This is a genomic window from Sciscionella sediminilitoris (assembly GCF_000737195.2).
In the GTDB taxonomy this organism is placed as follows: Bacteria; Actinomycetota; Actinomycetes; order Mycobacteriales; family Pseudonocardiaceae; genus Sciscionella; species Sciscionella sediminilitoris.
Map to the genome: position 1 here is coordinate 1 of NZ_JALM01000102.1, position 49,893 is coordinate 49,893.

General features: G+C 66.6%; 48 protein-coding genes. 31 read left to right on the plus strand and 17 right to left on the minus strand.

Annotated features, from left to right (window positions below):
- Positions 1 to 236: 236 nt before the first annotated feature.
- Together AD72_RS30480 and AD72_RS30485 are read right to left on the minus strand one after the other, a co-directional pair.
- Complete coding sequence (locus AD72_RS30480; RefSeq protein WP_051899177.1) at positions 237 to 1,775, minus strand: hypothetical protein; 1,539 nt, start codon at positions 1,773 to 1,775, stop codon at positions 237 to 239.
- Between the two features lie 232 nt (positions 1,776 to 2,007).
- Positions 2,008 to 2,709, minus strand: a complete 702-nt coding sequence (locus AD72_RS30485) for a GntR family transcriptional regulator (RefSeq protein WP_031470091.1) — start codon at positions 2,707 to 2,709, stop codon at positions 2,008 to 2,010.
- A 251-nt stretch (positions 2,710 to 2,960) separates the two neighbouring features.
- On the opposite strand from AD72_RS30485, the gene AD72_RS30490 reads away from it, so the two are divergent.
- From AD72_RS30490 to AD72_RS30510, 5 genes are read left to right on the plus strand one after another with little or no spacing between them, the layout of a single operon-like run.
- Positions 2,961 to 3,758 carry a putative hydro-lyase gene (locus tag AD72_RS30490; RefSeq protein WP_031470092.1) on the plus strand — a complete coding sequence of 266 codons (798 nt, stop codon included), beginning with the start codon at positions 2,961 to 2,963 and terminating at the stop codon, positions 3,756 to 3,758.
- A 27-nt stretch (positions 3,759 to 3,785) separates the two neighbouring features.
- A complete protein-coding gene (locus AD72_RS30495; protein ID WP_031470093.1) occupies positions 3,786 to 5,027 on the plus strand; it encodes an NRAMP family divalent metal transporter in 1,242 nt (413 codons plus the stop codon).
- A gap of 29 nt (positions 5,028 to 5,056) precedes the next feature.
- The gene (locus tag AD72_RS30500; RefSeq protein ID WP_231645060.1) at positions 5,057 to 5,809 is read left to right on the plus strand and encodes a LamB/YcsF family protein; all 753 of its coding nucleotides are present in this window, start codon (positions 5,057 to 5,059) and stop codon (positions 5,807 to 5,809) included.
- Positions 5,809 to 6,417, plus strand: a complete 609-nt coding sequence (locus tag AD72_RS30505; protein ID WP_031470095.1) for a 5-oxoprolinase subunit B family protein — start codon at positions 5,809 to 5,811, stop codon at positions 6,415 to 6,417. The genes AD72_RS30500 and AD72_RS30505 overlap by 1 nt, the downstream gene beginning before the upstream one ends.
- Positions 6,414 to 7,307: a 5-oxoprolinase subunit C family protein gene (locus AD72_RS30510; protein ID WP_051899178.1), complete on the plus strand. Its 894-nt coding sequence runs from the start codon at positions 6,414 to 6,416 to the stop codon at positions 7,305 to 7,307. The genes AD72_RS30505 and AD72_RS30510 overlap by 4 nt, the downstream gene beginning before the upstream one ends.
- 278 nt (positions 7,308 to 7,585) lie before the next feature.
- Here the strand turns inward: AD72_RS30510 and AD72_RS30515 are convergent, their stop codons facing one another.
- Positions 7,586 to 8,821 (minus strand): ROK family transcriptional regulator, encoded by a 1,236-nt coding sequence (locus AD72_RS30515; protein WP_051899179.1) that lies wholly within the window; start codon positions 8,819 to 8,821, stop codon positions 7,586 to 7,588.
- An 84-nt stretch (positions 8,822 to 8,905) separates the two neighbouring features.
- Between AD72_RS30515 and AD72_RS30520 the strand changes: the two genes are divergently transcribed.
- From AD72_RS30520 to AD72_RS30585, 15 genes are all read left to right on the plus strand, one after another.
- Complete coding sequence (locus tag AD72_RS30520; protein WP_082469243.1) at positions 8,906 to 10,432, plus strand: sugar ABC transporter ATP-binding protein; 1,527 nt, start codon at positions 8,906 to 8,908, stop codon at positions 10,430 to 10,432.
- Positions 10,433 to 10,524: 92 nt separating this feature from the next.
- Positions 10,525 to 11,415: an ABC transporter permease gene (locus AD72_RS30525; protein ID WP_156365433.1), complete on the plus strand. Its 891-nt coding sequence runs from the start codon at positions 10,525 to 10,527 to the stop codon at positions 11,413 to 11,415.
- An 11-nt stretch (positions 11,416 to 11,426) separates the two neighbouring features.
- Complete coding sequence (locus tag AD72_RS30530; protein ID WP_197285123.1) at positions 11,427 to 12,440, plus strand: substrate-binding domain-containing protein; 1,014 nt, start codon at positions 11,427 to 11,429, stop codon at positions 12,438 to 12,440.
- A gap of 21 nt (positions 12,441 to 12,461) precedes the next feature.
- Entirely contained in the window at positions 12,462 to 13,316 is an 855-nt protein-coding gene (locus AD72_RS30535; protein WP_031470101.1) for a sugar phosphate isomerase/epimerase family protein, read from the plus strand.
- Between the two features lie 20 nt (positions 13,317 to 13,336).
- Complete coding sequence (locus tag AD72_RS30540; RefSeq protein ID WP_031470102.1) at positions 13,337 to 13,840, plus strand: gluconate 2-dehydrogenase subunit 3 family protein; 504 nt, start codon at positions 13,337 to 13,339, stop codon at positions 13,838 to 13,840.
- Entirely contained in the window at positions 13,837 to 15,504 is a 1,668-nt protein-coding gene (locus tag AD72_RS30545; RefSeq protein WP_031470103.1) for a GMC family oxidoreductase, read from the plus strand. Before AD72_RS30540 ends, AD72_RS30545 begins: the two co-directional genes overlap by 4 nt.
- Entirely contained in the window at positions 15,501 to 16,319 is an 819-nt protein-coding gene (locus tag AD72_RS30550; RefSeq protein ID WP_031470104.1) for an SDR family oxidoreductase, read from the plus strand. The genes AD72_RS30545 and AD72_RS30550 overlap by 4 nt, the downstream gene beginning before the upstream one ends.
- A 16-nt stretch (positions 16,320 to 16,335) precedes the next feature.
- Entirely contained in the window at positions 16,336 to 17,514 is a 1,179-nt protein-coding gene (locus AD72_RS30555) for a Gfo/Idh/MocA family protein (protein ID WP_051899182.1), read from the plus strand.
- A 649-nt stretch (positions 17,515 to 18,163) separates the two neighbouring features.
- Entirely contained in the window at positions 18,164 to 18,403 is a 240-nt protein-coding gene (locus AD72_RS30560) for a fumarylacetoacetate hydrolase family protein (protein ID WP_031470106.1), read from the plus strand.
- Between the two features lie 289 nt (positions 18,404 to 18,692).
- A complete protein-coding gene (locus AD72_RS38255) occupies positions 18,693 to 19,085 on the plus strand; it encodes a 2-oxo acid dehydrogenase subunit E2 (RefSeq protein WP_156365435.1) in 393 nt (130 codons plus the stop codon).
- Between the two features lie 410 nt (positions 19,086 to 19,495).
- Entirely contained in the window at positions 19,496 to 20,575 is a 1,080-nt protein-coding gene (locus AD72_RS30565) for an S-methyl thiohydantoin desulfurase family protein (RefSeq protein WP_031470107.1), read from the plus strand.
- Complete coding sequence (locus AD72_RS30570) at positions 20,572 to 22,158, plus strand: hydantoinase/oxoprolinase N-terminal domain-containing protein (RefSeq protein ID WP_051899183.1); 1,587 nt, start codon at positions 20,572 to 20,574, stop codon at positions 22,156 to 22,158. The genes AD72_RS30565 and AD72_RS30570 overlap by 4 nt, the downstream gene beginning before the upstream one ends.
- Before the next feature lie 26 nt (positions 22,159 to 22,184).
- A complete protein-coding gene (locus tag AD72_RS36035; protein ID WP_082469246.1) occupies positions 22,185 to 22,913 on the plus strand; it encodes a RidA family protein in 729 nt (242 codons plus the stop codon).
- A 119-nt stretch (positions 22,914 to 23,032) separates the two neighbouring features.
- Entirely contained in the window at positions 23,033 to 24,649 is a 1,617-nt protein-coding gene (locus tag AD72_RS30580; RefSeq protein WP_031470109.1) for a PucR family transcriptional regulator, read from the plus strand.
- A gap of 104 nt (positions 24,650 to 24,753) precedes the next feature.
- Positions 24,754 to 25,050 carry a hypothetical protein gene (locus AD72_RS30585; protein ID WP_031470110.1) on the plus strand — a complete coding sequence of 99 codons (297 nt, stop codon included), beginning with the start codon at positions 24,754 to 24,756 and terminating at the stop codon, positions 25,048 to 25,050.
- Between the two features lie 294 nt (positions 25,051 to 25,344).
- Here AD72_RS30585 and AD72_RS30590 read toward each other — a convergent pair whose 3' ends face one another.
- From AD72_RS30590 to AD72_RS30625, 8 genes are all read right to left on the minus strand, one after another.
- Entirely contained in the window at positions 25,345 to 27,039 is a 1,695-nt protein-coding gene (locus AD72_RS30590) for an amidase (protein WP_031470111.1), read from the minus strand.
- 2 nt (positions 27,040 to 27,041) lie between these two features.
- Positions 27,042 to 28,067 carry an agmatine deiminase family protein gene (locus AD72_RS30595; protein ID WP_197285125.1) on the minus strand — a complete coding sequence of 342 codons (1,026 nt, stop codon included), beginning with the start codon at positions 28,065 to 28,067 and terminating at the stop codon, positions 27,042 to 27,044.
- Positions 28,068 to 28,171: 104 nt separating this feature from the next.
- Positions 28,172 to 28,762 (minus strand): TetR/AcrR family transcriptional regulator, encoded by a 591-nt coding sequence (locus AD72_RS30600; protein WP_031470113.1) that lies wholly within the window; start codon positions 28,760 to 28,762, stop codon positions 28,172 to 28,174.
- A 19-nt stretch (positions 28,763 to 28,781) separates the two neighbouring features.
- Positions 28,782 to 29,741 carry an ABC transporter ATP-binding protein gene (locus tag AD72_RS30605; RefSeq protein WP_031470114.1) on the minus strand — a complete coding sequence of 320 codons (960 nt, stop codon included), beginning with the start codon at positions 29,739 to 29,741 and terminating at the stop codon, positions 28,782 to 28,784.
- A gap of 79 nt (positions 29,742 to 29,820) precedes the next feature.
- The gene (locus tag AD72_RS30610; RefSeq protein WP_037347888.1) at positions 29,821 to 30,762 is read right to left on the minus strand and encodes an ABC transporter ATP-binding protein; all 942 of its coding nucleotides are present in this window, start codon (positions 30,760 to 30,762) and stop codon (positions 29,821 to 29,823) included.
- Positions 30,759 to 31,592 (minus strand): ABC transporter permease, encoded by an 834-nt coding sequence (locus AD72_RS30615; protein WP_051899184.1) that lies wholly within the window; start codon positions 31,590 to 31,592, stop codon positions 30,759 to 30,761. Before AD72_RS30615 ends, AD72_RS30610 begins: the two co-directional genes overlap by 4 nt.
- A complete protein-coding gene (locus tag AD72_RS30620; RefSeq protein WP_031470117.1) occupies positions 31,589 to 32,533 on the minus strand; it encodes an ABC transporter permease in 945 nt (314 codons plus the stop codon). Before AD72_RS30620 ends, AD72_RS30615 begins: the two co-directional genes overlap by 4 nt.
- The gene (locus tag AD72_RS30625; RefSeq protein WP_156365437.1) at positions 32,530 to 34,029 is read right to left on the minus strand and encodes an ABC transporter substrate-binding protein; all 1,500 of its coding nucleotides are present in this window, start codon (positions 34,027 to 34,029) and stop codon (positions 32,530 to 32,532) included. Before AD72_RS30625 ends, AD72_RS30620 begins: the two co-directional genes overlap by 4 nt.
- Positions 34,030 to 34,746: 717 nt before the next feature.
- Here AD72_RS30625 and AD72_RS30630 point away from each other — a divergent pair.
- From AD72_RS30630 to AD72_RS30655, 6 genes are all read left to right on the plus strand, one after another.
- Entirely contained in the window at positions 34,747 to 36,105 is a 1,359-nt protein-coding gene (locus AD72_RS30630; RefSeq protein ID WP_031470119.1) for an MFS transporter, read from the plus strand.
- A 205-nt stretch (positions 36,106 to 36,310) separates the two neighbouring features.
- On the plus strand, positions 36,311 to 37,753 hold the full coding sequence (locus tag AD72_RS30635; RefSeq protein ID WP_051899185.1) for an MFS transporter: 1,443 nt from the start codon (positions 36,311 to 36,313) through the stop codon (positions 37,751 to 37,753).
- A gap of 142 nt (positions 37,754 to 37,895) precedes the next feature.
- Positions 37,896 to 38,867, plus strand: coding sequence for a thiamine pyrophosphate-dependent dehydrogenase E1 component subunit alpha (locus tag AD72_RS30640; protein ID WP_051899186.1), 972 nt, complete (start codon positions 37,896 to 37,898; stop codon positions 38,865 to 38,867).
- On the plus strand, positions 38,860 to 39,849 hold the full coding sequence (locus tag AD72_RS30645) for an alpha-ketoacid dehydrogenase subunit beta (protein ID WP_031470122.1): 990 nt from the start codon (positions 38,860 to 38,862) through the stop codon (positions 39,847 to 39,849). The genes AD72_RS30640 and AD72_RS30645 overlap by 8 nt, the downstream gene beginning before the upstream one ends.
- A complete protein-coding gene (locus tag AD72_RS30650) occupies positions 39,842 to 40,165 on the plus strand; it encodes a biotin/lipoyl-containing protein (protein ID WP_031470123.1) in 324 nt (107 codons plus the stop codon). Before AD72_RS30645 ends, AD72_RS30650 begins: the two co-directional genes overlap by 8 nt.
- A gap of 2 nt (positions 40,166 to 40,167) precedes the next feature.
- A complete protein-coding gene (locus AD72_RS30655) occupies positions 40,168 to 40,812 on the plus strand; it encodes an alpha/beta fold hydrolase (RefSeq protein WP_031470124.1) in 645 nt (214 codons plus the stop codon).
- 26 nt (positions 40,813 to 40,838) lie between these two features.
- On the opposite strand, the gene AD72_RS30660 is transcribed toward AD72_RS30655, so the two are convergent.
- The 6 genes from AD72_RS30660 to AD72_RS30685 form a co-directional block, all read right to left on the minus strand.
- The gene (locus AD72_RS30660; RefSeq protein ID WP_031470125.1) at positions 40,839 to 41,501 is read right to left on the minus strand and encodes an NAD(P)H-dependent oxidoreductase; all 663 of its coding nucleotides are present in this window, start codon (positions 41,499 to 41,501) and stop codon (positions 40,839 to 40,841) included.
- Between the two features lie 77 nt (positions 41,502 to 41,578).
- A complete protein-coding gene (locus AD72_RS30665; RefSeq protein ID WP_031470126.1) occupies positions 41,579 to 42,103 on the minus strand; it encodes a TetR/AcrR family transcriptional regulator in 525 nt (174 codons plus the stop codon).
- A gap of 48 nt (positions 42,104 to 42,151) precedes the next feature.
- On the minus strand, positions 42,152 to 43,111 hold the full coding sequence (locus tag AD72_RS30670; protein ID WP_031470127.1) for an aldo/keto reductase: 960 nt from the start codon (positions 43,109 to 43,111) through the stop codon (positions 42,152 to 42,154).
- A 74-nt stretch (positions 43,112 to 43,185) separates the two neighbouring features.
- Positions 43,186 to 43,611, minus strand: coding sequence for a VOC family protein (locus AD72_RS30675; RefSeq protein WP_231645058.1), 426 nt, complete (start codon positions 43,609 to 43,611; stop codon positions 43,186 to 43,188).
- Between the two features lie 37 nt (positions 43,612 to 43,648).
- The gene (locus tag AD72_RS30680; protein WP_031470129.1) at positions 43,649 to 44,254 is read right to left on the minus strand and encodes a response regulator transcription factor; all 606 of its coding nucleotides are present in this window, start codon (positions 44,252 to 44,254) and stop codon (positions 43,649 to 43,651) included.
- Positions 44,251 to 45,432, minus strand: coding sequence for a sensor histidine kinase (locus tag AD72_RS30685; RefSeq protein WP_051899187.1), 1,182 nt, complete (start codon positions 45,430 to 45,432; stop codon positions 44,251 to 44,253). Before AD72_RS30685 ends, AD72_RS30680 begins: the two co-directional genes overlap by 4 nt.
- A gap of 114 nt (positions 45,433 to 45,546) precedes the next feature.
- Between AD72_RS30685 and AD72_RS30690 the strand changes: the two genes are divergently transcribed.
- The 5 genes from AD72_RS30690 to AD72_RS30710 all read left to right on the plus strand — a co-directional run bounded on the left by AD72_RS30690 (position 45,547) and on the right by AD72_RS30710 (position 49,725).
- Complete coding sequence (locus tag AD72_RS30690) at positions 45,547 to 46,482, plus strand: ABC transporter ATP-binding protein (RefSeq protein WP_031470131.1); 936 nt, start codon at positions 45,547 to 45,549, stop codon at positions 46,480 to 46,482.
- A gap of 3 nt (positions 46,483 to 46,485) precedes the next feature.
- Positions 46,486 to 47,226 carry an ABC transporter permease gene (locus AD72_RS30695; protein WP_031470132.1) on the plus strand — a complete coding sequence of 247 codons (741 nt, stop codon included), beginning with the start codon at positions 46,486 to 46,488 and terminating at the stop codon, positions 47,224 to 47,226.
- Positions 47,227 to 47,376: 150 nt separating this feature from the next.
- Positions 47,377 to 47,760, plus strand: a complete 384-nt coding sequence (locus AD72_RS30700; RefSeq protein ID WP_031470133.1) for an SgcJ/EcaC family oxidoreductase — start codon at positions 47,377 to 47,379, stop codon at positions 47,758 to 47,760.
- Positions 47,757 to 48,212, plus strand: coding sequence for a hypothetical protein (locus tag AD72_RS30705; RefSeq protein ID WP_031470134.1), 456 nt, complete (start codon positions 47,757 to 47,759; stop codon positions 48,210 to 48,212). Before AD72_RS30700 ends, AD72_RS30705 begins: the two co-directional genes overlap by 4 nt.
- Positions 48,213 to 48,273: 61 nt before the next feature.
- Entirely contained in the window at positions 48,274 to 49,725 is a 1,452-nt protein-coding gene (locus AD72_RS30710) for an alpha/beta hydrolase (RefSeq protein ID WP_031470135.1), read from the plus strand.
- Positions 49,726 to 49,893 lie beyond the last annotated feature (168 nt).

Consider the following 49,893-nt stretch of genomic DNA (forward strand, 5'->3'; position numbering starts at 1 on the left):
GAAGAAGCTCTCCATAGCGGAACCGGTCACCGCGGCGAAGCCGCGCGGGATCCGGCTTCCGACCGGTGGTGTCTGACGAGCGCTGCGCACTGGGCCCTGGGTGTGCTGGTTCCGTGCTCGCCGCAAGTATCCCTGGTGTGGAGAGCGGGACGCTGTCCGGTGCGGCGCACGATTTTTCGTTGCGCCGCACCGGATCTCGTCACCGATCGGATTCAGGCCAGGTACCGGTGAACGGTTCAGGAAACGGTTTTCGCGACCACGTCGACCAGATTCCTGGTCTGTGCGACGATGGCCTTTCGCCACGCGTCGAAGGTGTCATCTGATGGCTGGTAACGGTTCCCTTCGGCGAAATGCTGCATGTCCGGCGTGTGGATGTGCCCTGCCGGGATTCGCAGCCCGAACCGGTCGCGCAACAAGGTGTTCCGGTAGCCGCTCTCGTTGGAGAGGTAGTCACCGCCGCCGCCGCTTCGCGCGCAGGCACCGGGATCCGGCGGGACGGGCGGGTTCGGCGGTGGGAACTCCACCGGAACCGGTTCGTTCCTGGTGATTGTCTTCGGTGTGTGACAGTCCGGGAATTCCTCATAATTGGTGTGCCACACGACACCGAAAGCCTCGGACTTGTCTTCCCAGCCATCGCCGGGAGGGCGCGGCACGTTCCTTCCGGTTCCTGCCTCGATCATCGATTTGACCGGCAGGGTCGTTTCGGTGAACTGCTTCGGATTTCGCAGCTGGAATCCGCTCGGTCCGCCCCATTTCGGGACCACCTGGGTATTGCATTCCGGATTGTCGACGGCGAGTTGGGCGGCGTCACCGATTTCCGGGCATGGCGCGTAATCGTCGTTGCCGAGCGAAGTTCCGTGATAGCGGCCGTTCCACTGCTCGAGGTCGAACTGATTCGGTCCGGCCTGGCTGACCGTGATCGAAGCGTCCACCCTCCGCGGGCCCGGCCGCATGAACGGGCCGACCGTGTCCTCCAGGTAGCCCGCTTTGAACTGTGGGAAGTCTACCGGTAGCAGATACGATTCGATCCGTACCGGCTTGCCGTCCTTTCCGCGGTAGGTCGTGCCGTCGATGGCCAGTGCCGAAGCTCCTGAGGGGTTGCCGTGCCGGATGTTGTTCCCGACGGCGCCCTGCGCGCTGCCGCGTTCGCCGCCGATCAGCGTGTAGGGATCGAAACCGCTCACGATCATCCGCCGCACACCGGGACCGGCAGGGAAATCGATATCACGCATTCCCCGTGCCGCCTTGTCGAACTCGGTCACCAGTGCCGTCCGCTGCTGCGCGGAAAGCTGGAATCGCGGCATCCACTGCTGGATGGCCGCCTGCGCCTGCTGGCTGGTCCAGTACAGCGGACGGTCGTCGCTGTAGGGCAGGGTGCCGCGTACCTTTCCTTTCCGCTGCGCGCGGTCCGTCGCCGCCTTCCACAGCTCCTTGCCGCTCCGCTCGACGATCCGTTTCGCCTGCCCGAAATCGGTGGTGGAGCACAACCCGTGCACGAAGGACGGGCCGAATCGGTCGAAACCACCGCCGGAGATCAGCTGCGTGGCGAAGGACTCCGGCTGAAGCTCGTCCGGATTGCCGTTCTGCGCCAGATGCCAGGAAAGGCGCTGCTGCTCAACGGAAAGCGGGGCGGTCGGATTCAGGCACGGATCAGCCAGGATCGCTGAACCCGTTGTTCGCTCTGCGGTTCCGGTCGCCGCGGCCGCCGGGAGAGCGCCGAGCGCCATGGCCAGCGCGCCGCCGAGCGCGCCCAGTCTGCGGATGCGGTCGTTCACTGCGCATGCTCCAATCGACCGGATATCCCGGCGGGAAACGCGGGAACCCGGTGTCAGTGTTCGATACGCCGACGGTGATGCGTATCCGCCCAACCTCGATTCCACCGGTGCGATACGCGATCCAACTGAGTGTCCACTGTGAACGCCAGTTTCCCGGCCGTCGGCGGACAGCTTGTATAGGTACCAGTCGTTCAACGATCCGTCAATCAACCGATATGTCGTTGGCTGGGAGCTATGCCAGCTTCGCGTAGGCGTTCACCAGCTGCCGCTCCGCGTCGTCCAGATACTCGGCGAGCAGGCGCTCGGCGCCCACCCCATCGCCGTCCTCGAGGCGTTCGAGAATCTCGTGGTTCCTCGGCAAATAGCGTTCGTGGAAGCGGCGGGGATCGTCCATCGCATGGAAGACGAGCCGCAGTTCGGCGAGAATCCCGCGCATGAACTCGTCCACCCGCTGACTACCCGCGAGAGCGGCGATGGCCTGGTGGAAGTGCAGGTCGGCGGTGCCGAGCGCCTGCCAGTCGTGCCTGCTCGCGGCCTGGTCACCCTCCTGGACCGCCGAGGCGATCGACTCGATGTCCTCGTTCGGGCCATCGACCTCGCGCACTGCGGCGCATTCCAGCATCTTGCGCACCCGGTAGAGGTCGATGACATCGGCGACGGTCAGGCGACGGACGAACACCCCTCGGTTGAGCTCGTGCACCAGCAGCCGGTCCCTGCTGAGCAGGCGAAACGACTCGCGCAGCGTGTTGCGCGAGATGCTCAGCCCCGCGCAGATGGCGTCCTCGGAAAGTCGCTCCCCAGGCGCGAAGTACCCCTCGGCGATGCGTTCGCGCAGGATATCGCTGACCCGCTGAGCGGTGCCGGTGCGCCCGAGCAACGCCCTGTCGGCCGCCAGATCGCTGCGGACCGCTGCCGATGTCGCGTTCCTGACCATCACCGACCGGCTCCCTCGTACTCGGACCATCCGGCACCGGTTACAGCCGGCGCACGCGCTATCGCACACCAACATACCTCCACCCCCTTGCAAAATCGTTGAACGATTGCTTATGGTTTGTTGCACAATGGACTCCGCCGTGCTGCGGTGGCGTCATTGCGTCAGGAGTTCCTGGTGTGCGCACACCGTCGAGCGCGCCAACCGTGAGTTCGACGTGCGGCCACATGTCCTTGCGGTCTGGAGGTTTCGGCATGGTCGACGCTGTAGCCGGGCAGGCGGATTACCTGCCTGCCGAGGCACGAGCCAGGTTCCGCGCTGGGCTCGCCGTACCGACAAGCGGGTGGTGCACCGGTTCCGCCCAGGCGAATCTGATCGCGGTTCCCGCAGATTGGGCCTATGACGTACTGCTGTTCTGCCAGCGGAATCCGGTGCCGTGCCCGGTACTCGACGTCACCGATCCCGGTGTGCCGCACACGATCCTCGCTGACGGCGCTGATCTGCGCACCGATCTGCCGAGCTATCGGATCTGGCGAGACGGGCAGCTGGTCGAAGAACCATCCAGCGCCGCCGAATGGTGGACCGACGATCTCGTGGCCTTCCTGATCGGCTGCAGCTTCACCTTCGAGACCGCACTGCTCGATGCCGGGATTCCGGTGCGGCACCTGCGGGAAGGCCGGAACGTGGCGATGTTCCGCACCGAGCGCAGCTGCCGTCCGGCCGCGCGTATGCACGGCCCGATGGTCGTCTCGATGCGCCCGATCCCCGACGAACTCGTGGAAACCGCGGTCTCGGTCACCGCACGGATGCCCGCGGTGCACGGCGCTCCGGTGCACATCGGCGATCCAGCCGCACTCGGCATCACCGAGCTCGCGCGGCCCGACTTCGGCGATCCGACGCTGCCCGGCCACGGTGAGACCCCGGTGTTCTGGGCTTGCGGAGTCACCCCGCAAGCAGCGCTCATGGCCTCCCGCCCGCCGTTCGCGATCACGCATGCACCTGGCTGCATGTTCATCACCGACGCCGCCGACAGCGACTACCGCATCTGCTGACCGGCCGAGCTCCCGAATCGAGGACTGATGACCGAACCACCGCTGAGCGAAGTCGAACCGGATCGGCAGGCGAGCACGGAAAAACCGGCTGTGCGGCGACGCAAGCTGCTCGGTGCCATGTTCCTGATGGCCACGTCGGCGATCGGGCCGGGATTCATCACCCAGACCACCGAATTCACCGTGCAGCTCGGCGCCGCGTTCGCGTTCGCCATCGTGATCTCGGTGATCATGGACATCCTGCTGCAGGTGAACGTCTGGCGGGTGATCGGCATTTCCGGGCAGCGGGCCCAGGATCTGGGCAACCAGGTGTTGCCGGGCCTCGGCTGGGTGCTCTCGGTACTGCTCGTCGTCGGCGGGCTGGTGTTCAACATCGGCAACGTCAGCGGTACCGGGCTCGGCACGGTCTCCATGTTCGGGCTCGATCCGCGGATCGGTGGCGTGCTCTCCGCGCTCATCGCGATCGCGATCTTCCTCTCCCGCAAGGCGGGTGTGGCGATGGACCGCATCGTGATCGTGCTCGGTGCGGTGATGATCGGGCTGACCATCTACGTCGCGGCGACGTCGAACCCGCCGATCGGCACGGCCGCGCGCAATATCGTCTTGCCGGACAATGTGGATTTCCTCGCCATCACGACGGTTCTCGGCGGCACCATCGGCGGCTACATCGTCTACGCCGGAGCGCACCGGCTGCTCGACTCGGGGATTTCCGGTCCGGAACAGATCGGCACGATCACCCGCGGATCGATCATCGGCGTACTGATCACCGGCGTGATGCGGATCGTGTTCTTCCTCGCCGTACTCGGTGTGGTGGCAGGCGGAGCCGAACTGGGCGGCCCGAACCAGGCGGCGTCGGCGTTCGAGGCCGCGGCAGGCCAGGTCGGGCTGCGCATGTTCGGGGTGGTGTATTGGGCGGCATCGATCAGCAGCGTCATCGGCGCCTCCTACACCAGCGTTTCGTTTCTGACCTCGCGCACCCGGACCAGCGAGCGCACCAGGACGTGGCTGGTCGTCGGTTTCATCGCGATCAGCACCGTGCTCTACGTCTCGATCGGCGCCGCACCGACCACGCTGCTGGTGTTCGCAGGCGCGTTCAATGGTCTGCTGCTGCCCATCGGTATCGGCGTGCTGCTCTGGATCGCTTGGCGGCGCAGGGATCTTCTGCACGGCTACCGGTATCCCCGTTGGCTCGCCGCGGTCGGCACCATCGCATGGCTGGTGACCATCTACCTCGCCGTGCAGTCCATCGTGCCCGTCATCGAACTGTTCTGAATCCACACAACGGAAGGACTCGCATCGTGATCGATCTCAACGCCGACCTCGGCGAGGGCTTCGGTCGCTGGGATCTCGGCGACGACGAGGCCCTGCTCGGCATCGTCACCAGCGCCAACGTGGCCTGCGGTTACCACGCCGGCGATCCGTCGATCATGCGCAAGATCTGCGATCGCGCCGCTGTGGCCGGGGTGCGGATCGGAGCCCAAGTCGGCTACCGGGATCTCGCCGGTTTCGGTCGCAGATTCATCGACGTCGAACCGGAGCGGCTCACCGACGAGGTGCTCTACCAGATCGCGGCGCTCGACGGGTTCGCGCGGATCGCCGGGACACGTGTCAGCTACGTGAAACCGCACGGCGCGCTGTACAACGCGATCGTGACGCATGAGCAGCAGGCTGCCGCCGTCGTCGACGCGGTTTCCCGCTACGACAAGAACCTTCCGGTGCTCGGGCTGCCTGGCTCCGCATGGTTGCGGCTGGCAGGGGAAGCCGGGCTGCGCGGTGTGCCTGAGGCGTTCGCCGACCGCGCCTACACCCCGGAGGGAACCCTGGTTTCCCGGCGGCAGCCCGGATCCGTGCTGCACGATGCCGATGCCATCGCCGAACGGGTCGTCGCGCTCGCCACCGGAGCCCCGATCGCCGATGTGGACGGCAATCCGTTGACTTTGCATCCGGAATCGGTCTGCCTGCACGGTGACACCGAGGACGCGGTCACGATCGCGCACCGGATCCGTGCCGGGCTGGAGGCCGCCGGTGTCCGGGTGCGGGCGTTCACGAGCTGATGCGCATCCTGCCAAGCGGGGCGACAGCGCTGCTCGCCGAACTCGACGACATCGAGCAAGCCCTTGCCCTGTACCGGAAATGGCATGAGGATCCGCCGTGCGATGTTGTGGATATCGTACCGGGCGCGCGGACCGTGCTGTTCAAGATCGACCCGTCCCGAACCAGGCTCGACGAACTGGAACGCGCCATTCGGACGCCTTTTGCCCCGTGCGGCAACGAAAGCAGCGAAACGCTGGTCGAGCTGCCGGTCAGCTACGAAGGGGACGATCTGGCGGAAGTCGCCGGAATCCTCGGCTGTACGACGGAAGCGGTGATCCACAGGCACACCGGAACCGAGTGGCGGGTAGCGTTCTGCGGCTTCGCGCCGGGTTTCGCCTACCTGCATCCCGTACACGGCGAGTGGAACCTCCCGCGAAGGGACACACCGCGAACGCATGTGCCTGCTGGTTCGGTCGGGCTCGCCGGGGCGCTCAGCGGTGTGTATCCACGCTCATCGCCAGGTGGCTGGCAGCTGATCGGGCGCACGGCGGTTGAGCTCTTCGACCAGTCCCGTACCCCGCCCGCACTGCTCACCCCGGGCACCCGCGTCCGGTTCACCGCGTCATGAACGCGGCGTTCACAGTACTGCAAACCGGTCCGCTGACCACCGTCCAAGACACGGGCAGGACTGGTTACGGCGCGCTGGGAATCGGTCCGTCCGGCGCATGCGACAGTGCGGCACACCGGCTGGCCAACCGGCTCGTCGGCAACGACGAGGGCGTCGCCGTGCTCGAGACAACTTTCGGCGGGCTGCACATCCTCGCGCACCGCCGGATCACGGTCGCCCTCACCGGTGCACCGTGTCGCGGTGTGCCCTGCAACGCCGCGGTCACGCTCGCCGCGGGGCAGGAATTCCGGCTCGGCATGACGATTTCCGGGGTTCGCAGCTACCTCGCGGTTCGCGGCGGGCTGGATGTCGCCCCGGTACTCGGTTCCCGTTCGACGGATCTGCTCGGCGGACTCGGGCCTGCCACGGTCGCGCCGGGGGACTGCTTCACCGTCGGCGAGCCGAGCCGTCCACAACCGGGGGTCGACTTCGCACCGGTCCCCGCGCTGGAAACCGGAACGGTACGGATCGGACTGCTTCCCGGGCCGCGTATCGAGTGGTTCACCGCGCAGGCTCTGCGTTCCCTGGTTTCCCGGCCGTACACGGTCACCGTGCAGAGCAACCGAACGGCGCTACGGTTGGATGGGCCTGCGCTCGACCGCGCACGCGAGGGGGAATTACCGAGCGAGGGACTCACCAGGGGCGCCATCCAGGTTCCCCCTTCCGGCCTGCCGATTCTGTTCCTCGCCGATCACCCGGTGACCGGCGGGTATCCGGTGATCGGCTACGTCGGCGAACAGGATGTCGACCGCTGCGCGCAGATCCAGCCGGGGCAGTCGATCCGGTTCCATCCATCCACAGTGGACCTCAGCACTGATAGCGCCCGCGCAGTGCCAGCCTTCCCGCGTTGACCGCGGCGACTGCGAGCACCATCCTGGCAACGGGATCGGCCCACCAGAAGCACACCGGAAACCCAGCTACACAACAGGGTTTGCTTCGAATCGGCGACCGTGCTTGCCGATCCGAGTGTCCCGCCCGGCACCGCGCGATGGAAAGCACCGGCAACACCAACAGTGGAGGGGCAGCAAGGACGATACCGACCGCGGTCGGCGCCGCGGGTACCCCACCGGTGAGCATGCGAGCCGAAGGCACGGTCAGGTACACCGCGAGTGTCCCGTGAGCCTCAGCGTCACAGCCCGAGCGGCAGCAGCGACGAGTCTGGAGGGCGGGTATGGTAGGCGATCCCGCGCGGTGAGAGGACCTGCTCGATCGCGGACACCATGCCGCCGATGAGGCCTGCTTCGCCGCCGAGCGAACTGTGTACCAGCGACAGATCGCGGGTGGCGAGTGGCCGGGACTGTTGGTAGACCACGCTGCGGACCTGGGCGAGCACTTCTTCGGTGCACTGGACGAGCGGTCCGCTCAGGACGATCCGCGCCGGATTGCAGAAGTTGACGAGGTCGGCGATCACTCGGCCGACAACGATGGCCACCTCGCGGACCACACTGATGGTGTTCGCCTCGCCGCGGGTTACCGAGGCCAGTAGCTCGTCCTCGCTCATGTCGAATCGGGCCGCGATGGCACTGGTCGATGCGACGGCTTCGAGGCAGCCGCGGTTTCCGCAGCGGCACAACGCATCGGGCAGTTCGGGCACGCGAATGTGCCCGATGTCCACTGCGGCGCCGTCCGCACCGTGCAGCAGTCTGCCGTTCTCGCCGACGAAACCGCCACCGACACCGGGGCCGATGTGTACGAGGAGCAACGGAAGGTGCGTACCTTTCAGTGCCCTTGCCGCCCCCAGCGCCATCAGATTCACGTCGTTGTCGACGACCACATCGCACCCGAGTCGTTCGGCTAGGAAGCGGCACACCCCGAAGCCGTCCCAGCCGGGCATCAGTGGCGGGCGTACTGCCATGCCGAGATGTGAATCCACCGGGCCCGGCAGTCCGACCGAGACGGCGAGGGCGGCGTCTTTGGTGAGTCCGTTCTCCTTCAGCAGGGCGAGGAACTGTTCGACGAGCGCGCCGAGCAGCACATCCGGTCCCGCTTCGACGTCGATCGTCAGCTCGCGCCGCCCGACGATCGTCTTGTCCAGCGTGGTCAGTGCGACACGGGAGGTACGCGTGGACACCTCGGCGACGAGTACGACACCTTTCCCGGCGCTGACCTGGAACATCTGCGCCGGGCGGCCGCGCGCGTCCTGTTTGCCGAAACCGGCGTCCTCGATCAGCCCGGCTTCGAGCAGCCCATCGAGGTGTTTGTCCACTGTGGAACGCGCGAGGCCGGTGGCTCGTACCAGTTGGCTGCGGCTGACCTGCGTGCCGTCCGCGATCAGGCGGCCGATGACACTTCGCGCGGCGTGCGTGTCGGGGGCCAGGCTCTGCTCCTCGAGCAGGATGCCGACCTCGGTCCACAACGAGCCCATGGCCGGATCATAGCATTATTTCTGTTGAAAAAGAAATAATGCTGGCCTATTTTGAGCGTTCAAGACGGAATTTACGCTCACCGCATGACAAGTTCCACGGAGGACAGCGCTGTCGTCCGCTCTCCGAAGCCGGGGGTGCCGGTCCGTCTGGAAGCTCGCGGCCTGAGCAAGGCCTTCCGCGGGGTGCAGGCGCTGTGCGACGTCAGCTTCTCCCTGCAAGCCGGTGCGGTGCTCGCCCTGATCGGAGAGAACGGCGCAGGCAAGTCCACGCTCATCCGCATGCTCTCCGGCGCGCACGCACCGGACGCCGGTGAGGTTCGCCTCGACGGACGCCCGGCCGCGATCACCGGACCGGCAGGCGCGGAAGCACTCGGCATCGCGACCGTCTACCAGGAACTGAGCCTGTTTCCCGAACTCACGGTCGCCGAGAATCTCATGTTCAACCGCTACCCCGGCCGTGGGCGCATCGACTGGCGGAGCGTGCACCGAGAGGCCTCGACCCTGCTCGCCGAACTGGGTCTGACGGTCACACCAGCTCAGCGGGTGCGGGAACTCAGCATTGCAGACAAACAGATGATCGAGATCGCGAAAGCGCTGCGCCGCAACGCCCGCGTACTGATCCTCGACGAGCCGACCGCGGTGCTCGGTGGCGAGGACGTCGACCGATTGCTCGCTCTGGTGCGTGACCTGAGCCGGCGCGATGTGAGTGTCATTTTCGTTTCACACCGCCTCGAAGAGGTTTTCGACCTCGCTGATCGGTACGTGGTGCTCAAGGACGGCGAACTGACCGGCGAGGGGATCATCGCCGAGACCACGCACGACGAACTGGTTTCGAAGATGGTCGGCCGTCACTTCGTGCGCGGCGACCGCGAACCCGGTGCGAAAATCGGCAAGACCGTGCTCCAGGTCGATGGACTGTCCCAACCAGGGGTGCTTTCGGACATCTCGTTCTCGGTGCGCGCCGGGGAAATTCTTGGCATCGCCGGCCTGCGTGGTGCGGGCCGAACCGAGATGGCGCGTGCCATCTTCGGCGCCGACCCGCACGCCGGAACCGTTCAGCTGCACGGGAAACCCGTGCGGATCACCGACCCGCTCCAGGCGATCAGGGCCGGAATCGGTCTGGTGCCTGAGGAACGCAAGACGCAAGGGCTCGTCATCGGTCAGTCCTGCGCTGCCAACATCTCACTGGTCAGCCTGCTCAAACGCGGTCGCCGCACCGTGCGGCCGACGGCCGAACAGGTCCTGGCGCGCCGATACATCGACAAGCTCCGTATCAAGACCCCGGGCCCGCTGACCCCGGTCGGCACGTTGTCCGGCGGAAACCAGCAGAAGGTCGTGCTCGCCAGATGGCTCGAGGCGGGTGTCGACCTGTTGATACTCGACGAACCGACGCGCGGTATCGACATCGGAGCCAAGCAGGAGATTTACACCCTGATCCGGCAGCTGTGCGGGCAAGGCCTCGCCATCATCGTCATCTCGTCCGAGCTGCCTGAGGTGCTGGAGCTTTCCGACCGGATTCTCGTGATGCACCAAGGCGAAGTCACCGCCGAACTCTCCGGTGACACCGCTACCGAGGAGGAAATCATGTCGCACGCCGTCGGAGGTCGATAACCGTGGCCATCGAAGCCGGTTGGCTGCCTTCCCTCACTGTGCGAGCACGGCGGCACTGGTTGCCGTTGATCATCGCCGTCGTCGTGATCGCCGTGGTGGCGATCGCGGTACCAATGTTCTTCCAGCCAACCAATCTGCTCAACGTCGGCCGTCAGTCCGCTGTCGTCGGGGTGATCGCCATCGGGATGACCTTCGTGATCCTCACCGGGGGCATCGACCTCTCGGTCGGCGCGACACTCGCGCTGACCGGGGTGTGTACGGCCCTGTTCCTCGACGCCGGAATGGTCCTGCCCATCGCGATCGTGCTGTCGCTGTCGGTCGGCGCTGGTGTCGGCGTGCTCAACGGTCTCGGCGTCGCGCTGTTCGGTGTGCAGCCGTTCATCATGACGCTCGCGACGATGGTCGCGATGCAGGGGTTGTCGCTTCGCCTGACCAATGGCGGGCCCAAGTCCTTCGACAACAGCAACGGGTTCTTGTCTCTGCTCGGCAGTGGTGACGTGCTCGGGTTACCAGGGCCGTTCGTGATCTTCCTCCTGGTCTCCGTGATCGGCGTGCTGACCCTGCGCTACCTGCCGTTCGGGCGGTTCCTCTACGCGATCGGCGGCAGTATGGAGGCGGCACGACTCTCCGGCGTGCGCACCAGCCGCACACTGGTGATCGCCTACGCCGTCAGTGGTCTGTGCGCGGGGCTGGCCGGAATCATGAGCGCGGCCCGGCTCGGTGTCGGCGACCCCACAGCGGGCGCACTGTCCAATTTGGACGCCATCACTGCCGTGGTGATCGGCGGTACCAGTCTCGCCGGCGGCATCGGCGGCGCGATAGGCACCGTGTTCGGCGCACTGCTGCTCGCTGTGCTGGCCAACGTGCTGAACCTGGTCGGGGTCTCGCCGTTCGACCAGCAGATCGTCAAGGGCGCCGTGATCCTCGTTGCGGTACTGCTTGCCGTACAGGCGATCCGTCGTCGCAAGGGAAGCCGATCATGAAGGCTCGGCTGATGGCACTTGGCTTGGCGTTGCTCGCCGCTGGTTGCACGGCGGTCCCCCGGGAGGAAGGGCCGGTGACCGCGGAACTCGGCGACCGGCTGGCACCCAGCGTCTACTGCGGTACCGAATGCCGGAGTCAGCTTGCCCTGCACGCCGATCCGTCCACTGTGCACTGTTCCGTCGGTGTTTCCTGGAACAGCACGGCGTTTCCCTATGGTGCGAGGACGACCGGGATGTTCCCCGAGTTCGCGCGGAAGTTCCTGCCAGGCATGAAGGTCACCGTGGCCGACGCGCAGGGGGACGCGGGTGCGCAGGTCAGCCAGGTGTCGGACATGCTGGCCAAGGGCGTCAAGGTCCTGGTCATCTCACCCCAGGACGCCGCGGCTCTGCGCGGAGTTGTCGCACAGGCCACCCGATCCGGGGTCAAGGTGATCACCGCCGACCGGCAGGTGGACGGCAATGTGTCCAGCTACATCGGCTCCGACAACGTGGAAGCCGGCGTCACCGACGGCAAAGCCGTCGTCAAGGCACTCGGTGGCAGGGGATCGGTGGTCGAGCTTTCCGGTAGCCTCGGCGCTTCCCCGACCATCACTCGCGGCTCCGGCTTCCGAAAGGGCATCGCAGGCTCCGGGCTTCGGATCATCGCCACCCAGACGGCGAACTACAAACGCGCCGACGGACTCCAGGTCATGGAGGACATGCTGCAGCGCTTCGGTCGCGGGCAGATCCAGGCAGTGTACTCGCACAACGACCAGATGACTTTCGGAGCATTGCAAGCCATCCGGGAAGCTGGGCGGCAGAACGAAATCAAAGTGTTCAGTGTGGATGGTGAGGCCGAAGCACTGCACCGGATTTCCGCGGGTCCTCTCACCGCAACGGTCGGTTATCCGCTCGTGGCCAAGGAAGCGGCGATCGCCGCCGCGAAGCTCTGCGCGGGCGAACCGCTCGCGCCCCGGATCAAACTCGAATCCACTCTGATCGATCGCGACAACGTCGGCCAGTTCCTCGACCGGCCTCCGCAGTGACAAGAAAGGCGAACAACCAAAGTGAAGATCTCGTACAACACATGGGCCTACTCCAGCTTTTTCGTCTGGGTGCCCTCCTACACGCTCGACGAGACGATCAAGCGTATCGCCGGGCTCGGCTACGACGGCATCGAGATCGGCGCCGCCGCCCCGCACGCCTACCCGCCGCATCTTTCGGCGGACCGTCGCGCCCAGGTCAGGGACCTACTCGACGAGCACGGGCTCTCGTTGTCGAGTATGCTCCCCGCGCCGTCCGGCGGTCCGGGCAACAACCCCGCTTCCCCCATCGCCGAGGAACGCCGGGCGACCATCGAACACTACAAGGAGCTCGCCGAGCTGACCGCACAATGGGGCGGCAAGACGCTGATCTATCTGCCAGGCTGGATCATCTTCGGCACCTCGCGACGGCAGGCGCTCAAGTGGAGCCGCGAGTGCCTCACCGAGATCGCTGATTCGATCGCACACACCGGCGTCACGCTGGTCATCGAGCCGACCTCGCACGACACGAACCTCTGTGAGAGCGCGGATGATGCGATCGAGCTGATGGAGGACGTCAACCGGGACAACGTGAAACTCATGTTCGACACGTTCCACGTGCTGTACCGGCGTGAGGTCATCAGTGACTACGCCTACAAGATGGGCCGGAACCTCAAGCACATTCACATCGCCGACAGCGACCGCCTCCCACCCGGTTCCGGCGCGGCCGACTTTCCGTCCCTTGTGGACGCGCTGCTCGACATCGGCTACGACGGCTACCTCACGATGGAGACGGGTTTCCATCGCCGTGGTATCGAACCGGACGAGGACGCGCGCACTTCCATCGAGTACCTGCGCCCGCTTGTCGAGTCCAGGGCCAAGGTCCGAGTCGGTTCCTGAAGCGCCGGAGAAGGACTGAAATGGAATACCCACTGCTGTTCCTCAATCGTGCGGAAGCGGCCGTTCTCGACGCTCTGGTCGAGGAAATCCTGCCCGGCGAAGAAGGCTCGCCTGGGGCGAGCGAAGCCGGTGTCGTCGAGTACATCGACCGCTCGCTGGCCGGGTTCCTGCGGGAACTGCAACCGGTTTACCGCGCGGGGCTCGCCGCGCTGCGCGAGTTGGGTGACGGCGTCACGTTCACCGACCTCGATGGCCAAGCGCGGCAAGAGATCGTGGCCACGCTTGCGGAAAGCCCGGATTTCGCCGGACGGTTCTTCCGTATCGTGCGCGAGCACACCATCCAGGGCTTTCTCGGCGACCCGGCATACGGTGGCAACCGCGACCTGGTCGGCTGGAAACTCGTCGGTTTCCCAGGCGCACAGTGGGGATACTCGGCCGAGCAGATGCGGCCGGGCACCGATGCCAGGGAAATCCCGATGCTCAGCATCAAGGATCTGTACGCGCGGATCGGAGACGAACGGTGACCGAGCGATTCGACGCGATCGTCGTCGGAATGGGCTCCTCCGGCGGCATCATCGCCGAGCAGCTGACCGCGGCAGGGCTGCGGGTGCTCGGCCTCGAAAAGGGGCCGGACTACACCCAGGAGGACTTCCTGATCAAACAGGACGAGCTGCGGTACTACCAGCGTGGCGCCATCGTCGCCGGGGTCGATGTCGACCCCGTGACCTGGCGCGCCAACGAAGGTGAAACGGCGCGGGTGCTGCCATGGTCCGCGGGTGAACTCGGTTCGGACGAACCGCTGTACGGCCTGCCCTCCATCGGCACTGGAGGCGGCACGCTCCACTGGGGCGCTGCCGCATACCGCTTCCGGGAGGCCGATTTCCGGATGCGCTCCGCCATTGCCGAGCGGTTCGGCAAAGGGGCACTGCCGGATGGTTCACTCGCGGACTGGCCGATCAGCTACGCCGATCTCGAGCCGTACTACGAGAAGGTCGAGCGGGAACAGGGCATCTCCGGCCGGGCAGCGGACAACCCGTTCGGGCCACCACGTGAGCACGAGTACCCGATGCCGCCGGTCACGCAGGGACCGGGCGATGTGCCGTTCACCGCGGCGGCCGAGCGCCTCGGCCTGCATCCGTTCCGGCAGCCGGTGGCGATCAATTCGGTCGAGTACCGCGGAAGGCCAGCCTGCGTGAACTGCGGCTTCTGCCACGGCTATCCCTGCCATGTCAACGCAAAGTCGACCACGCAGGTCACCTCGGTGCCTGCTGCGAAGGCGACGGGGAATCTCGACCTGCGCCCCCTGAGCCGGGTACTGCGCGTGCACCGGACGAACGACGGCTCCCGGGTCACCGGTGTGACCTATGTGGACGGTTCGGGTACCGCGCACGAGGTCCATTCGGATCTGGTGGTGCTGGCCGCGTATGCGCTGGAGAACGTGCGACTACTGCTGGTTTCCGGGATCAACCGGGACGGCCAGGTCGGGCAGAACTTCATGACGCACAACTTCGGCTGGTTCACCTCCGTCCTGCCGGAGCCGACGAACCCGTTCCTCGGCACGTTCAACGCCTCGAGCGCGGTCGACGACTACACCTCGGAGTTGGTGCCGGACAACGACCTCGGTGTGCTCTGGGGCTCACCGATCATCAGCGTCACCGGGGATCTGCAGCCGATCGAGGCCTACCACCTGATGAACCCGAAGGTGCCGAAGTGGGGCCTTTCGCTCAAGCACTGGTTGCGGGACAACTACCTGCACCTGCACCGGATGTACTCGCAGACAACGAATTTCCCGCACCCCCGGCATTACTGCGACCTCGACCCGGACGTCAAGGATCGCTGGGGCCAGCCCGCACTGCGGATCACACACGACTGGGAGCCGCACGACGCGAACGCGGTCACGCTCATGGGGCACTACAAGGAGACAATCGCCCGCGAGATGGGTGCGAAGGACTACTGGATGGACGAGCCGCGACCGCCGTACCACCTCTCCACACACGATGTCGGCGTGCACCGGATGGGCGAGGACCCGGCCGCCTCGGTCACGAACGTCTACGGCGAGGTGCACGAATGCCGTGGCCTGTACGCGATCGGTGGTGGGCAATTCGTCAGCTACGGTGGATACAACCCGAACCAGACGGTCCAAGCGCTGGCTTACCTGAGTGCCGAGCACCTGCTGGAGCAGGCATGAGCGGCCGGTTCGACGGCAAGGTCGCCCTCGTCACCGGGGCGGGACGCGGACAGGGCCGCGGTCACGCCGTGCGGCTCGCCGCTGAGGGCGCGGACGTGGCGCTGGTCGACCTGGGCCGTGCGGGCACGGTGGAGCATCCGCCCTATCGGACGGCCACCATCGAGGATCTGCGCGCCACCCAGACGGACATCCGGGCGCTCGGCCGCAGGGCCGAACTGTTCGAAGTGGACGTTCGCGACCACGGGGCGCTGGTGTCTGCGGCGAACGAGACCGCCGAGCGCCTCGGCGGGATCGACTACGTGATCGCGAACGCCGGCATCACCGACGGGTTCCACAACACCTGGGAACTGCCGCCCGCGCACTGGCGGACGATGATCGACATCAACCTCACCGGCGTCTTCCACACCTGCCACGCAACCGTTCCACGGCTCATCGAGCGCGGTGCCGGTTCGGCACTGGTACTGGTCAGCTCCGTGGTCGGCATCAAACCGGTACCGCGACTCGCACACTACGTCGCGGCGAAAATGGCGCTGCGCGGGCTCGGCACGGCACTCGCCGCGGAACTCGGCCCGTACGGAATCCGGTGCAACACCGTGCATCCCGGCGGCACCGACACCGAGATGACCGCCGCGATGGCCGAACTGAACCAGGTGCCACGGGAAAACCTGCTGGCGGGTTTCCGGGCCGGTCAGCTCCTGCCTGGCGATCTGAGCGCCGAGGACTCGACGGCAGCCGTGCTGTGGCTGCTTTCGACCGAGGCACGCATGATCACCGGCATGGAGCTGGCCGTCGACGCCGGGGAAAGCAAGAAGTAACACAGAAAGGGAACGAATGTCTTCGGAGAAGGTGCTGCGCGTCGGCATCGTCGGGCTGGAGTTCGGGGCCGAGTTCATTCCGATCTACCAGCGGCACCGCAACGCGGAGATGTACGCGATCTGTCAGCGTACCGAGTCGAAGCTCAACGAGGTCGGTGACCGCCACGGCGTGGACGTGCGCTACACCGACTACGAGCGGATGCTGGCCGATCCGAACATCGACCTCGTCCACATCAACACGCCGTTGCAGCTGCATGCCGACCAGGTCGTCGCCGCGCTGGAAGCAGGCAAGCACGTCGGCTGCACCATTCCGATGGCCACCTCGGTCGAGGACTGCCGCCGGATCGTCGAGGCACAGCGGCGGACCGGGCTGACCTACATGATGATGGAAACCACGGTGTACAGCCGTGAATTCTTCTTCATCGAACAGAACTACCTGGACGGCAATCTCGGCAAGCTGCAGTTCTTCCGGTCCTCGCACCACCAGGACATGACCGGCTGGCCGTCCTATTGGGACGGAATGCCGCCGATGTACAACGCGACGCACGCGATCAGCCCGACGCTGGCGCTGGCCGGGCATCAGGCCGAATACGTCCAGTGCCTCGGCTCCGGCTCGGTGTTCGACCGGATGAAAGACACCTACGGCTCGCCGCATGCGATCGAGTCGACGCATATCAAGTTCCTCGACAGTGACATCGCCGCCGAGGTCACCCGGCACCTGTGGGCGGTCGCCCGTGAATACCGCGAGAGTTTCGACGTCTACGGTTCGATCCGCACCTTCGAATGGGCCCAGACACAGGACGCCGCGCACGTGCTCTACCTCGGCGAGACACCCGAGCGGATCGAGGTACCCGACTTCGCGCAGCGGCTGCCCGAGGAGATCCGCTCGTTCACCACCGCAGGCGTGTACACCGCGGACGGTGAGACCGAGCACCGTTCGTTCGTGCAGGGCGGCGGACACGGCGGCTCGCACCCGCATCTGGCGCATCGACTGCTGATGTCCGTGCTCGGAGAGGAACGCCCCTATCCGGACGCGGTGCAGGCCGCGAACATCACCTGCGCCGGAATCCTGTCCCACGAATCCGCGCTCCGCGACGGCGAGCGCGTACACCTGCCGGACTGGACACTTTCCGACCGGAAACCGTATGTCGTGGAACTGGCGCAGGACGTCGAGCCGCCGTGGGCGAACGCTTGAACCCGCTTGGGATGAAGACGTCCATCGCCTTGCCTCTGTTTCTGTTCCGCCCCGGATGAGTCACGACCCGCTGCGGTGGTGGTGGGAGCGGCCCCAGGAGCGTGTCCCCATGTCGTCGTGAGGTCTTCAAGCACAACGACTCGATGGCAACTATCCGAAACCAGCTACAGAGACGGCCCAGAGAGATCCAAGCGATGCCTCGATCGGAGGCGCAGCTGTGTACAGTGTTGTCAACTAAATGGCCGTGTCGGTTTACACGACGAAGTCGGGTATGAACGACGAGAATTCGATCCCACACGTGCCGCTGGCTCGAGGTGTGCGACCGGGTGCATGTCTGTTGCATGCCGGTTGCAGGTCGAGCGGAACTGGAGCGGAATGATGTGCTGAAGGGGTGCGAGCTGTGTCGGAGTGCGCTCAACGGTAGAACTGCCAGGGAGGTCATCGCACTGCGCACGCCGCAGGTCCTCGCAGCGCTTGAACGTGCCACGGTGGACAGTGCCTCCGCTGCGAAGCTGTTGGAGACGAGTATCGACCGGGTCGCTGCCGAGTTCGACTCCCGGTTAGGGAGCCCGGTCGTCCTGATTGCCATCGAGCGTGCCGCGCGGTCGCCGGAGCTCCGCCACGGTCGGCACCGACTTCTTCCGCGCCTGTGCCTACGACTCCAACCGACACCGAAAAGGTTGCGTACCAACTGATTTTCGACGTGCCTGCGCTCATCGAACACCTCTCGGGTGTTCTTCGCCTGCTTCCCGGGGACCTGATCTTCACCGGGACGCCCTCGGGCGTCGGTGTGGCGCGCAAGCCGCCGCTCTACCTCCAGCCGGGAGACGTTCTCGTCAGCTCGATCGAGGGCTTGGGTGAGATCTGCCAGCGGTTCGAGCGCGGCTGAGATCCGTCCAGTGGGCGAACAGACCACTTGACCGTCTGCTGGTGTGCATTCCGTCCACTGACAGCGGACCTTCTTGGTCAGGAAACTTCTTCTATGAAACGCATCTCGATCGCCTTCGGCGCCCCGAGGGATCCGGACGGTAGCTCGTGACTGAGTCGGTGCGGCGTACCGGTTGGCTCGTGGTCGCTCACGAGGCTTGGCAGGTCGGTGGGCTCGGTGCGGTCTCAGGGATACGACCTTGCCGACAGCGGACCGGGGTCGTGCAGGTCGTGCGCGATGTGGTTCGAGCATGAGCGCCACTCCTGGTCCGTGGCCTGTCCTCGAAGTGCGCGAGAAGCCGCGACCCGTCCAGCTGATCACCGCAGAGCGGCTACAACGAGGGCGGCAGACGACAGTCCCTGCAACGCTCATGGCCGAGGTTGAGGCAACTGGCGTGATCGCGCGACGTAGCCAGCTTGCGGATCGAGGGGTGCGCGCCGGTCTGACCTCCATCGTCACGGCTCGCTTGGCGAGCACGCTTGCACGTCATCCATTGGTGAACTGCCGGATCGACGGCGAAGAACGTGTCATGGGGCGGCGTCGACCTCGAGATCGTCGCGCAGGTCGCTCAGTTTCAGGACCGAGCAGGGCGCCGAAAAACTTCGTCCCGAGGACGTTTCCGGCGCACCGGTCCTACCGGTGAGCGTGACTGTCGACCACTGCGTCGTCAACGGAGCGGCCCTGGCTGCGTTCCTGACCGACCTGTGCGGCGAGCTGGAGTCGCCCCTTGAGACGGGAGATTGAGATGCACCAAGAGATCGAGGTTCCGGATCTCGGTGACGGTGTCACCGAGGGTTTCGTGCTCGAGTGGCTGAAGAAGGTCGGCGACCCGGCCGTAGAAGTCGCAGACACCGGCTGTTGGCACCCTCGTCGAAGCCGACAGCAGGGTGAAGGTCGGTCGACCCATCACCGTGCCGGAGCGATCCTGACAGTCGCGATCGAGCGCACGAGATGCGATGGGCAGCTTGCGCTGGCGAGAAGCCCCACATGTGGTTCCTGACCGCTGCGCAAATGGCCACCAACCGGTTTGCTGGTGTCGCACGAGGAGGATTCATGAAGGAAGTAACGATCGACAACATCGACGACTTCGCGGCCGGGGCTGCCGTCCTGGGCGCCGGCGGCGGATGGGGTCCGTATGTCCCCATGTTGGTGGTCAAGGACGCGGTGAGGCGATACGGCCCCGTTCCCATCGTGGCGCCGGACGACCTGCCCGCCGATGGACTGGTGATCCCAGTCGGGGCTGGTGGCGCGCCGACCGCGCTCGTCGAGAGGATCTTCGAGGGCTCCGAGTGGCGAATCGCGGTCCGGGCACTCGAGAAGCGCCTCGGGCGCAAGGCGGTCGCGCTGATGGCCGCCGAGCTTGGTGGCGGCAACGCCGTCTTGCCTGTCGCCGCGGCTGCCGAGCTGGGTCTGCCGGTGATCGACGCCGACGGGATGCGTCGGTGCTTCCCCAAGGTCGAGATGACGCTCTGGCAGCTGGAAGGCGTGCCGGCTTCGCCGGGTGTGGTTGCCGACACGAAGGGCAATGTGGTGCTGATCGAAGGCGTCGACAACTACGAGGTCGAGCGGATCACCCGAGCGACGCTGGTCCAGATGGGGATGATGGCCGTAGCGGCGATGTACCCGATGACCGTAAAGCGCGCGCATGAAACCTCCATCATCGGTTCGCTGACCTACTGCTACGAGATCGGCAAGCGCCTCCGCGCGGTCGCCGGTGGAGCCGGGAACGGCTACGACGACCTCCTGGAGTTCTGCGAGGGCAAGATCGTCTTCACCGGCAAGGTGATCGACCTCGAACGGCGCACCGAGGGCGGCTGGAATCTCGGCACCGTCACGCTCGAGCATTTGGCGGACTCCGACCGGATCATGCGTCTGGACTTCCAGAACGAGAACCTGGTCGCGCTCGAGAACGGTCGCCCTGTCGTGACCAGCCCTGACCTGATCACGACCCTTGACGTGGAAACGGCACAAGCCGTGCTCACCGACGGCCTCGCCTACGGCCAGCGGCTGCACGTCCTGGCGACTCCGGCGCACGAGCGGTGGCGGACGCCCGAAGCCATCGACCTGGTCGGGCCGCGCGCCTTCGGATACGACCTGGACTACGTCCACTTCTTTGAGGGAGCAATGGCATGAAGGAGCTTCGAATCGGTATCGACGTCGGAGGGACGAACACCGACGTCGCTGTCGTCGATCAGGACGGCGATGTCCTGGCCTGGCGCAAGGCACCCACCTCGCCGGATGTGTTCGAGGGCATCCGGGCAGCTCTTGTCGGAGTGCTCTCAGAGGTCGACGGCACGGCGGTCGGACAAGTCATGCTGGGCACCACGCATCCGGTGAACGCCATCATCCGCCGGTCCGGACTCGGCCGTGTGGCACTTCTGCGGATCGGCGCTCCGGCCACCCTCGCAGTTCCGCCGTTCGCGGAGTGGCCGGAAGATCTCGTGGATGTCGTACGAGGCCCGGTAGAGATTGTTCGAGGAGGTCACGACGTCGATGGCCGCGTGTTTGTCCCCCTCGATGGTGAAGCCGTTACGAAGTTCGCTGAACTGTGTCGTGACGTCGACGGCGTCGCGGTCGTAGCCATGAACTCGCCGATCAACGCCGACCACGAGCTCAAGGCGGTCGCGATCCTCCGGGGTGTACTCGGCGAGGACGCCATGATCACTGCCTCCCACGAGGTCAGCGGAATCGGTCTCCTGGAGCGCGAGAACTCAGCGATCCTCAACAGCGCCCTCGTCGACGTCGCACGGACGGTCCGCGACGGCCTCACCGGCGCGCTGGCCGACCATGGCATCACCGCCGAGATGTTCTTCACGCAGAACGACGGAACCCTCATGACTGCGGACGAAGCCGTGCGTCGGCCGGTGATGACCATCGGATCCGGACCCACCAACTCCATGCGGGGAGCCGCCTACCTCTCGGGGGTCGACAACGCCATCGTCATGGATGTCGGCGGCACTTCGACGGATGTCGGTCTGTTCGTCGATGGATTCCCCCGCGAGTCCGCACTGGCCGTCGAGGTCGGCGGCGTGCGTACCAACTACCGCATGGCCGACCTGATTTCGGTGGGAATCGGGGGCGGCACGATCGTCGGCTCGACGAGTCCGCCCCAGGTCGGCCCCGACAGCGTGGGCTACCGGATCACCGAGGATGCGCTCGTCTTCGGCGGAAACACACTCACTCTCAGCGACATCAGCGTGGCCTCCCGGCGAGCTCAGTTCGGCGATCCGTCGCTCGTGGGCCTCACCGACGATTCTGTGGAGGAGGTGCTGGCCCACGTCGACGAGCAGTTCGGCATCCTTGCCGACAGAATCAAGACCTCCCGAGGCGAACTGCCGCTGATCGCCGTGGGCGGGGGAGCCCACCTGATCCCAGACGCCATCCCTGGTGTGTCGAAGGTGATCCGGCACGACCTGTCTCCGGTCGCGAACGCCGTGGGAGCCGCCATCGCCGAGGCATCGGGAACGGTCGACCGCGTTTACTCCTACGACGAGCACGGCCGGGAGAAGTGTCTGAACGAGGCGCGGAAGGCCGCGACAGCCGAGGCTGTCCGTGCCGGCGCGGACCCGAACCAGGTTCGCATCACCCGGATCTCGGAGATCCCGATGACCTACGTCCCAGGCGGGAGCGTCCGAGTTGCGGTCAAGGCGGTCGGACAGGTGCTTCGATCGGCCGCGGTACGACGACCACATACCGAATCGAGGCGGATCTGCTGACCCGGGGCGCGGGGACCTGGTCCTGGATGGTGTCGTCGTCCTCGACGGCGCAGCGATCAAGTTCGCCGGGCCTCTGGGACTGCCGTGTCCACGTCACGGGCCGCACCGGGATCGAGAGCACTCAGTTCGCCTTCACCGACCTGGCGCTGCGAGCCGTGCCCGAGCTCCGCGCGGCTCTCGACGCGGTGGTGACCTCAGTACGCGAGCTCCGCGGCCTCGGCATCGCTCCGGCCAAGGCGGTCGAGGAGGGTGTGATCGACGGTCTTGCGATCTACGGCCGGAGCAGGGCTGAGCCCGGCAGGAGGACATGCCGACCTCCACGAGATGCGCTCGAGTGGGTGCACCAGCTCGCGGCCAAGGCCGGTGAGCGAAGCCCCCGAGTCCGCGAGCACAGTTCCTCGCGCGCGGCAGCCGGAAGGAGAACACACGTGAAGGTGCCGGTCACCGCAGCGGAGATGGACCATCCCATCCCGCTCAACCCTGGCGTCCTAACCAACGGCTTCTTGTTCACCTCGGGGTTTGGTCCCCAGGATCCGTCGACAGTGTCGATGCCGGACGGCATCAGGGAGCAGACGCGTGCGACACTCGCCAACGTGAAGCCGGTGCTCGCCGATGCGGGACTGGGCCTCAGTGATGTCGTGAAGGTCGCCAGCTACCTCCGCGAAATCGACCGGGACTTCGCTGCCTGCAACGAGGTCTACGCCGGGGTAATGCCGGACCCTGTCCGGCGCGCGCGACTGTCGGGGCGGATCTGATCCAGGGAATCTTGGTCGAGAACGAGGTCCTGGCAGCCCTCCGAACCTGAGGAGGACCTTCGGCGACCGGGCGCGGGAGATACCCGACGAGACCGGACGTGGCGGCGAAGGGTAAGTAGATGTCTGTCGTACTGAGCCAGCTCCTCGCGCTAGGCCGTCTTGACCCGTATACCGTGGTGGCTGGCGCCAATGGGCTGGATGCGCAGGTGACGGGGGTGCGGCCGGGGGAGTCGGTATCCGCTCTGGGATCGGTGCCGGTGGGCAGCCTGATCGTGTTCACGCGCGAGCAGCTGCCGCTCGACAGTCCCACGGCCGATCTCGCGGTCCGATTCGCTGTTGCTTCATCCGCTGCCGGCATCATCACGGAGACGCCTCTCCACGGTGTCGCGCTCTCGACGATAAGACTGGCGGATCGGCACGGGCTGGCCGTCATCACGGCCCAGGGGATCGACCAAAGCGCCGTTGTCCAAGCCATGGACGCGGACGTGCGCGCACCCGAGGTGGTCGGGTCCGGTCTTGTCGCCCGTGTTCTCGAGAAGCTGGAGTGCAAGAGCGGCTCCGCGCCTGTCGTGCTCGGAGTGCTTCGCGACGTCCTGGCCGCGCGCGTAGGACTCCTCGATGGCTCGGGACGTGTGATCGAGGGCGATGACCTGTTCTTCGACCTCCGATCCGATGAGAATCCTGCTCCGCCGCTCCCAGACCCCATCGTGAGCGCCCTCGCGGTGTCTCATCCAGCTCCGCAGACCATCGACCTCACGAACGGCTACATCGCGCTCCATCCAGTGGTCGTGCCGCCACGAGCGCGCGCGGAGCTGTGGTTCGGTGTCTACGCCCCCACAAGTGCTGGTCTGCTCCGGAGATCGGTTCGCCAGGCGCTCTCCATCGGGGCGTGGGCGTTCACCGCTGACTTGACAGCTAGATCACTGGCGAACGAGCTGGAGAGCCGAGACCGGAGCATGCTCCTCTCGGAGATCCTCGAGCACCCGGAGTCGATCTCGCGTCGGACTGCCGAGCGAGCGGCTGTTCTCGGTTGGCCACTCTTCGGTTGGCACACGGTTGTTCATGTGTCGCTCCCAGCCGGCGATCCGGCAGATCTGCCACCCGGTACCGGGCGCGACTTGGAAGCGGCCCTGGCGGACGCGGGTCTCGAGGTGTCGGTCGTCGATCGTCCCGATGGTTGGGTCTGCTGGCTGACCGACGAGGTCGCTCCAGACAGTGCTGAAGCGAGGACTCTGGCGGGCAAGGTGCGAGCAGGGCTCCTTGCCGTCGAGAGTGACAACGACGGCATTCGCCTCTGCGCCGGGATCGGTACACCGGCGCAAGGCCCTGAAGGCCTGGCGAAGTCGCTCCGGGAGGCGCGGAGATCCGGACTGTTGGCTGCGTCGAGGGAGACCATGGCAGCCGTTGAACGAACCGACCGGGTGGGGCTGAGCCGAGTGCTCTTTGCCTGGTACTCCTACCAACCGGCCCGCGATATCACGATGTCGGTGCTTCAGCCTCTGCACGATGCCGACCCGTCCGGCCAACTCGTGCGTACCCTGGCCTGCTACCTCGACTATGAATCGTCAGTGACCGACACGGCCGCCGTGCTGGGCGTGCATCGCAACACGATCGTCAAGCGCCTCGGTCGGATCAAGTCGGTCCTCGGCATCGATCTGACCGACCCGATCGACCGTCTGGCAGCCCATTTGGCCACCAGGGCTGAACAGCTGGCGGACCTGGACGGGCCGGGCTGAGGACTTCGCAAGATCACCCCAGGCTTGCGACGCCTCGGTCCGCGTGATCTCGAGACCTGCTGAGTCCGGCTATGTGCCCTTCGCACGTTCAAGGGCAATCCCCTGTGACCGAGGAGGGTCCCCTCGCTGGCAAGACCATCACCTACGTCGGCGGAGTTCCCGGAGTCGTGCTTCTGGATGGGATCGCCCGATGGCTCACGACCGCGCTCGACGAGCTGGGCGCGACCGTGGTGAACGTCTACCAACTGAACGCGCAGAACCAGTTCGGCCTCGGCGCCGCCAACCAGCGAAAGAGGCCGGCATTCCGGTATCCAGGCCCCGCACACGCCGGGATCGTCCGCACGACATCCAGGACGGCAATTCCGGGAGCCGCCAAGCCAGACACTCCGTCGGTCTGCTGATCGGGTCGGGGTGGCCGATGGGTCTGCCTGTTTCACGCCGGTTGTGGGTGGAGCAGAGCTGGAGAGGCGTGAACGTGTTGGAGTGCGCTCAACGGTAGCGTTTTCCTGCGGGTTCTCCGTTTGTACTGGTCGTAGGCCTGTCTCGACTTCTGGCAGTGTGGGGGTCACGGGGTCGAATCCCGCCAGCTCCACTCCGAGTCAGCACCCACCGCAGGCCGCAGGGCCCGCGGTTTTTCGTGTTGAGCCACGGGTGGTCGACTGCAGCCGGAGCAACATCCGGAGAGCGTCCGTGCCTCACCGCGTGCGGGGTGGCGTGGTGCGGCGCTGTCCGGTCGCTTCGAAGGCGGTGGCGTAGGCGAGCAGGGCGTTGTCCTGATAGGCACGCCCGGCGAAGGTCATGCCGACCGGCATACCGATGTCGGTGAGGGTGCCCATCGGGACGGTTACGGTGGGGATGCCGAGATGGCGTGGCACGAGGTTGCCGTTGGCGACCCAGATTCCGTTGCGCCAGCCGTGTTCGGCGGAGTTCTCGTCGACATCCATATCGGCAGCGCCGACGTCGGCGACGGCGGGAAAGACGACCGCGTCGAGGCCGTTGCGGTCCAACCAGTCTTCGAGATCGAGGCGGCGGGTGCGTTCGAGACCGCGCGCACCTTCGGCCAGCTCCGGGATATCGGTGAAGTTGCTGTATTCCTGGGCGCGCGCGAGGGCCGGGTACTGCGCGGAATCGCCGTCGAAACCGTGGTAGCGGTCCGGTAGCGCGCCTTCGGGCTGCGGAAAGATCAGCGCACCGTCGACCTTGCCGAGCTCGCAGAGTTCCGGATCCCCGTTGGCCCGCAGGAAATCGTCCCACCACCAGGCGCAGAGGTCGTTGATCTCCCTGCGCAGATATTCGGGACTCACCAGGCCTCGGTTCCGGATGGTCGGCGTACCCGGCCGATCGCCCTCGTAGTTGCTCACCACGGGGAAATCGACCGGCACCACTTCGGCACCCGCCGCCTCCAGATCGGCGCGCGCGCCCGCCCACAGTTCGAGCACGGTGGCCCGGATCCGGATGCGTGTTCCGGTCGGCCCGCCGATTCCCGGGTGCGCCGCGGTCCCGGCTTCCGGATCGGCGTTGATGTACATCCGCGGCACACCGAAGCGTTTCCCGGCCAGATCCGCCCCGCTGGCCAGTGCCGGAAAGGACTCCGGGCGTATCTCCGAGGCGGGCGGCAGCCGCACCCACGGTTGGCTGCGCCAGAAATCTCCCCGCGTTTCCGGGTCGTCACCGACGATCACGTCGAGCACCTCGAGGAGATCGGCCATGCTGCGGGTGTGTGGTACGACGACATCCATCGTCGGCACCAGTGGCCAGTTGCCGCGCACCGAGATCATCCCGCGCGAGGGTGTGTAGGCACAGAGGGCGTTGTTGGACGCGGGTGCCCGGCCGGAGGACCAGGTCTCCTCACCGAGCCCGAAGGCGGCGAAGCTCGCCGCGGTCGCGGTTCCGGAACCGTTGGAGGAACCGGAGGCGAACGCGGCGGTCAGATAGTCGGCGTTGTACGGGCTTTCCGCGCGACCGTAGACGCCCCGCTGCATGCCGCCGTTGGCCATCGGCGGCATGTTCGTCCTGCCGAGCAGCACCGCACCCGCGGCGCGCAACCGTTCGACCGTGAACGCGTCGCGCTGGGCCACGAGTCCCGTGAACGCGGGCGATCCACAGGCCGCGGTCAGCCCGCGGGTGAGATAGCTGTCCTTGACGGTGTACGGAATCCCGTCCAGCGGCCCGAAACAGGCCCCGCGCGCCCGCCGCCGGTCGCTGGCGCGGGCCTCCGCGCGGGCCCGATCGTTGAGCACCACCACGGAATTCAGCGTGATACCACCATGATCGTACTCCGCGATCCGGTCCAGGTAGGCGGAGAGCAGTCCTTCGCTGGTCACCCGTCCCTGTTCGAGCGCGGTGCGCAACTGCGCGATCGAGGCCTCGACGACGTCGAATCGGGACATGGTCAGAGCACGCCGCTCGGGATCTGCTGGGTGACGCAGTGCGGGCCGCCGCCCCCGAACGCGAGGGTTTTCCCGGGAACCGGCACCACTTCGCGGTCCGGGTAGAGACCGGCGAGCGCGGTGAGCACCTCGGCGTCGTGCCGCTGGCCGGTGACCGGGACGATGGCCGCACCATTGGCCAGGTAGTGGTTGGCGTAGGCGGCTTCGGCCTCTGCGGGGACATCCAGGGCGACCACCTCGATCGGTGCGCCATCGGCTGTCGTGGCGGCGCGCAGGGCCTTCAGGTTTTCCCGGGAACGTTCGTATTCCGGCGATGCGGGATCACTCGGCAGTTCGAGCAGCACCCGGCCAGGGGCGAGAACCTGGGCGATCCCGTCGATGTGACCATCGGTTCCCGCCGGACCGTCGTCGGTGCTGTGCCCGTACGGCAGCCAGACCACGGTGCGCACCCCGAGATGATCCCGGAACGACCGCTCGATCTGCGCACGGCTCAGTTCCGGATTGCGATTGGGGTTGAGCAGACACTGCTCGGTGGTGAACACCGTTCCCGTGCCGTCCACCAAGAAGGCGCCGCCCTCGAGCACGAGTGGCGCGTCGAACCGCCGTACCCCGAAGTGCTCGGCGACCCGGGCCGGGAGCAGATCATCGCTGTCGTACGGATGCCAGCGGTTTCCCCAGGCGTTGAACCGGAAGTTCACCACCGCGGGGGCCGCGGTTTCGGTGTGTGCCAGGAAAATCGGCCCGCAGTCCCGCGCCCAGGAATCATCGATGGGCAGTTCGAGCGGTTCGGTTCCGGCACCGCAGTATCGGCGAACCTCGCTTGCCTGCCCCGGATTGCACACCATGAACACGGGTTCGAAAGCGGCGATGGCGCGTGCGGTCGTGGCGTAGTCCTCCTTGGCGGCGTCCAGCCAGGTGTCCCACAGCTCGGACCGGCAGGGCCACATCATCAGGCAGGCATCGTGCGGGTTCCACTCCGCGGGCATGGCGAAGCCCTCGGCCGCCGGGGTCACTGCTGCGGTTGTCACGTTGCTCCTTGGGGGATACCGAAACAATTCCGAGACAAGTTTGGATGACGTCCAAATTTTTTGCAAGCAGACCTCGGCAGAATTTGCACGTGACTTCGGCGGATTCAGTCGAGCAGCGCGGAGGCGAGGCTGCGTGCCAAGGTGTCGAGCCGCTTCGCGGACATGTCCGGGGCCCCGATGGTCAACTGGATGGACAGCCCGTCGAGCGCCGAGGACAGCAGTGTGGCCGTCTCATCGAGGTCGGTGAACCGGAAAGTTCCCTTCGTACGACCATAATCGAGCACCTCGCGGAGCACATCGCGCCAGCGGGCGTCGAGTTCGTTGTGTACCTCGGCGACCCGTTCGTTGGTGGCCGCATCGGCCCACACCTGGAACCACAGCAGCCATCCGGGATCGCCGTGTTCCTTGGCGACGGAGATACCGATGAGGTGGTCGAGCCGATTCCACGGGTCCTCGATGGCAGCGAGGGTGGCCTTGGCCCGTTCGATCAGCGCTTCCTCGCTGAGCCGGATCGCGAGCATGAGCAGGTCCGACTTGGACGGGAAGTAATAGGTGACGTGGCCGGTGGTCATTCCGGCGCGTTCGGCGATATCGGAGACCCGGACCGCGGACAGGCCGAGTTCGCCGATCGCGGCCGAGGCGGCTTCGATGACCCGTTTCTCGCGTTCCGCGCGATTCTGTTCCCTCGTTGCCATGGCACCTCCTCGCCCGAGGTTACCGCGCGGATCCCGGTACGGCGTAGTGACAGGCGACGAAGGTGTCCTCGGTGATCGGGAGCAGTTCGGGATCCCGGGACCCGCATTCCGCTCCGGCGCTCGGGCACCGGGGATGGAAGGCGCACCCCGGCGGGCGGCTGTGCAACGAAGCCGGTTCGCCGCGCAACGGCACCGGCGGGGCCGGTTCGCCGATCCGCGGTGCGGTCGCGAGCAGGGCCCGGCTGTAGGGATGGTGCGCGTTCGCGAAAAACCGTTCGGTCGGCTGGGTTTCCACCACGCGCCCGAGATACATCACGGTCACCCGGTCGCTGATCTGCCGGACCACGGCGAGATCGTGGGTGATGAACAGCAGGGTCAACCCGAGCTCATGACGCAGGCGGCGCAGCAGGTTGAGGATCGCCGCCTGTACGGAGACGTCGAGCGCGGCGACCGCCTCGTCCGCGATGAGGACGTCCGGTTCCAGCGCGAGGGCGCGCGCGATGCCCACTCGCTGCTTCTGTCCGCCGGAAAGGCTTGCCGGGGCGGCCTTCGCGAGCTCGGCGGGCAGCTCGACCATGTCCAGGAGTTCGTGCACGCGCGCGGTGATCCGCTCGGTGGGAACGAGCCGGTGCACCCGCAGTAGTTCGGCAAGAGTCTTGCCGACGGTCATCGACGGGTTCAGCGAGGCCGAGGGATCCTGGAACACCATCTGCACCCGCCGCCGGTGTTCCCGATCGCGCCGGGTGGTCAGCAGCCTGTCCTCGAGCCGGATCTCACCCGATGCCGGTTGCACGAGGCCGACGAGGCATTTGGCCAGGGTGGACTTCCCACAGCCGGATTCTCCCACGATGCCGAGGCTTTCCCCGTGCACGACCTCGATGCTGACCCGATCCAGGGCGAGTGCCGGTGTCCGGCGGGTGAACAAGGACCGGTGGCCGTAATCGACGGTGAGCTCGCGGATGGACAGCATGGAGGTCATGGGAGCGCCTCTTTTCCGAGCATCGCGGGGCCGCCCACGGCCCGAGGAGCGCGGGAAAAAGGCGATCGGGCCAGCACGGTCACGAGAACCTCCCCTCGGTCGCGAACGGGAGAATACAAGCGGTCTGGGCATCGATCGGTCCGCGCATCATGTGTTCCGCCCACGCGCATTCGGGACGGGCGAACGCGCAGCGCGCGCGAAACCGGCACCCGGCAGGAAAAGCGTGCGGCGGCGGTGGCGAACCGGGAATCGGGGTGAGCGTGTCCTCGCGGCGGTCGAAGGCCGGAGCCGATCCGAGCAGGGCCGCCGTATACGGATGCTTGGGCCGGGAGAGCACCTGCTCGGTCGGACCGGTCTCCACGATCCGGCCCGCGTACATCACCGCGAGGCGTTCACACACCCGCGCGACCACACCGAGATCGTGCGAGACGAACACCAGGGCCATCCCGCGCTGTCCGCGGAGTTCGCCGAGCAGCTGCAGAATCTGGGCCTGCACGGTCATATCGAGCGCGGTGGTCGGTTCATCGCAGAGCAACAGGTCGGGATCACCGGAAAGCGCAGTGGCGATCATGACCCGTTGGCGCAGCCCACCGGAAAGCTCGTGCGGCCACATATGGAAGCGGCGTTCCGGTTCCGGGATTCCCACCTGTGTCATGAGTTCGAGCGCCCGCGCGCGAGCCTCGCCGCGGGAGGTCGCGCCCCCGGCTCGTGCTCCCTCCGCGATCAGCCGACCCACCCGCATGGTCGGATTCAGCGCGGCGAGCGGCTCCTGGAAGATCATCGCGGTCCGGCACGGCCTGCCGCCCGCCGCGTTCGCGAGTTCGACCCGGCCACTGGTTCCGCCGTGTTCCGGGAGAACACCGAGCAGGGCGCGCATCGTCAGGCTCTTGCCACTGCCGGATTCGCCGACGATTCCGAGCGCGCTGCCGGGCTCGATGCGCAGCGACACCTGCTCCACCGGGGTGATGGAACCGTTCAGGTGCACCGAAAGCTCGTGCGTTTCGAGTAACGGTGTGCTCATGTGCGCAGCCTCGATTCCATCCCGTCGGCGATCATGCTCAACCCGAGACCGAAGACCAGGACCACGAGCCCGGGGACCGTCGCGAGCCACCACTGCTCCTGGATATAGGGCTTTCCGGCCGCGATCATCGCACCCCATTCCGCGGTCGGCGGCTCGATACCGAGCCCGAGGAAGGACAGCGAGGCGAGGCCGAGCGTGGCGACCACGATGTCCGATGGGAGGTACACCAGCGCCTGGCCGAGCGAGTTCGGGGTGACATGCCGCCACAGCACCCGGGTCCTGGACAGCCCAGCGGTGTGCGCCGCCTGCACGAATTCGAGCTCGCGGATGCGCAGCACCTCGGTACGCACCAGGCGCGCATAGGCGACCCAGGCGACCACGGTGAACGAGACGAGAATGGAAACCGGCCCCTGACCGAGGGCGAAGACCAGCGCGATGATCAGGATATAGGTCGGAAAGGCCTGCACCACATCGGAAGCGCGCATGATCACCGCGTCGACCCAGCCACCGAGATAACCGGCGAGCGCGCCGAGCGCGGTCCCGAGCACGGCGGGCAGACAGGCACCGAGAAAACCGATCAGCAGATCGACCCGCGCGGCGAACACCATCCGGGTCAGTACATCCCTGCCGAGCTCGTCGGTACCGAGCCAGTGTGCCCAGCTCGGTGCCTCCAGAATGTGGAACACGTCGAGTTTGTTCGGCTCGTACGGGGTTATCACCGGAGCAGCGAGGGCCAGCAGCACGAACAGGCCGACGATCAGCACCCCGATCCGGATCCTGCGTTGCCCGCCCGAGGCCGCGCGGGCACCCAATACCGTGCCCAGGCTCATGATTCCACCTTCATCCGCGGGTCGAGGGCGGCGTTGACGATGTCCGCTGCGAGATAGACCAGGACCACGATCACCGCGAACAGCAGCGTGTATCCCTGAATCGCCGGAATATCACGCTGTTTGGCGGCCAGCACGATGCCCTGGCCGAGGCCGGGGAGCGCGAAGGTGCTCTCGATGATGACCGCGTCGAACAACAGGAAGCCGATGTTCAGCGCCAGCAGGGAAACACTGGGCCCGGCCGCGTTGCGCAGCACGAACCGCCCGGTCACGCGGCGCTCGGATATCCCGAGTGTGCGGGCCATGGTCACGTAGTCCCGCCCCCGCACCGCGAGAACACTGGCCCGGAGGCTGCGAATCTGCAGTGGTGCCACCGAGATCGCCAGGGTGAGGGCCGGAAGCACGATCGAACGCAGATGGCCGCCGAAGCCCTCGCCGAACCCGCCCGCGGGCAGGGCACCGGTAGGCAGGGCCACGGTGAGCACGAGCACGATACCGACCCAGAACGACGGCATGGCCAGGCCGACCATTTCCGTGGAACGGGTGATCGTGTCGGCGAAGCCGCGCTCCCGGCGTGCGGACAGAATTCCGGCCGGGATCGAGATCGCCAGCGAAAGCAGGATTCCGGAGACGAGCAACCACGCCGTGATCGGGAATCGCTCGCCGATCATCGCCGAAACCGGTTCACTCGATTTGAACGAGTACCCGAGGTTCCCGTGCAGCAAATCGTTGACATAGCGGAGAAACCGGACGAACACCGAATCGTCCAAGCCGAGCTGATGCCGCACCGCACGCAGATCCGCCTCCGAGGCACGCAAACCGGCCACCGCGCGAGCCGGGTCTCCCGGGGTGATCTGGAGCAGCATGAACACGAGGAACACGATCACCAGCAGCAGTGGTACGGCGAACAGCAGCCTGCGCGCGATGAAGGCGAACCGGTTCACGACCGGCCGACCTTGATCGTGTCCCAGTAGTACATCCCCCACGGCTCCGGGTGAAAACCGTGCACCCGTGCGCTGACCGCGTGCAGAACCTGGAACTGCGCGAGACCGATCGCCGGGAGCCTGGTCCGCGCCGCATCCTGCAGTCCGGCGATGAGTCGTCGCTTCTTCGCCGGATCGTCGGTGGCCCGGTAGGCGAAGTTCACGTCGAGCACATCCCGGGTGTCCATGCCGGAGAACAACCAGGAGGTGCCGGACAACCAGCTGAGCGGGTCCATGATGTCCGGTGACACTGGGCCGTAGGACCAGAGCACCATGTCCGCATCGAGCCCGTAGGCCCGGGAAAGGAACGTGCCGGTCTCCAAACCGGAGAGTTTCAGGGTGATCCCGACCTCGGCGAGATCGGCCTGCAACACCTGTCCGATCAGCTCGTCGACCGGATTTCCCGCGTCATAGACCACCTCGAGATGTACCGGTGCGCGCAAACCGGCCTGCCGCAAAAGAGTCCGCGCCTTCGCCGGATCATGCGCGGGTCGCGCACGACTCGGCGGCATCCAGTTCGGCAGATCGGGCGGAAGGATTCCGTTCGGCAGGGTGCTGTGTTCCCGGAACGCGCCGTGCTGGATCGCCCGGTAGTCGATCGCGTGCGCGATGGCCGCGCGCACCCGCTGATCCCGCAATGGCCCGGTGGTGGTGCGGAAACTCAGATGCTCCAGCTGACTCGGTGGTAGCCCCACGACCCGGCTGCCGAATTTCTTCGCGTCCAAGGCGGTCAGATACTCGACGATGTCTTCCTGCCCGGCTTGGAAGAGCACATCGGCGTCCTCGTCGACCACATCGATCACGATGCGTTCCAGGTACGGCCTCCCCGGCAGGTAGTAGAAGGGATTCCTGTGCAACACGATCCGCCCGCCCGGCGACCATTTCTCGACCGTGAACGCTCCCGCGCCGATCGGTGCGTCGAAGTAGGCTTTCCGATCCCGGCCGCCGAAATCCTTGGGGAACACCGCCGAGGAGGACCACGCCATCAATACGGGAAACGCACTGTCCGGCCCGTCGAGGACGAACCGCACCGTATGCGGATCGGGGGTTTCGACCCGGGCGATCTTCGCGTACATGTTCCCGTAATTCGGTCCCTGGCGCCAAATTGCTTGGGAGAATGCCACATCCGCCGAGCTCAGTGCCGAACCGTCGCTGAACCGCACATCCTTGCGCAGCATGAAGGTCCACGCGGTCTCGTTCCTGTTGTGTGACCACTCGCGTGCGATTCCCGGATCCAGCGATTTGCCGTCCGCATTCATCCGCAGCAGAGGCTCGAGCACGCCGTTCAACGTCTGATACGAGGCATACGTCGAAGCCTTGTCCGGATCCCAGCCATCAAAGGATTCCGCGCGAGCGACCCGCAGCACCGAACCACTCGCTTCGGACCGGGCGCCGCAGGCGGCCAGTGGCAACACCAGCAGCACCAGCACGGCGAGCGCCTTTGCTCTCCGGAACAATCTTCGTCTCCTCACCGTGCAAACTTTGGATGACGTCCAAATCAGTGTTGTTGAAGCCGTCTCCGGTGTCAAGACGAGGTTCACGTCAGCTAGTGGACTTGCGATATACGGGAGCTGCTGCCGAGCGCGGCGGGCCGGTTCCGGCTGTGCATGACCGCGCGGGTGCGCTCCTCCCGCATGCGACCTGCATTCTCCGGTGAGCGATGGGAGAACGATTCTGATCCTGTGCACGATGGCGATCGATGGAATGCGGATCCTTCGACGAGCGGGGCCGCGGCTCCGTACGGCCGGGGCTGGCGCTCCTCAGTGGCCGGGGTGGTGATCACCGTGCCTTCGACCGCATGATGCCTGCCTTGGTCGCCGCCGAGTATCGCGTGATCCGCGTGAACTGGCGGGCGCACGGGCCGGACCGTACGCCTGTCGGCGAGCTCGGCGCGGAGGATCCTGGGTGTTCCGCCTGCGTCCCAACCTTGACAGGATGGATAAGACGTTTTATAACGTATTATCACTGCGGATGCGAGAGGCGCCCCGCCCGACGAATCGGAGACGCCGTGCCCGACGAGAACCCGGTGACCGTGGTCGCCTGCTTCACCCCCGCCCCCTGAGCACGCCGAACAACTACGGAAACTGCTCGAGGGCGATGTCACCGCGCCGTGTCCGGTCGACGTGCGCGACTGACCACCCGGACATCGCCCCTACCGCTCAAAGGAGAGCACTATGTCCGACCTGGAAAGCGGTGTACAACCGCTCAACACCCGCGCTCGCCCCGGGCCCCTGCGCACCATCGACAAGTCCAGCCGTCGTGCACTCCTCGCCTCGTGGCTGGGATGGACGTTCGACGGATTCGAGACCTACGCGCTCGTCCTGGCGGGCCCGGTTGCCGTCCGGAGCGTAGAAACCGGCGGGCTGGAACAGCTGTCCGCCTACGTTGGCGCACTGGTCGCCGCGACGCTGCTGGGCTGGGCCCTCGGCGGGATCGTCGCCGGGTTCGCCGCCGACTACCTCGGCCGACGGCGCACCCTGATGATCTCCATCCTCTGGTACGCGTTGTTCACCGGCCTCACCGCGGTCGCGGGCGACTACTGGTGGTTGCTCGCCCTGCGGTTCATCACCGGCATGGGGCTGGGCGCCGAATGGGGCAGCGCGACGGCACTCATCGGCGAGCTGTGGCCGGACCGGTCCCGCGGACGAGCCGCCGCCGTGCTGCAATCCGGGTTCGGCATCGGCGCCATGGTCGCCGCCCTGGCCTGGTTCCTCCTGCAGCCAGTGGGGAGCGAGGCCTGGCGGTACCTGTTCCTGATCGGCGTACTGCCCGCACTGGTCGTGTTGTACGTGCGCCGGGCCGTGCAAGATCCGCAGATGTGGACGGAGATCCGCGACCGCAGGCGTCAGGCCAAGGCCGCGGCGGCAGGCGGCGGCCAGCTCAGCGCGCAAGACCGTGCGTCCCTGCGGTCTCCGTTCACCGCGGTGTTCAGCCAGCCGCACCTGCGCCAGCGGGCCCTGCGGCTGCTCCTGATCACCGTCGTATCCGTCATCGGCCTCTACAGCGTGTCGGCCTGGATCCCGCAGTTCACCGGTCAGCTGGCTACGCGAGCGGGGCAGTCCGGCGAAACCTGGGCAGCGAACGCGGGTCTGGTGTTCAACGCCGCATCCGTTCCCGGGTACCTGCTTCTGGGTTACCTTGCCGACAAGTGGGGCCGCAAGCCCACCATGCTGCTGTACTACGCGGGATCGGCGTTGATCATCCCGATCTTCTTCTTCGCCATCCCGACGCCCGGAATCGCCCTCGTTGCCGCGGGCATCGCCGGATTCTTCGTCCTGGGACAGTTCGCGTGGATGCCGATCTACATGCCGGAACTGTTCCCCACGACGGGACGGGCAACCGCGATCTCCACGGTGTTCAACTCCGCCCGGATCGCAGGCTCGCTCGTCACACTCGCCACCGGCCTGCTCATCAGCCTGCTCGGTGGCATATCCACCGCGGCGACGATCATCGGCCTCGCGTCGTATGTCATCGCGCTCTGCGTGATCTGGTTCGTGGGACCGGAAACGAAGGGACAACCCCTCCCTCGCTGAGTACGAACCGCCGAACAGCGGACGAACCCGCGGCGTGCCAAGGAAATGATCGATCGGCCGTGGAAGTGGACCGCCGGGACGGCCGGTTTCCGGTCAGGATGAGCGGGCCGGGATCGGTGCTACCATGCGGATCCAGGGAGTTTCCGGGCGTTACCGAGAATGCGGGTGCGGCAGAGATGCTTGTGGTGATCGGTCGAGCGAACCCATGACCGTGCGCATGGGAACCGCCGCGGGACGGTGGGTGCTGGCGGCGACCATCGCGGGATCCGGGTTGGCGATGCTGGACGGCACGGTCGTGAACATCGCGCTGGAGAGCATCGGGAGGGAGTTCCACGCGAGTTTCGGTGCCCTGCAGTGGACGGTGAACGCCTACACCTTGACGCTCGCCGCGCTGATCCTGCTCGGCGGCTCGCTCGGTGACCGATACGGGCGCAGGCGGGTGTTCCTGATCGGTGTCGCGGTGTTCACCGCGGCATCGGTGCTGTGCGCGTTCAGTCCGAATGCGGGACTGCTCATCGCGGCGCGCGCGGTCCAGGGCATCGGCGGGGCATTGCTCACTCCGGGCAGTCTCGCGATCATCTCCAGTTCGTTCGAGGGCCAGGACCGTGCGCGAGCGGTCGGTGCCTGGTCCGGGCTGGGCGGGATCGCCGGGGCGGTCGGGCCGTTCCTCGGCGGCTGGCTGGTGGAATGGGACTGGCGGGCGGTGTTCCTGATCAACGTGCCGATCGCCGCGCTGATCATCGTGCTGACCCTGCGCCACGTTCCGGAGACGGTGAACACGCAGGCGCCTCGCGGGATCGATGTCGCGGGGGCGGTGCTGACCGCGCTGGGGCTCGCCGGGGTGACCTACGCGCTGACCTCGGCCGGGAGCGGCGGTTCCGTTGCGGTACTGGTGTGCGCGGCGCTGGGGGTGGTGGCGCTGGTGGCCTTCCTCGCGGTTGAGCACCGCACCAGCCATCCGCTCGTTCCGCTGAACATCTTCCGCGATCGCACGTTCTCCGCCACGAACCTGGTCACCCTGCTGGTGTACGGGGCGCTCGGAGTGTTCTTCTTTCTGCTGGTACTGGAATTGCAGACGGTGAGCGGGTTCTCCCCGCTCGCGGCGGGCACCTCGATGCTGCCGGTCACCGCGCTGATGTTGTTGCTGTCCGCGCGTTCCGGGGCGCTGGCCGCGCGGATCGGGCCGCGGATCCAGATGACGGTCGGCCCGCTGATCGCCGCGTGCGGTTTTCTGCTGTGCCTGCGTATCGGGCCGGAGGCGAGATACCTCACCGACGTACTGCCTGCCGTGGTCGTGCTCGGGCTCGGGCTTTCCGCGACGGTCGCCCCACTGACCTCGACCGCACTCGCCACCGCGCCCGATCGGCTCGCCGGGACCGCTTCCGGTGTGAACAACGCTATCGCCCGCTCCGCCGGTCTGCTCGCCGTCGCGGTGATCCCTGCGGTCACCGGGATAACACGGAGCTACACCGATCCTGCGCTGTTCAACTCGGGTTATCACATGGCGATGCTGATCAGCGCTGGCTTGCTGGTGCTCGCCGGGCTCATCTCCGCGCTGCTGGTGCCCGGAAGGCTGCCCCGCTCGCGCGATTCGCACAGCTACGGCTGCCCGGTGAACGAACCACAGATCCGCGCGAACGAGAACTGACGCCCCACAGCGAGTATGCCCGGACTCGGCGGCTGGGCAATATGTATAGCGAACGAGGCCTCGGATCGGTCAGATCGTGCAGACTGATCAGTCAATATGATGCTACTTGCATAGCTTGACGGTGGATGGGCACTCTTCCGGCATGCCTGTAGCTGATCTCCGCGCACTGCACCGGTCCCTACTGGTGACGCGACGCCTCGATGACGAGGCCATCGCGTTGCAGCGGCAGGGCGTTCTGCCCGCCTACACACCGGTGCGAGGGCAAGAGGCCGCACAGGTGGGCAGTGCCGCTGCTCTCGATCTCGGCTGTGACTTCGCTTTTCCTGGTTACCGTGATCTCGGTGCGGCGGTCGCCATGGGGGTCGATCTCGTCGCTTACCTGGCCACGCATCTGAACATTTGGCATGGCGGGCTCTACGATCCGAAGGCTTCGCGCCTGGCGCCGTTCAACGCGGTCGTCGGCGGGCCGGTGACGCATGCCGTGGGCTGGGCGATGGGGGCGAAGCTGGACGAGACCGACGGGGTGGCGATCGTGTACTTCGGCGATGGCGCCAGTTCGCAGGGCGATGTGCACGAGGCGATGAACTTCGCCGGTGTGTACCGGCTGCCGGTGGTGTTCTTCTGCCAGAACAACGGCTGGGCGATTTCGTTGCCGACCGAACGGCAGGTTGCCGGCGGGTCGGTCGCTGCTCGTGCCGCGGGGTACGGAATCGAGGGGCACCGCGTGGACGGAAACGATGTGGTCGCGGTGTTCGAGGCGACCCGCACTGCGTTGGACCGGGCCCGCAACGGTGGCGGGGCGACGGTGATCGAGGCGATGACGTATCGGATGGGACCACACTCCACTTCGGACGATCCCGGCCGCTACCGGACACCGGAACAGGAGCAGGTCTGGGCCGAACGGGATCCGCTCTCCGTCGCCGGGAAACAGCTCACGGCCGAAGAACTCGCCACGGCCGAGGAGCACGCCGCCGCCGTGGTACGTGAGGTCCGGGAAGGTCTGCTCGCATTGCAGCCCCCTCCGGTCGAGGAGCTGTTCTCGTTCGTCTACCGCGAGCCCACCGCGGCCCTGTCGGAGCAGCAGCTGGCGTGGAAGGTGGCTCTCGATGCCTGAGCTTTCCCTGCAGCAGGCCATCAATCTGGCGCTGTGCCATGCGTGCGAGGACGACGACCGGGTACTGGTGTTCGGGCAGGACGTCGGCACACTCGGCGGTGTGTTCCGGGTGACCGCCGGACTACAGGATAAGTTCGGCGAGCACCGTGTTTTCGACACGCCACTCGCCGAGTCCGCGATCGTGGGTATGGCGGTCGGGCTGGCCATGCACGGCTGGCGCCCGGTGCCGGAAATCCAGTTCGACGGCTTCAGCTATCCGGCGATCGATCAGATCGTGAATCAGGTGGCGCGCATGCACTATCGCAGCCGGGGTGTGCTGAACATGCCGATCACCTTGCGCCTGCCCAGTTTCGGAGGGATCCGTGCCCCGGAGCACCACGGTGAGAGCCTGGAGGCGCTGTTCGCGCACGTGCCCGGCCTGAAGGTGGTCTCCCCGTCTGCACCGTCGGAGGGGTATCACCTGTTGCGGCAGGCGATCGCCGATCCCGACCCGGTGGTCTTCATGGAGCCCAAGTCCCGCTACTGGCACCGGGAATCCTTTGACCCCACCGAATCGGTCCCGCCGATGCCGCCGGGCACGAGCCGGATCGTACGCGAGGGACGGCACGTCACGCTGGTCGCGTGGGGCGCGATGGTTGCCCATTGCCTGCAGGTCGCTGAGCTCGCTGCCGAGGATGGTGTCGAGCTGGAGGTCATGGACCTGCGTTGGCTCAAACCGATCGACGCCGCCGGCCTGGCCGCCTCCGTCGCGAAGACCCGCCGCGCGGTCGTGGTCCATGAGGCTCCGTTGACCGCCGGTCTGGGTGCCGAGGTCGCCGCACTGGTCACCGAACGATGCTTCGCCGACCTGCGTGCGCCCGTTCAACGGGTCACCGGCTTCGACGTGCCCTATCCCTCCGGCGCGCTGGAGCAGGAGTATTTACCCAGCGCCGACCGCATTCTGACCGCCGTCCAGAACACCTTGGAGTACCGTCGTGTCTGAAGTGACTTTTCCGCTGCCGGACCTCGGGGAGGGGCTGATCAGCGCCCGCGTGTTGGAGTGGCTGGTCGTCGAGGGGGAGTGGGTGGAACACAACGCGCCGCTGGTCGAGCTCGAGACGACCAAGTCGGCGGTGGAGATCCCCTCGCCGCAGTCCGGCCGGGTCGCACGCCTGCACGTCGGCGAAGACGAGGAGTTGTCGGTAGGGGAACCACTGGTCACATTCACCGTCTCCGATGAGCACGCGGGGATCGTCGGGACCGTTCCGAAACAGGAGAAGCCGCAGCGGCGCGTCCGGCTGACCCTGCCTGAGGATTGAGCATGTTCGCCACTTCCTGGGACGGCATGAAGATCTGGTACGACGCGACATCCGGGCCCGCTCCGGTGCTCCTGATCCACGGGTTCGCGTCGGACAGTGCGAACACCTGGGTGCGTACCGGTTGGGTGCGCGCGCTGAGCGACCGCGGGCACGTTCTGGTCGACTTGCGTGGGCACGGGCACAGCGACATGTCCGAGTCCGGGTACTCGCCGGATGCACTGGCGCGGGACGTACTGGCGGTACTGGACGAGGCCGGAGTGTCCACAGTAGACGTCGTGACCTACTCGATGGGCGGCCTGATCGGCTGGGAGCTGGCGCGGCTTTCCTCCGGACGGGTGCGCCGACTGGTGCTCGGTGGCATCGGTGGTCGCGCCGCCGACCGCGGTTCGATGCGGCGCGTGGCAGAGACGTTGTCCGCGAGCGATCTGGACGCATGCATCGAGGGGATCGCGGGCCATCGACTCGATGGCCCGGCCCCGGTCCCGGTGCTCTTCGCCGCGGGGGAGCAGGACGACATCGCTTCGGACGCACCGGAATACGCCGCAGAACTCGGCGCACCGTTCGTCTCCCTCGATCGGCGCAACCACTTCAATGCCGTGTCCGCCAGCCGGTTCAAGAAGGCGGCGGCCGAGTTCCTCGAGCACTGAGGTTCGTGTTGCCCGACCGTTTCCAGTCAGCCGGCCAGCTTGCGCAGATGCTCCTGCTTGGCGTTCCGCGGTTCGCGGTCGGGTGAGAGGAACGCTGCGCCGAGCTCGCGGGCCTGTTGCAAACCAGCGGTGCGATTCGGCGCGTTGTGCTCACCCTCGACGTCGTAGATCACGTGGCTCTCGACGTCGTTGATGCCGCAGTAGGCGAAGACGCCTACATCGAGCTGAGTGCGCATCGCATCGTCATACCCGTACTTGTCGTACGTGCGCTTCTTGGACCCGCCGATACCGATCAGCATCGTCGGGATGCTGGGGAGTAGTGCGTTGAGGGGTTGCTTTCCACGGTCGTTCACGCCAGCGCCGTACTGATAGGCCCAACCGCCGGTGAAAACCCGCTCGATCCAGCCCTTCATCATCGCCGGCATTCCCCACCAGTAGACCGGGAAGGCGAAGGCCAGCCGGTCCGCTGCCTCGACCCGGCGATGCATCTCGGCGATTCCCGCGGGGATCGGGCCACCCCAGAAGTGCGCATGATCCGCCTCGGTGAAACGAGGATCGAAGCCTTCCTGGTGCAGATCGAGCAGGTCGATGGAGTGCCCGGCTCGACGGAACGGTTCATGGAAAGCACCCAGGACCGCTGCCGGGTATTTATCGGCGAAGGGATGGGAAAAGACGGTGAACAAGTGCATTCGTGGTGACTCCGATCTTGCTTGTCTCGTTCGTGGTGGCTGCGATGTGCGCCGACACCGGCACGGGGTGAACGCGGCTATCGCGCCTGCCGTATCAGGGACAGGGACGCGTTCCTGGCGGCAGCGATCGCCCGGGTGCCGAGATAGGAGGCCGCCGAGGTCGCGCCTTCGAAGAGGACCAGGAGCTGCTCGGCCAGCTCCTCGTCGGGGCGGCCGAGCTCATCGACGATGACGCGGCGAGTCAGCTCCCGCAGGCGCCCGCGATACTCGGCGACGACGGCCGAGACTTCAGGGGGCTGGCCGCCGGTCTCGCCCTCTGCGCGCAGAAACAGGCAGCCTCTCGCCCCCTCGGCGGCAGTCCAGTCGTCAAGAGCCTCGAACAGCGCCGCCACGCCGTGGACGTCGAACCGCTCGAAGAACCGCGCCATCCGCGACTCCAGCACGGCAGCCATCAACCCGGCCTTGCTGCCCAGGTGCTTGTACAGCGTCCGGGTGGACACGCCCGCCGCCTCGGTCAGCAGGTCCATCCCCGTCGCGGCGAACCCGTGATGATCGAAGACCCGCTCAGCGTTGGAGACGATCTCTGCTCGCGTGGTAGGCATGCACCCACGGTACAACGATCGTTTTACACAGGCAAGGCGCGCCGCCGGTCAGGACGAGGCGGAGGTGAGCGTGTGCAACTCGGCGTCCGAGAGGTGCAGGTCGTGGGCGGCGAGCAGGGCGGGCAACTGCTCGACGGTGCGCGCGGAGGCGATCGGCGCGGTCACCGTCGGCTGCTGCCCGAGCCAGGCCAGCGCCACGGTGGCCATCTGCACTCCGCGGGCGGTGGCGACCTGGGCCAGCGCGTCGAGCACCCGCGCGCCGCGTTCGGTGTCCGCGTAGCCGCCCGCCAGCCCGGGCAGGTTGCGTACGTTCTCGACGGTCTGGCCCGGACGGTACTTGCCGGTGAGGAACCCCGAGGCGAGCGCGAAGTACGGCACGCACGAGAGCCCCTCGCGCTGCACGATGTCGCGCCGCGCGCCTTCGTAGGTGTCCCGCGATATGAGGTTGTACTGCGGCTGGAGCGCCACGTAGCCAGCGGTGCCCGCGCGGTCGGCGAAGGCCAGTGATGCGGCGAGCCGCTCGGGGCTGATGTTGGAGGCGCCGATGGCGCGCACCTTGCCCGCCTGCACGAGTTCGTCCAGTGTGCCGATGATGTCTTCGACCGGAATGGACTCGTCCCGGTCGAAGTGGGTGTAGTACAGGTCGATGTGGTCGGTGCGCAGCCGCCGCAGCGACTCATCGGCGGCGGCCTTGATGGTGGCGGGGGCGAGGCCGAGGTAGTCCGGGTGGTCGCCGACCTTGGTCGCCAGGACCACGTCATCGCGGTTGCCGCGGCTGGCGAGCCAGTCGCCGATGATGGTCTCGGACTGGCCGGGTTCATTGCCCTGTTCCGGGAAATAGTTCATGTACGAGTCGGCGGTGTCGACGAAATTGCCGCCCCCGGCGAGGTAGGCGTCCAGCACCGCGAAGGACTGGGCCTGGTCGGCGGTCCAGCCGAAGACGTTGCCGCCCAGGCAAAGGGGCGAGACGAGCAGGTCGGACGAGCCGAGACGGCGAAGTTCAGTCATGGTGTTCTCAACGCGCGCGGTGCCCGGGATAGTTCCAGCGCGGGCAGTCCCGGTGCGATTCGGAGTGGGAGCGCCTAGGTGGGGCGGCCTCCGGCGCGTTCCCATTGGGCCTTGTTCCACTCGACATATTCGATCTGGACGCCACCGGGTAGTTCGGCGGTCAGGTTTCTGCCGGTGGGAACGGCCTGCGGGCCACGCACGATCCGCGCTCCGGTCTGGTCGAGCACCTTCTGGCAGTCGTCGAGGTCGTCGACGATCAGTGTGGCCACCGTTGCCCGGTACGGTTCCAGTGTTCGCTTCTCACCTGCCACGACCAGAACGCGGCCGACCGTAGCCAGCTCCAGCCCGTTCGGCACCGTGAAGCGGGTTCCGATCGGCTCGCCCGTAACCGCGGTAAGGGAAGCCAATGCCGCATCCAGGTCGTCGACATAGGCGCGGGCGTAGGTGCGGAGGATACGCATGATCAGAACAAACCGCGCGGCGATGCCGGTATTCCGCATGCCTTTCCCTGATTCCGGTCCGGCGTCCGGATCAGGCTCACAGCCAGCCGTGTTCGCGGGCGTGTGCTGCTGCTTCGGTGCGGGTGCGGGCTTGGAGTTTGCGCATGGCCGAGGAGAGGTAATTGCGGACGGTGCCGGGGGAGAGGTGTACTGCCGCGGCGATGTCGTCGGCGGTGCTTGCGGGGCCGACCTGGCGTAGTACGTCGAGTTCGCGGTCGGTGAGCGGGCAGTTGGCGTTGTCGAGTGCCGTGGCGGCGAGTTCGGGGTCGACGTAGCGCCCGCCGTCGTGCACGGTGCGGATCACTTGGGCGAGTGTCGCGGCCGGGGTGTTCTTGGTGACGAAACCCATTGCCTTGGCGGCGAGGGCGCGCCGGAGTACGCCGGGACGGGCGTGGCGGGTGAGGATGACGCAGCGGGTTCCGGGGTGGTGGGTGGCGACGTGTTCGGCGACCTGCGCGCCGTCGAGTCCGGGCATTTCGATGTCGAGTACCGCGATATCGGGCCGGTGGGCGCGGATGGCCTCGAGTGCTTCCTCGCCGGTGGCCGCCTGGCCCACGACGGTGAGGTCTTCTTCCATGCCGAGCAGGGTGGCGACCGCGCTGCGGGTGAGGTGTTCGTCTTCGGCGAGGATGAGGCGGATCATGTGTGCACCGGTAGTTCGGCGTGGACGGTGAAGGTGCCCTCGTGTCCCGGTCCCGCGGTCAGTCGTCCGCGCCGTTCGTTCAGATAGCGCCGTAGCCCGGCAAGGCCGGTGCCTTCGGTGTCCGGTCCGCTTTCGGTGGCGGGTACGCCGTCGTTGGTCACGCGTAGTTCGGCGATATCGGTGTCATAGCCGAGGAGCACCGAGCAGTGGGCGGCGTTGCTGTGCCGCAGCAGGTTGGTCATCGCCTCGCGCAGTACCCGCCCGAGGATGTCCTGGCTTTCCTCGGGCAGTTGTGCCGGGTCGCCGGTGACCGAAAGCTCGATATCGGCGGAGCCGAGTGTCGCCTGGGCTCCGGCGAGTTCCGCGGTGAGGGTGGTGCTGCGCCGGTCTCTGCTCAGGGCGCGTACTTCGCTCATCGCATCGCGGGCCACGCGCGCCACCTCGTCGATTTCGCCGCGTGCCCGCACGGCCTCGGCGGGCAGGAGTTTACCGGCGAGTTCGCTCTTGAAGGCGACGACCTCCAGTGCGTGGCCGAGGATGTCGTGCAGGTCGTCGGCGAGCCGGAGCCGTTCCCGTGCGGTGGCGAGTTCGATGGCCATTCGCCGGGAAGTGTCCAGGGTGTTCATCGAACCCAGCCAGTAGACACGGTTGAAGCTGGCCGTCCACAGCACGGCCATATAGGCGGCGGCGATCGCCGCGCTGGCCCAGTTCGGTCCGCCACCGGGTGGCTGGGGCGCCAGGAGCACGCCGATACCGAATGCGGCCAGGACGGCACCGGTCACCGAGGCGATGACGGTCCGCCGGTCACGGCGGGTCAGGCTGTCGCCGAGCAGCAGCGCGGGACCGAACGCCCAGATGGAACCGAGCGGGCTGCTGAACATCCCCAGGCAGAGCAAGCTCGTCCCCAGTATCGCCGCGAGGACGAGATATCCCTGTGGCGGGCGGGTTTTCGGGTGCCGCAGGCTACGGCGGAACCACCAGGAATGCAGTGCCAGCACACCGAGATCCAGGAGTATCAGGGGCACTGCGAAGGCGATTCCCGGCCAGTACAGCATCAGGAACACGATCGGCAGCCCGGCGGCGATCGAACCGGTCATCGCCACGAAAATGATCACCATTCTCCGGCGTGCCGCGGGCAGCGCCGGATCCTCGGCGTCGGTGGCTGCTGCGATGGTCACCGGGCAAGGCTATCGCCGGTCCACCCGCCGTGGGACAGGTTGATGACAGCTGTCATCTGTACTGATGACGCCGACGACTACCCCGGATTTCCGTGGACCGCGAGGCTTGAGGGCATGACACAGGCACCGACCGGTTCCGTGGTCGAGATCCGCGGCTTGCGCTGCCACTACGGCGCCTACGAGGCGGTGCGGGGCGTCGACCTGCAGGTGCGGCGGGGCGAGGTGTTCGCCCTGCTGGGCACCAATGGCGCGGGCAAGACCACCACACTCGAGGTGCTCAGCGGCTTCCATGCGCGCACGGGCGGAACGGTGTCCGTGCTCGGTGTCGACCCCGCGTCCGGGATGCCCGAGCTACGCGCCCGGATGGGCATCATGCAGCAGGAAGGCGGGTTCATCGCCGAGCTTTCGGTCGCCGAGACACTGCGGCTCTGGCAGCGACTGACCAGCAGACCCGATGATCCCGAACGGCTGCTCGCCCGGTTCGATCTCGCCGAGCGCGCCGCGGTACGGGTCGCGAAACTCTCCGGAGGCGAGCGCCGCAGGCTGGACCTCGCACTGGCCGTGTGGGGCAGCCCCGAACTGGTCATCCTGGACGAACCCACCACCGGCCTGGACCCCGAATCACGGCGCCGCAGCTGGGACGCGATCGGCGAACTCACCGAGGCGGGCCGCACGGTCATCCTCACCACGCACTATCTCGACGAGGCCGAAGCACTCGCCGATCGGCTCGCGATCATGCACCGCGGCCGGATCGCGGCCACGGGCACGCTGGCCGAGGTCATCGCCGCCCGCCCGGCCGGTTTCTCCGCGCGGATCCCCGGCGCGGCAACGCAGGAGCTGCCCGAACTCGGCGGCGCGATCACCACAGCCGTATCCGATGACGCGACCGTCATCGCGGTCTCGACCGAGGATCTGCAGGCCGATCTCACCCGCTTCCTCGGCTGGGCGGACAGCACAGGGATCCGGTTGGAGGCTCTGCGGGCCGCCCCGGCCTCGCTGGCCGAGATCTACCACAGCGTGCGTGCCGCCGACGCCGAGCAGGAGGGCTGAACCATGCTGTACGCGCTGGCCGCCACCGAACTGCGCGTTCTCTGGCGCAATCGCACGGCACTGTTCACCGCGGTACTGCTCCCACTGGCCCTCGGCATCTTCTGGCTGTACACCTTTCCCCGGCACACCCCGAGCCAGTGGGCCACGGTGATCGCGCTCCAGCTCGCCGTGGTGGCCGGCATGAGCCTCTACCTCACTGCGACGTCCACGGTCGTGGCCAGGCGGCACAACCTCGTGCTCAAGCGGCTGCGCACCAGCGAGCTCTCCGATCCGGAGCTGTTCACCGGTCTGCTGGCGCCGAGTGTGGCGACCACGCTGGCCCAGCTGATCGTGCTCGGCATCGTCGACACCATCGCGGGCGCACCGGCACCGGCCGATCCGGGGGCGCTGGCGCTGGCCGTTCTCGCGGGCCTGTCCCTGGCCGCTACCGCGGCGCTGGCAACCACGCTGATCACACCGAGCCCGGAACGCGCCAACATCACCGGGCTACCGCTGGTGTTCGTGCTCGTCATCGGTGCCATCCTGCTCACCCTCAACACCACCGGCGGATTGCCGCACATTCTGATGGCCGTCCCCGGCACCACCATCGGCAGACTCACCGCACTCGCTTATCGCGGAGATATCTGGGCGATCGGAATCGACGGTATTCCGGCCGCGCTGCCCGCGGTGGCGGCGCTGATCTTCTGGCCGGTCGTGTTCGCCTCCCTTGTCCGCAAACGATTCCGCTGGGACAACCGCAACTGAAAAACAGTGATTTCTACGATGAGCGTTGTTCAGAATTTCGTGACCACGTCGTCAGGGTGTGCCGCCCCGCGACTGCCCTCACCACGCAACCATCCCCTACCCAATCCCCACGAAAACAAACTCCGAATAATCCACGAATGGAGTTCGATCATGAGTGAAGCGAGCACGCCCGCGCAGGTGCTGGAACTGTACCGGAAAGCGTGGGACGCCGGTGACGCGTCGGCATTCGGGGAACTGTTCACCGAGGACGCTACGTATGTCATCTTCACCGGCCACGCCCTTCTCGGTCGAGAGCAGATCCGGAACAATCACCACGAGGTGTTCACGAAATGGCAGAGAGGCACCAGACTCCTCGCCGAGGCGTTGCAGACCACCATGCTCGATGGTGATACCGCCGTCATTCTCACCCAGGGCGGAATCGGCACCGGGAACATCGAGTTCGACAAATTCCAGACCTTCACGCTAGTCCGTCGCGAAGAGCGCTGGTTCATCGCCGCATTCCAGAACACCGAAATGGCAAGGAGGAAAGCATGACCGACATTCGCGTACTCCGAACCGGTGTGCCCGCCCAGTACGAAATTTCCGAGGGCGGCGAAACACTCACCACGGTCTCCGCGCGCACCGCGCAGCACGGAGGCGAACTGGAAATAGGCGGGAAGACCTACCGGCTCGAGAATTCCGCGTTCGGCTGGGACTGCCGACTGCACACCACCGACGGCCACGCCGTAGCCAGCGCCGAACGCTCCGGGGTGCGCAGCTGGAACATCACCGCCGCCGGGCGCCAGCTGCGCATCACCCGCACCGGGATCGGCACCCGGAACCTGGAACTCACCGAAGACAACGACCGGATCGGCAAGGTCCGCAGGGTCTCCCGGGGCGCCGAAGCCGAATTGCCCGGACTCGACCGCCCGGCAGCGGTGTTCATCGTGATCGTCGCGCTGGCCATGTGGCAACGCCGCCGCCGGGCCGCTGTCATCGGCCGCTGACCACGATCTCGACCCCGGGGCCGATCACCACGCCCCGCGCACAGCACAGGGAGCAATCCGCATGCCCAGAACCATGTTCCTCGCCGCCGTCGCCGTGCTGGCGGCGGCGCTCCCGGGAACCGCCCCTGCGACACCGGGTGCCCTGCACTGGGGCAGCTGTCCGGCGACGGTCACCGGGCATGGCCTGGAATGCGCGAGCCTCACCGTTCCGCTGGACTACCGGAATCCGCATGGCCGCACGATCACGATCGGGATATCGCGGCTGCCGAGCAGCAAACCGGCACAGCGGCGCGGCGTCCTGCTGACCAACCCCGGTGGACCCGATCCGGGAATGAACTATCCGGCGAAGCTGGCCGAACAAGGGCTGCCGCAGAGTGTGCGGGAGCGCTACGATGTGATCGGCTTCGACCCCAGGGGGTTCGGCAACAGCGCACCGGTGACCTGTGACCTCACCGCGGCGCAGTCGGCGACCGGCATCGTCCCGCCGTATGCCAGGAACACCGCCGATGTGCTCGAACAGGCCGCGGCGTCGAAGCGGATCGCCGGGCAGTGCGCCAGATCGAAGACCGCGTGGCTGCGTCCCTTTATCAGCACGGCCAATACCGCGCGGGACATGGACCGGATCCGGGCCGCGCTCGGTGAGCCCAGGATCTCGTTCCTCGGTGATTCCTGGGGAACCCATCTCGGCGCGGTGTACACCACGCTGTTCCCGCGCCGCGGCGACCGGATCGTGCTCGACAGCAACCTGAGCCCGGGCGGCTGGACCTATCCCTACGAACGCCTGTACGGCCAAGGCTTCCAGGACCGGTTCCCGGACTTCGCGAAATTCGCCCCGGCCAACCCGCGGTACGGTCTCGGCAGCACACCGGAACAGGTGACCGCCAAATACTTCACGCTCGCCGCCCGGCTGGACCGGAAACCGGTGGACGGGCTCGACGGGCAGAAGTTCCGGTTCACCACGTGGGCCGCGCTTTTCGGCGACCAGAGCCTGCGCCCGCTCGCCGAGATCTGGCACCGGCTGGACACCGGCCGGGCACTGCCCGCCGCCCCACCGGCGACCGGTCCCGCACCGGATCCCGACAACGAGACCTCCGGCCAGCTCTACATGACCTGCGCCGACTCACGCTGGCCCACCTCAATCCCGTCCTATGTGCGACACGTCGCGATCGACCGGATCCGATACCCGATGTTCGGAGCCGCGGGAGCCAACATTCAGCCATGCGCATTCTGGCCGAACCCGCCAGAACCACCGGTGCACATCGGTGACCGCGGCCCCTCGAACGTCCTCATGGTGCAGAACCTCCGCGATCCCGTGACCCCACTGGCCGGTGCCCGCAAACTGCGCCGGGCATTCGGGCAACGAGCCCGGATGATCACCGCCGACCAAGGCGGGCACGGCGTCTACCTGCTCAACCACAACAACTGCGCGAACAACGCCGTGACCACCTTCCTGACCACCGGAAAGCGACCGGCACACGACCACACCTGCCCGGCCGGACAACCGGCAGGATAGCGTCCGAGTTTACGGCGCCGGGTTCCGGATGAAGTCCCGGAGCAGTGTGCTCACCTCGTGTTTGGCTTCCAGGGTGATTCCGTGCCGCATGCCGGGGAGTACCTCGAGGCGGGCGTGGGGGATCTCCTCGAGGATCCGTTGTCCGTACTCGGGTTTGCCGAGTGGATC

What these genes read in the sequence shown, in the direction of transcription:
- AD72_RS30605 (WP_031470114.1), bottom strand. Translation starts at nt 29,741, where the DNA reads ATGACCTCCATGCTGTCCATCCGCGAGCTCACCGTCGATTACGGCCAC.
- AD72_RS30615 (WP_051899184.1), bottom strand. Translation starts at nt 31,592, where the DNA reads ATGAGCCTGGGCACGGTATTGGGTGCCCGCGCGGCCTCGGGCGGGCAA.
- AD72_RS30540 (WP_031470102.1), top strand. Translation starts at nt 13,337, where the DNA reads ATGGAATACCCACTGCTGTTCCTCAATCGTGCGGAAGCGGCCGTTCTC.
- AD72_RS30700 (WP_031470133.1), top strand. Translation starts at nt 47,377, where the DNA reads ATGAGTGAAGCGAGCACGCCCGCGCAGGTGCTGGAACTGTACCGGAAA.
- AD72_RS30705 (WP_031470134.1), top strand. Translation starts at nt 47,757, where the DNA reads ATGACCGACATTCGCGTACTCCGAACCGGTGTGCCCGCCCAGTACGAA.
- AD72_RS30630 (WP_031470119.1), top strand. Translation starts at nt 34,747, where the DNA reads ATGTCCGACCTGGAAAGCGGTGTACAACCGCTCAACACCCGCGCTCGC.
- AD72_RS30665 (WP_031470126.1), bottom strand. Translation starts at nt 42,103, where the DNA reads ATGCCTACCACGCGAGCAGAGATCGTCTCCAACGCTGAGCGGGTCTTC.
- AD72_RS30590 (WP_031470111.1), bottom strand. Translation starts at nt 27,039, where the DNA reads ATGTCCCGATTCGACGTCGTCGAGGCCTCGATCGCGCAGTTGCGCACC.
- AD72_RS30710 (WP_031470135.1), top strand. Translation starts at nt 48,274, where the DNA reads ATGCCCAGAACCATGTTCCTCGCCGCCGTCGCCGTGCTGGCGGCGGCG.
- AD72_RS30510 (WP_051899178.1), top strand. Translation starts at nt 6,414, where the DNA reads ATGAACGCGGCGTTCACAGTACTGCAAACCGGTCCGCTGACCACCGTC.
- AD72_RS30600 (WP_031470113.1), bottom strand. Translation starts at nt 28,762, where the DNA reads ATGGCAACGAGGGAACAGAATCGCGCGGAACGCGAGAAACGGGTCATC.
- AD72_RS30530 (WP_197285123.1), top strand. Translation starts at nt 11,427, where the DNA reads ATGGCACTTGGCTTGGCGTTGCTCGCCGCTGGTTGCACGGCGGTCCCC.
- AD72_RS30520 (WP_082469243.1), top strand. Translation starts at nt 8,906, where the DNA reads ATGACAAGTTCCACGGAGGACAGCGCTGTCGTCCGCTCTCCGAAGCCG.
- AD72_RS30495 (WP_031470093.1), top strand. Translation starts at nt 3,786, where the DNA reads ATGACCGAACCACCGCTGAGCGAAGTCGAACCGGATCGGCAGGCGAGC.
- AD72_RS30635 (WP_051899185.1), top strand. Translation starts at nt 36,311, where the DNA reads ATGACCGTGCGCATGGGAACCGCCGCGGGACGGTGGGTGCTGGCGGCG.
- AD72_RS30490 (WP_031470092.1), top strand. Translation starts at nt 2,961, where the DNA reads ATGGTCGACGCTGTAGCCGGGCAGGCGGATTACCTGCCTGCCGAGGCA.
- AD72_RS30660 (WP_031470125.1), bottom strand. Translation starts at nt 41,501, where the DNA reads ATGCACTTGTTCACCGTCTTTTCCCATCCCTTCGCCGATAAATACCCG.
- AD72_RS30645 (WP_031470122.1), top strand. Translation starts at nt 38,860, where the DNA reads ATGCCTGAGCTTTCCCTGCAGCAGGCCATCAATCTGGCGCTGTGCCAT.
- AD72_RS30505 (WP_031470095.1), top strand. Translation starts at nt 5,809, where the DNA reads ATGCGCATCCTGCCAAGCGGGGCGACAGCGCTGCTCGCCGAACTCGAC.
- AD72_RS30580 (WP_031470109.1), top strand. Translation starts at nt 23,033, where the DNA reads ATGTCTGTCGTACTGAGCCAGCTCCTCGCGCTAGGCCGTCTTGACCCG.
- AD72_RS30570 (WP_051899183.1), top strand. Translation starts at nt 20,572, where the DNA reads ATGAAGGAGCTTCGAATCGGTATCGACGTCGGAGGGACGAACACCGAC.
- AD72_RS30690 (WP_031470131.1), top strand. Translation starts at nt 45,547, where the DNA reads ATGACACAGGCACCGACCGGTTCCGTGGTCGAGATCCGCGGCTTGCGC.
- AD72_RS30640 (WP_051899186.1), top strand. Translation starts at nt 37,896, where the DNA reads ATGCCTGTAGCTGATCTCCGCGCACTGCACCGGTCCCTACTGGTGACG.
- AD72_RS30695 (WP_031470132.1), top strand. Translation starts at nt 46,486, where the DNA reads ATGCTGTACGCGCTGGCCGCCACCGAACTGCGCGTTCTCTGGCGCAAT.
- AD72_RS30655 (WP_031470124.1), top strand. Translation starts at nt 40,168, where the DNA reads ATGTTCGCCACTTCCTGGGACGGCATGAAGATCTGGTACGACGCGACA.
- AD72_RS30680 (WP_031470129.1), bottom strand. Translation starts at nt 44,254, where the DNA reads ATGATCCGCCTCATCCTCGCCGAAGACGAACACCTCACCCGCAGCGCG.
- AD72_RS30515 (WP_051899179.1), bottom strand. Translation starts at nt 8,821, where the DNA reads ATGGGCTCGTTGTGGACCGAGGTCGGCATCCTGCTCGAGGAGCAGAGC.
- AD72_RS30670 (WP_031470127.1), bottom strand. Translation starts at nt 43,111, where the DNA reads ATGACTGAACTTCGCCGTCTCGGCTCGTCCGACCTGCTCGTCTCGCCC.
- AD72_RS38255 (WP_156365435.1), top strand. Translation starts at nt 18,693, where the DNA reads ATGAGCGCCACTCCTGGTCCGTGGCCTGTCCTCGAAGTGCGCGAGAAG.
- AD72_RS30485 (WP_031470091.1), bottom strand. Translation starts at nt 2,709, where the DNA reads ATGGTCAGGAACGCGACATCGGCAGCGGTCCGCAGCGATCTGGCGGCC.
- AD72_RS36035 (WP_082469246.1), top strand. Translation starts at nt 22,185, where the DNA reads ATGGTGTCGTCGTCCTCGACGGCGCAGCGATCAAGTTCGCCGGGCCTC.
- AD72_RS30565 (WP_031470107.1), top strand. Translation starts at nt 19,496, where the DNA reads ATGAAGGAAGTAACGATCGACAACATCGACGACTTCGCGGCCGGGGCT.
- AD72_RS30610 (WP_037347888.1), bottom strand. Translation starts at nt 30,762, where the DNA reads ATGAGCACACCGTTACTCGAAACGCACGAGCTTTCGGTGCACCTGAAC.
- AD72_RS30555 (WP_051899182.1), top strand. Translation starts at nt 16,336, where the DNA reads ATGTCTTCGGAGAAGGTGCTGCGCGTCGGCATCGTCGGGCTGGAGTTC.
- AD72_RS30550 (WP_031470104.1), top strand. Translation starts at nt 15,501, where the DNA reads ATGAGCGGCCGGTTCGACGGCAAGGTCGCCCTCGTCACCGGGGCGGGA.
- AD72_RS30675 (WP_231645058.1), bottom strand. Translation starts at nt 43,611, where the DNA reads ATGCGGAATACCGGCATCGCCGCGCGGTTTGTTCTGATCATGCGTATC.